We start from the raw sequence: 57,671 nt of genomic DNA, 5'->3' as shown, positions 1-57,671 counted from the left end.
CTGCGGCACGGCCACGCCGTCGACCGTCACGGACGCGGGCGCGCCGGTCACGCAGACCGTCGCCCGGTCGGTGAACCGCAGCGCTGGACCATCCACAGTGCACTCAAGCCCGGCGGCACCCGCCGGGTTGCCGAGGATCCCGTTGCCGATCCGGAACGACCGGTCGTCCATCGGCCCGGACGGCGGCACACCCACGTCCCACAGCCCCAGGCGGCCCGGCCAGTCCTGGACCGTGGTCATCGTGCCCGGCCGGAGCACCTCGATCCGCGGCTCACGGTCGACCACGTCCGCGAGCGTCCCCGTGCTGTGGGTCGCCGCCAGCACGGACCGCTCCCGGCACGCCGCCCGCAGCAGCCCAAGGTTAGTCTCGATGCCGTCCACGCGACTGTCCGTCAAGGCGTCCGCGAGCCGGGACCAGGCCTCTGCTCGACTGTCGCCGTACGCGATCACCTTGGCCAGCAACGGATCGTAGTGCGTCCCGACCTCGGTTCCCGGCTCGATCCAGGAATCCACCCGCACGTCACCGGAGAACCGGACCCCGGTCAGCACACCGGCCGAGGGCTGGTAGTCCCGGACCGGGTTCTCCGCGTAGACCCGTGCCTCAACAGCGTTTCCCCGCTGCGGCGGGACGACGAAGTCGCGGGAACCGGTCGCGAGCCGGAGCATCCACTCGACCAAGTCTACACCGTACACAGCCTCGGTGACCGGGTGCTCGACCTGCAACCGCGTGTTGACCTCCAGGAACGCGACCTCTTCCCGGTCCGCGTCGTACACGAACTCGACCGTCCCGGCGCTCCGATAGTCCACAGAGGACGCCAACGCCACCGAGGACTCCGCCAGCTGCGCACGTACGTGCGGCGGGAGGTTCGGCGCCGGGGCCTCTTCGAGGACTTTCTGATTGCGTCGCTGCATCGAACAGTCCCGGTCGCCCAACGCGAGTACGCGTCCCTCGCCGTCGCCGAAGACCTGCACCTCGACGTGCCGCGCCTGCTCGACCAGCCGTTCGAGGAACACCCCGGTGCCGTCGAAGTTCGCCGCCGCCAGCCGGACGACCGAGTCCCAGGCGTCCTTGACCTCGGCGGCGTCCCGGCAGGCCCGCATGCCGATTCCGCCGCCGCCGGCGGTCGCCTTGAGCATCACCGGGTACCCGATCCGCTCGGCCTCGGTCAACGCGACGTCCACATCGGACAGCAGACCGGTGCCGGCGAGCATCGGCACTCCCGCCTGCCGCGCCGCTTCCCGCGCGGTGTGCTTGGCCCCGAACAACTCCAACTGGTCCGGGGTCGGGCCGACGAACACCATGCCGGCCGCCTCCACCTGGCGGGCGAAGGCGGCGTTCTCGGACAGGAAGCCGTAACCGGGGTGGACGAGGTCCGCCCCGGTCTCCTCGGCCGCCGCGAGGATCCCTTCGACGACCAGGTAGCTTTCCCGGGCCGGCGCGGGACCCAGGCGGATGGCGTCGTCGGCCAGGTGGACGTGCGGCGCGCCCCGGTCGGCGTCGGAGAACACGGCGACCGTCCGCAGGCCCATCTTCTTGGCCGTACGGATGATCCGCACGGCTATCTCACCCCTGTTGGCCACCAGCAGGGTGGTCGTCATCAGGCGACCACCACGTCGACCGGGGTCGGGTCGAACCCGTTGCACGGGTTGTTGACCTGCGGGCAGTTCGAGATCAGCACGATCACGTCGGTCTCGGCGCGCAGCACGACCTTCAGGCCCGGCGCGGAGATCCCGTCGACGATGCCGAGCGTGCCGTCCGGTTCGACCGGCACGTTCATGTACCAGTTGACGTTGCTGACCAGGTCCCGCTTGCCCAGGCCCCATTTGGCGCCCTCGGCGAGGAAGTTCTCCACGCACGCGTGCTGTGGGCGGGTGTGGTGGCCGTACCGGAGGGTGTTGGACTCCTTGCTGCAGGCGCCGCCGATCGTGTCGTGCCGGCCGCAGGTGTCCTCGATCACGGTCATCAGCGGCTTGTGCTCGTTGGACATGAGCACGCTGCCGGTGGTGAGGAAGATGTTGCCCTGTTCGGCGATCGTGTCCGGCGCGCTGTAGCGTTCGTCGGTGTTCTCGGCGCTGTACACCAGGAAGTCGACGGCCTGGTTACCTTTCAGGTCGGTGATGGACAGCGTCTGCCCTTTGGCGACCCGCGCGGACCAGCCAGCCCTCGCCGCGACCGTGGTCATGCCTGCCCCCTCGCGGTGAGATACTCGACGGTGTTCTCGAACGCCCGGCGTCCCTCCGGGGTGGCCGTCCACAATGGATCTTCCGGGTTGGTCGGCGTGTCCCGCCAGGCGGTGACCGCGAGGCGTTTGCAGTCGTCGTCCAACGGGTGCGCGGTGTTGGCGATGAGCACGATCAGGGGCATCTCGGCACGCAGCACGACGGTCGTCCCGGACGGGCCGCGGTGGTCGAGCTTGCCGTCGGGCAACACCCGGACGCTCTGGAAGAACGACAGGCTCGGCGGCAGGTCCCGCGGGGTGAGGCCGTTCTTGGCCGCGGCGAGCGTGAACAAGGCGCGGCCTTTCGCGCTCGTGCCGCACAGGGCGTCGTGCTCGCCGTCAGACTCGAGGACGGACGCCAGCACGCGGCCCTGGTCGGACAGCAGCAGGTTGCGCGGGCTCAGATAGGCGTTCCACTGGACTTTGACCGTGTCGGCGACGTTCAGCCGTTCCCACGGCTGGTCGGCGTTGTAGAGCAGGACATGCGCGCAGGCACCCGACTCCAGGTTGGCCAGCCGGATCGCCGTGCCGCGCGCGACCACCTTGTGGGTGTACGCGTCCGGCCCGACATACTCCGCCCACACACCGCCTTCCGGCAGTCGGGGCGTGTCGACGGGGATCTCCTGGGCACGCGCGTGGTCACGGGCGCCGTAGGTCGTCGAGGTACTCAAGGCGGGGACCCTTCCATGCTGTCATCGCAGGTCACGGATTTCTATAGCTTGACAGAAATTCGCCCGCAGCACATCCCCCCATGGCACTCTTGGCGGATGGCAGGGCGTCCGCGAGCAACCGGGGAGTCGGCGGGTGTCCGCGACTCCCGCCAGGACCTGCTGGACGCGGCGGCCGAACTGTTCATCGCGCACGGCTTCGCGGCGACCTCCACCCGGGCCATCGCCGACCGCGCCGGCTTACGCCAAGCGTCCCTTTACCACTACTTCAGCGGTAAAGAGGAGATTCTGACCGTGCTGTTGTCCGGCACGGTCCGGCCGTCCCTGCAGGCCGGCCGGACGCTGCACGGGATGCCCGGGTCGGCTTCGGCGAAGCTGTGGGCACTGTGCCAGTTGGACCTGGAACTGCTCTGCGGTGGGCGGTACAACCTCGGCGTGCTGTACCTGCGGCCGGAGATCCAGGCCCCGACGTTCACGGATTTCCATACCGAACGGGCGTCCCTTCGGGCACTGTACCGGTCGATGGTGTTGGCCGCCGGCGCCGACGAAACCTCCGCGGACCTGGTCTTCGGGCTGGTCGAAGGGGTGATCCTGACCCGCCAGTGGAAGGAGATTCCGGACGTCACGGCCTACGCCTCGGCGGGCGCGGACGCGGGCGTCCAGATCGCCTGCCCGCACGCGGACCTGGTCGTTGTCCGCACGGAAGCTCTTGCCCTCATGGCAAAAGTGGACTAATCGGACAATGCTGGTGTCCGTGCACGGAACGGGACGCCAACAGGTACCCTGCCCGTGCTGGGGCAGCTGCTTTTCCGGTTTTCGGGCGAGGGGAACGCGTGAACATCGACCACTGGCTGGAGACCATCCCGCCGCTCCTGGTGTACGTGACGGTCGGGCTGGTCATCATGATCGAGAGCCTCGGCATCCCCCTGCCCGGCGAGATCGTGCTGGTGGCCGCCGCCCTCCTGGCCTCGAAGACCCACTCGATCTCGCCACTGTGGGTCGGTGTCTCGGCGAGCTCCGGCGCCATCATCGGCGACAGCATCGGCTACGGGATCGGCCGCAAGTTCGGCGAACGCCTCTTCGCCTGGGCCGGCCGGAAGTTCCCGAAACACTTCGGCCCCAAGACAATCGCCAAAGCCGCGGACATCTTCCGCCGCCGAGGCGTCTACGCGGTGTTCTTCGGCCGCTTCATCGCGTTGTTGCGTATCCTGGCCGGCCCGTTGTCCGGCTCGCTACACATGCCGTATCCCCGATTCCTGGCGGCCAACGCGCTGGGCGGAATCGCTTGGGCGGGCGGCACAACAGCGCTGATCTACTACCTCGGCGTGGTCGCCGAGGCGTGGCTGTCCCGCTTCTCGTGGATCGGCCTCGGGGTGGCGGTGATCGCCGGCCTGGTGGTCGGCATGATCGTGAAGAAGCGGATGAGCCACCACGAGGACGAGCCCGAGCCGCAGGAAGTCTCGCAGCCGGCGGACCGCTGAGCCCTCAGGCTGGTGGAGACGATCCGGCTGGCGGACGGCGACCCGGCGTGGATGTTCCCGCCGGGTACCTTCACCGCCGACATCGCCGCCAGCCTGGCGACCTCCAGCCGGCGACTGCGCGCCACTCTGCCGGGAGGGCGCGCCGGCCTGTGCCACGAGGGACTGGAGTATTCGCTGCTCCCCGACGGAAAGTGCTGCGTCAGCGGGTTCGCGGAAAACGACCTGGTGTCGTTCACCGTCGAACTCCGCCCACCCGGCTACTACTCCGCCGAGACGTCGACCTGGGAGGTCGACGCCGAGATCTCGGTCCGGTGCGACCACAACGTGGACTGCGGCACACACACCGTCGAATGCCGTGAAGTGACCGGACTGACCTCCCCCGACCAGGCCGTCGCCACCCTGGCCCAACTCATCGAGTGGCTCGCCCAACGGGCCGCCGAGGTCCCGGCGGAGCAATGGCGGGAGATGGACCCGGAACGCTAGCGGCTACCCCGCCAGATGCTGACCTTGGTCCGCGACGCCCATCACAGCGCGTATACCACTCGAACAGAGCAAACATCTTGATCATCTCTGTGTCACCAGGTTGATAGCGACGAGTAACTGAACTAACCCGTGTGCTACCGAAGTGCCGTCACAGTCAAATGACAAGGCTTTGTCTGGTTCGTTACGCCGTTTGGACCTTAACTTTCGCTGCTGGAGTGCATAAGTTCCTCCTCGTTGGACGAAAGAATGTGAGCAACCACCGGACCGAAAGGCAAGGCGGTAACGGGAGGGCTGGCGTGCCCTCGGCCTCTGGGGATGTCCGTGCCCACCGACGGTGAGCAGGCCATGCCCTTTTTTGGCGCTGTTCCCCGACGAAACCCCCAAAGGAGAGGGATGGACAAGCACGCCCAGGCCGGCTGGTTCAACCGGTTGGTGTCCCGACGCTCGGTGCTGGCGACCAGCGCGCTGGGCCTGACCGTGCCCGCCGTGGCACTCGGCATGGCCACGCCGGAGAGCACCGCGCAGACGACGTCCGGGGTCACGAAGAAAGTCACCATCTACGCGGAGGCGTTACCCGGCGGGCTGTTCGGCTACGGTCTCGCGCGTGGCCAGGCGACGATCCCCGGGCCGATCCTGGAGTGCTACGAGGGTGACACGTTCGAGATCACCCTGGTCAACACGACCGACCAGCGGCTGTCCATCCACCCGCACGGCGTGGACTACACCACCGACTCGGACGGCAGCCCGCTCAACGCGTCCTTCAACAACCCCGGTGAGACGCGCACGTACATCTGGCGCACCAAGGAGATGACCGCGACGGCCGGCCGCCGGTGGATACCGGGCAGCGCCGGCTACTGGCATTACCACGACCACGCGATGGGCACCGACCACGGCACGAAGGGGATCCTCACCGGCCTCTACGGCGCCCTGATCGTGCGTCGGCGCGGGGACATCCTGCCGGACAAGCAGTTCACGGTCGTGTTCAACGAGATGGCGATCAACAACAAGTCGGCGCCGAACACGCCCATGTTCGAGGCGAACCTCGGCCAGCGGGTGGAGTGGATCGCGATCGGGCACGGCACCCAGTTCCACACGTTCCACCTGCACGCGCACCGCTGGGCGGACAACCGGACAGGCTACCTGGAAGGCCCAAGCGACCCGACCCCGTCGATCGACAACAAGGACCTGAACCCGGGCAGCTCCTTCGGTTTCCAGGTGATCGCCGGCGACGGGGAACGGGCCGGCACCTGGATGTACCACTGCCACGTGCAGAACCACGCCGAAGCCGGCATGGTCGGCCTGTTCCTGGTCCGCAACGCGGACGGCAGCATGCCCCCGGGCGCGCAGGAGGCGATCGATCGCTTCCGCGGCCACATGCACTCTGCCACGCAGAACAGTTCCATGCCCGGGATGGACATGGAACACCACTAGCTCATCACCTCCTGGCCTGCCAACGACAAAGGAGTTACGGATGGGGCGAAGGTTCTCTACAGGCTGGTATCGGAACAGATCCAGACTCCGGCCGGCCGTGGTGGTCGCCACCACCGCGGCCCTCGCCTTGGGCGGATCGGCCACGTTCGCCGTGGCCGGTCCACAAGCGACAGTCAATCCGCCGGTGAACGTCCTGGTGTTCCACGGACCCGCCGCGGACCAGCAGGACCCGGTGGCCCAGGCGACCGCGGCGATCAAGGACATCGGCCAGGCCAGCGGGATCAGCGTCACCGAGTCGACCGACCCGGGCGCGTTCACGTCGGCGAACCTCGGCCAGTACCGCGGCGTGGTGTTCCTGTCCGCGGCCAACGCCGCGCTGACCCGTGACCAGGAAGGCGCGCTGCAGAGCTATGTCCAGGCCGGCGGCGGTTTCCTCGGGATCGGCGACGCGGCCAAGGCGCAGGACAGTTCGACGTGGTTCACCGGCCTGATCGGCACCCGCCCGGTCGGCAGCATCGCCAACGCCGAGCCGGTGGCCAAGGTGACCGCGAGCGGCGAGAACCCACCGAACGAGGGCAAGGAGAAGCTGGCCGACGGCGACGCGAACACCAAGTGGTTGACGTTCGCGAACACCGGCTGGGCGGCGTTCCAGCTGACCAAGCCGACCGTGGTCACCAGCTACGCGCTCACGTCGGCGAACGACTTCGCCGGCCGCAACCCGAAGGACTGGACCCTGCAGGGCTCCAACGACGGCCAGGCGTGGACCGACGTGGACAAGCAGACCAACCAGTCGTGGAGCGAACCGTTCCAGCTCAGGAAGTTCACGGTCACCCCGCCGAACACCACGGCGTACCTGCACTACCGGCTGAACATCACGGCGAACGCCGGCGAGCCGCTGATCCAGCTCGCTGACATGCGCTTGTTCGCCGGCAGCTCGACACCGCCGGCGCCGCCCGCGGTGAACCAGGCCGTGGTGGACGTGCTGGACCGCCAGCACCCGGCGACCCGGGACCTGCCGCTGAACGTGACCCGTTCGGACCGTTGGTACAACTGGGATCCGAGCCCGGTCGGCACTGTCCACACGGTCGCGCAGGTCGAGGAACGGTTCTACAACCCGGGTCCGGGCGCCAACGGCCCGTTCCATCCGGTGTCGTGGTGCCGTGACTACGACGGCGGCCGGTCGTTCTACACCGGCATGGGCCACACCGACACCAGCTACGGCGAGGACTTGTTCCGCAAGCACCTCACCGGCGCGTTGAAGTGGACCACCGGTGTCGTCCGCGGCGACTGCCAGGCGACGATCACGTCGAACTACGCGATCGAGCGGCTGACCCCGAAGAACCAGCCGGGCCAGCTGGACCAGATCGGCGAGCCGCACGGTCTCACGCTCGCGCCGGACGGCACGTTCTTCTACGTCGGCAAGGCCGCTTGCCCGAGCGGTCCGGTGGTGGACTGGAACGACCCGAACGTGGGCCTGGGCTGCGGCACGATCCACAAGTGGGATCCGGGCACCAAGCAGGCGAAGCTGCTGACCACGTTGCCGGTCATGGGCAACCGCGGCAGCGGCGGCGAGCTGGTGAAGAACGAGGAGGGCCTGCTCGGCATCGTGCCCGACCCGAACTTCGCGGCCAACGGCTGGCTGTACGTCTACTGGATGCCGCACGACTCGATCGACCGGGTCAAGCAGGTCGGCTACCGGACCATCTCGCGGCTGACGTACGACAAGACCACGCAGACGATCGACCAGGCCACCCGCAAGGACATCATGAACTGGCCGGTCCAGATCCACAGCTGCTGTCACGCCGGTGGCGGCATGTCGTTCGACGCCAAGGGAAACCTGTACGTCGGCTCGGGTGACAACAACTCGTCCGAAGGTTCCGGCGGCTACTCCGGCAACAACTGGACGCAGGAGTTCGCGGGCATCTCGTTCCAGGACGCCCGTCGCACCGCCGGCAACACCAACGACCTGGCCGGCAAGATCATCCGGATCCACCCGGAGGCGGACGGCACGTACACCATCCCGGAGGGCAACCTGTTCCCGCCGGGCAACGACAAGGCGCGGCCGGAGATCTACGTGATGGGCGTGCGGAACATCGCGCGGCTGAACGTCGACCCGGTGCACCAGTGGCTGACCGCGGGCTGGGTCGGTCCGGACGCGTCGTCGCCGAACCCCGACCTGGGGCCGGCGAAGTACGAGACCGCGACGGTCATCACGTCCGCGGGCAACCAGGGTTGGCCGTACTGCATGGGCAACCGCCAGCCGTACCGCGACCGCAGCAACACCGACGCCAACGTGTTGACCGGCTGGTACGACTGCAACAACCCGAAGAACAACTCACCGCGCAACACCGGTCTGGTCGACCTGCCGCCGATCCGGGACAACATGATCTGGTACTCACCGGACGGCGGTGGCCCGGTCTTCCCGGCGCGGTCGGACGGCAGCGGCATCCCCACCTACAACAAGGCGGACGCCACGTACACCGAGCCGTACGTGCGCGGCGGCGGCCAGGCGGTCATGTCCGGTCCGACGTACCATCGGGAGCTGATCAACGGCAACAGCGGTGTGGCGTGGCCGTCGTACTGGAACGACAAGTGGATCATCGGTGACGAGTCGAGCGGGAACAACCGGATCGCGGTCACCGTGGACGCGGCGAAGGTGCCGCAGCAGGCGCCGCCGGCGTTCGCCGAGACGCTGAGCAAGATCATCCCGCCGGGCGTGGCCGACAACAAGGTGCAGAGCTGGATGGACGCCAAGTTCGGCCAGGACGGCGCGCTGTACATGCTGGACTACGGCGGCGGCTTCTTCAGCCTGGATTCCAACCAGAAGCTGCTCCGCGTGGTGTACAAGGGCGGCCCGGCGACCCCGGCGCCGACGGCGGCTTCGGTCGCGGTGCAGAACAAGCCGCTGACGATCGCCTTCAACGGTGCCCGCTCCGGTGGCGTGTCCTCCCGTTGGGACTTCGGTGACGGAACGTCGTCCACCGAGCAGAACCCGCGGCACGTGTACGCCAAGACGGGTACGTACACCGCGAAGCTGACCGTGACCTACGCCGACGGCGAGGTCGCCACCACGCAGTCGACCGTGAACGTCAACTGTGCGGCGCCGGACGGTCGCAAGACGGTCTGGATGAGTGACACCGACTCCGGTGTGGCCAACAAGACGGTCGGCGGCGGCTGCACGCTCAACGACCTGATCGACGACGAGAGCGCCTACCCCGACCACGGCACGTTCGTCCGTTACGTCTCCACCACGGCGGACCAGCTGCAGCGGGACGGCGTGATCAACGGCCGGGAGAACGGCAACCTCGTGCGCGCCGCGTCCTCGTCGGACATCGGCACGTCCCGCAACACCGGGTACAAGTCGATCTACGACGGCACGGCTGACTCGTTGAAGTCGTGGTCGCAGGCGCCTTCGGGCCGGTTCTCGATCCAGCCGGACGGGACGCTGAGATCGGCCGGCGGGCTGGGCATGCTGTGGTACAACGGCCAGCAGTTCGGGGACTTCGACCTGAAGCTGCAGTTCCGGGACTCGGCTCCGGACGGGTTCAACGCCAACAGCGGTGTGTTCATCCGGTTCCCAGATCCGCGCACACCGGTGGAGCAACGCCCGCAGTGCGGTCAGACGGGTCCGGCGGCGACGTCGCCCGCCTGGGTCGCGATCTACTGTGGACACGAGATCCAGATCTACGACGGCGCGACGGGTGAGCCGCAGAAGACCGGGTCGGTCTACAACTTCGACCCGAACGACCAGGCACACGCCGGGATCACCCCGAAGGGCCAGTGGAACGACTACGAGATCAAGGCGGTCGGACAGCACTACACGATCATCCGCAACGGCGTGGTGATCAACGAGTTCGACAACGTCCCGGGCAAGCAGTCGTCCAGGGCCGGTGACCCGCCCACGGATCTCCGGCAGTTCCTGCAGGGCTTCATCGGCCTGCAGAACCACAGTGACAACGATCTGATCGACTTCCGCAACATCCGGGTGCGGTCGCTCTAGCCAGGCGGGCCGGCCGGCGCTCCCCCGAGCGTCGGCCGGCCTTGGTCCGCACTCCCTGGGAAGGTGCCATGTTTCGACGAATACTCGCGGTCGTCGCGTTGGCGGCGGCATCGGTGGCCGCGGTCATCCCGGCGTCCGCAGCCACGCCGGCCGCGGCTCCCGCAGCCGCCCAGGTGCTGACCTGGACCGCCAGCGACGACATCACCAAGTACACCTCGTTCCCGACGACGGCCGTGGCGGGCGCGGCCACGATCGTGTTCGAGACCAGCATCGCCACCGGTAACACGACCGGTATGTCGCATACAGTGACCTTCGATACGTCCACGCCGGGCTACAACCACGACGTGAACCTCAACATCGTGGCCAACCCGTTCGACGCCCAGAACGGCCGGCACGAACAGGCTGTGACGCTCACTCCCGGCAAGTACCGGTACTTCTGCGCGATGCCCGGCCATTCCATGATGGTCGGCGAGATCACGGTCGGCCCCGGCGGGCCGGACACGACCCCGCCGACGGTCTCGGCGAACGTCACCGGCACCAAGAACACCAACGGCGAGTACGTCGGCAAGGCCACCGTCACGGTCAACGCGCAGGACGCTGAGTCCGGTGTGGACAAAGTTGAGTACCAGGTGGACGACACCAGTTTCCTGCCGTACACCGGGCCGTTCGACGTGACGGCGATCGGTGACCACTCGGTGCAGTACCGGGCGACCGACAAGGCCGGCAACACCTCCCCGGTCGGTTCGGTGCAGTTCAAGGTGGTCGTCGCCAATCCCGACACCACTCCGCCAACAGTCAACTCGACGGTCACCGGCACCAAGGACACCAGCGGGAACTACATCGGCAAAGCCACCGTCACCATCACCGCCACCGACAGCGGATCCGGCGTGAAGACGGTCGAGTACTCAATGGACGGTGGGGCTTTCACCGGCTACACGGCACCGTTCGACGTGACCGCGAACGGCTCGCACATGGTGCACTACCGGGCGACGGACAACGCGAACAACGTGTCACCGGAGGGCATGGCGTCCTTCACCGTCGTCGCGCCACCGGACACCACTCCCCCGACAGTCAACGCCGCGGTCACGGGAACCAAGGACACCAGCGGGAACTACGTCGGCCAGGCGACCGTCACCATCACCGCCACCGACAGCGGATCCGGCGTGAAGAAGATTGAATACATTCTGGACAGCGGCGTGTATACCGCATACACATCTCCCGTGGTGGTGGGCACGACCGGCACGCACACCGTCAAATTCCGTGCCACCGACAACGCGAACAACGTGTCCCCCGAAGGGACGACGTCCTTCACGGTCGTCGCACCGCCGGACACCACGCCGCCGACGGTGACGCACACGGTCACCGGTACCAAGGACACGAGCGGCAACTACATCGGCAAGGCCACGGTCACCCTGACCGCGACCGACGCCGGATCCGGTGTGCGGTCCGTCGAGTACAAATTGGACAGTGGGGCGTTCGCCGCCTACCCGGCCCCGGTTGACGTGACCACGGCCGGCGCGCACATGTTCCACTACCGCGCCACGGACAACGCCGGGAACGTGTCCCCCGAGGGTATGGCGTCGTTCACCGTGGTCATCCAGGACACCACGCCGCCGACGGTCAACGCCTCGGTCGCAGGAACCAAGGACGGCAACGGGAACTACGTCGGCCAGGCGACCGTCACCATCACCGCCACCGACAGCGGATCCGGCGTACAGAAGATTGAATACATTCTGGACAACGGTGTGTATACACCGTACACATCACCGGTCGTGGTGACCGCGACGGGTGTGCACACATTCAAGTACCGGGCCACCGACAACGCCGGGAACGTGGCGCCCGAGACCACCACGTCGTTCACGATCGTCGCCGTACCGGACACGACCCCGCCGACCACGACGGCTGTGGTGTCCGGGAACAAGGACGGCAACGGCAACTACATCGACACCGCGACCGTCACCGTCACGGCGACGGACTCGCAGTCCGGTGTGAACAAGATCGAGTACGCCCTGGACGGCGGCGCCTGGACGACGTACCCGGGCGCGGTCCGGGTGGGCGCCCAAGGCGCGCACACCCTGAAGTACCGGGCCACGGACAACGCGGGGAACGTCTCGCCGGAGCAGTCCGTGACCTTCACGGTGGTCCCGCAGGGGTCGGACGCGTGTCCGAACTCCGACACCAGGGCCACGGTCAGGATCGGCGGTGAGGACACCGGGATCGCCAACGTCGACACGGGCAACGGGTGCACGATCAACGACCTGATCGCCGAGCACGCCCAGTACCCGGGTCACGGCGTGTTCGTCCGGCACGTCGAGACCGTCACCGATCCGTTGGTGGCCAACGGAGTGTTGACCATCCGGCAGCAAGGAACCATCGTACGCGCGGCGTCGCGATCGGACATCGGCAGATGAACCGTTACACAGCAAGGAGAACAGTGATGGCAAGACGGACCGCCTCAGCGCTCGCCCTGAGCGCCCTCGCCTCCGCGTCCGTGGTGCTCGCCGCGCCCAGCGCGAGTGCCGACCTGGTGACGTACTGCGTGGGCAACGGCGGTGCCGTGACCCTGCCGACGGACCTGTTCGTGCCGGACGGCAAGTCGTGCTCGCTGAAGGGCACGACTATCACCGGCAACGTCCAGGTGGGTCCGGGCGCGAACCTGGTGATCGACGGCGGGACGATCAACGGCCAGGTGCAGATCGCGTCGAACGGCTACCTGGACTCGTCGAACACCCGCATCGACGGCGGCGTGACGCTGGCGTCGGGCGGGTTCGGCACGTACCTGAAGTCGACCCGGACCAGCGCGGTGACCGTGCAGCCGAAGGGCGACGCGAGCGTCGAGGGCTTCCTGTTCATCGACGCCTCGACCATCGACGGCAACGTCAGCTCGAACGTCGGCGAGGTCCGGCTGGACAAGAACACCCAGGTCGGCGGGAACGTCACCAGCAGCAACACCTACTACACCGACGTCCGTGACTCCTTTGTGGACGGTACGTTGTCGGTGCTGAACAACGCGAACGGCAGTGTCGTCTGCGGTGGCGCGGTGCAGGGCAAGGCCACGTTCGCCGGCAACCTGGTCGGGGTCCAGCTCGGCCCGAACGGGACGCTGGACAGCTGCGCCTCCGGTGGCTACTTCGGCCGGGACGTGGTGATCAGCAACACCACCGGCAAGGCGACCGTGGACGACACGATCATCAACGGCCAGCTGCAGCTGTCGGGCAACAGCCCGGCCGCCCAGGTGTCCGCGAACAACCGCATCCGCGGTGGTGTCGTGGGCGACCGGACGGCGGCGGGCTCGTCCGCCGGTCTGAAGGCCAAGGCCGCTCCGGCCCGGCCGGGCACCAAGGACCAGACCGCGCAGGCCCGCCTCACGGACGCCACCGCCGCCGCCAACGCCGCCGGCGACGCCCACCTCGGGTAAAAGTGGTCGTCCGGGCCCTCCCAGGGCCCACCTGCCGGTATCCCTGGGAGGGCCCACCCGCGTGTCTCGCGTTCCCGGACCAGTTACTTGCCGCCCAAGGTTCGGGTGAGCCCCTCGGTGGCGCGGTTCATCCCCCTGAACAACCCGACGACTGCCCGCCACAGACCGCCGAACACCCTGCGGGCCAGGCGCAGCCACAGGAGTGCGGTAAGAACGGTAAGCACCAACAAGAGCACCGACGTTGATGGCCACGGACCAACGTTCTGAACTCCAGCCGTCCACACGACTGCCGCGAAGACGACATCCACCGCCAGGAACACCATCAGCGCCCAGCCGAAACCCCGCCTGAACCGCGGCCGGGGTGTCTGGTGCGGGTTGATGATCGTCTGGTTGCCGGTGCCAGCGATGTTGACGGCGATTCCGCCGTTGGTCGCCGAGCTCCGCTGATTGACCTGCGGGTTCGCGCCAGAGCCAGCGCCAGCGCCATGCGACTGTGTCATCGGTTCTTCCTCCGCTTGGCTCCGCCCACGGTCGGCCGGTGTCGTAGGGTCCAGGACAGCGTGATCGGGCGGGTACGGGTGGTCGGGCAGGGCGATCCACGCCATGTCACGGATCTCCTTCACCGCCACCTCGACTGGCCGGAACGTCGCCGGGTTCAGCGTCGCGGAGTGGCGCACGACCTCGTCGAACACCAGCCGAGACACGATCATCGCCAACACACCCGGCGAGTCCGCGAGGGCTTGCTTCAACGGCGTGGCGTCGAGTAGGCGGAACGCTGTGGTCACCGCCGTTGAGGTGGCGCCGTGGTCGTCGAAGGCGACCTCACCGGCGTGCACCGCCAAACGCAGCCTCACACGCGCCGCGTCGTGGCTGGTGTTGTTGTGCCCGCGTACCGCCCGCGCCAGCGCCTCGGGCAGCACCTCCATCAACGGCGCCTTCGGATACTCCGGCGGGACCAGCACGAACACACTGTCACCACGGTCCTCGCGGTAGCAGGCGTCCAAGGGGACCCCAGCCGACTCCAACGCCGCGGCGACCATCCGGTACAGGCCGGCCCGGATACCCAACTGGTGGGGCAGCGTGCGGTGTCGGGCGCCGAAACCCTCCACGTCGACCAGGACGATCGTGCGGTGCACCGGGTGCCGAGCCCTGTCCGCCATGCCTGCCTGCCCTCCACGGGAGACCGATGAACCGGAGTTCTACCGGCACCGGGACATTGGTGTGCGTCATTTGACGCACGGGTCGCCCATTCGGCCGCACGGTCCACCCAACCGGGCGACACCCAACCCGCCAGGGAATCTCAGTGTCCCGGAACGCGAGACACGGTGTACGGGAACGCGAGACACGGCAATCAAGTGAGCCGGACCGGCAGCCGGTAGAGGCCGTGCACCAGCACGCTTCGCTGCCAGCGCAACGTCTCCGGGTCGCCGTCCAGGGTGAGCGCGGTGGTCCTGGCCAGCAGGCGGCCGAGCGCGATCTCGCCCTCCAGCCGGGCCAGCGGCGCGCCGAGGCAGTGGTGGATGCCGTACCCGAACGCCAGGTTCGGGCTGAGCGGCCTGGTCACGTCCAGCCGGTACGGGTCGTCGAACCGGTCGTGGTCCCGGTTGGCGGACAGCAGCGAGATCATCACGAAGCTGTTCGCCGGGATCTGCACGCCGTCCACCCACACTGGTTCCGTGGTGAACCGCACGGTGGCGATGTGCACCGGGCACTCGAACCGCAGGAACTCCTCGACGGCGTTCGGCAGCAGCGTCGGGTCCGCGCGCAGCACGGCCTGCTGGTCGGGATGCCGGACCAGGGCCAGCACGCTGTTGCCGACCAGGTTCGCGGTGGTCTCGAAACCGGCCGCCAGCAACAGGAACGCCATGTTCCGCAGTTCGGTCCCGGACAGCCGGTCGCCGTCGTCGGACACCCGGATGAGGTCGGACACCATGTCCTCACCGGGGTTCGTCCGTTTGTCCTCGATCAGCGAGGTGACGTACGCGCTGGCCGCCTCGCTGGCCACGGCGATCTGCTCGGGTGTCGCGTCGCCGAACAACCGGTGCGCCCAGCCGCGGAACTCGGTCCGGTCGGCCGCCGGCACGCCGAGCAGTTCGCAGATGACGATGATGGGCAACGGAAACGCCAGCGCGTCCATCACGTCCACGACCCCGGACATGTCGTCGAGCAGCTCGTCGGTGATCTTCTCGATCCGCGGCCGTAGCCGGGCCACGGTCCGCGCGGTGAACGCCTTGTTCACCAGTTTCCGCAACCGGGTGTGCACCGGCGGGTCGGTGTTGAGCATGTGCGCGGTCAGCGGCGACGCGTACGAGTTCTCGGTGCCGGGCGGGAACATCGTCAGCGCGGTCGCCCTGTCCTTGCTCAGCCGGGGGTCGGTGAGCAGCGCCCTGGCGTCCGCGTACCGGGTCACCAGCCAGCCTTCCAGGCCGCCGCTGAACTGCGCGTGCGTGACCGGACCCGCCGCGCGCAGCCGCTCGTAGATCGCGTGCGGTTCGGCGATGAAGTCCCTGTTCACCCGGATCGACCCGACAGCCATGCGGCCAGCCTATCGGCGCGTCGGAAAACCCGTCACCCGAAGTCACGGCCACCCGTAACTCTTCGCCCACACTGAGGCATACACCGGGTGGCGGCGATCTTCGGGCGGAGGGAGGTGCCGTGCGCGCTGAGATCCGGTTGCTGGGCCCGGTCGAGGTGGTCGGACCGCACGGCGGGGCGGGCCTGCAAGGGGCGCGGCAGCGGGCGGTGGTGGGGGCGCTCGCGCTGTACGCGGACCGGGTGGTGCCGCAGGAACGCCTGGTGGACGTGCTGTGGGACGAGGACCCGCCCCGCACAGCCGTGAAGTCGTTGCACAGTCACGTCGCGCGGGTGCGGCAGACGCTCAGCGCGTGCGGGCTGCCGGGTGTACTGCGTACCTGCGAGCCGGGGTACGTGCTCGCGGTCGATCCGGAGTCCGTGGACGCGTACAGGTTCGAGCAGACCGTGGCCGCGGCACGTCTGGACCTGTCCGGTAACGGTGTCGCGGTTCGTCTGCGGGACGCGCTGAGGCTGTGGCGCGGGGACGCGTTGGCGGACGCAGGCCTCGCCGGTTGGGGTGTCGCCGAGGTCAACAGGCTGCACGAACTGCGGCTCACGGCGTGGGAGTGCCTATGGGACGCGGAACTCCGTGACGGCCGTCACACTGTCGCCGTCACTGAGTTGGAACGGTTGTTGATCGCGTATCCGACCCGGGAACGGTTGGTGGCGCTGTACATGCGGGCGCTCTATCAGTGCGGGCGTCATGTCGACGCATTGGACGCGTATCAGCGCCTGCGCGAACGGTTGGGTGAGGAACTCGGCGTCGACCCAGGCCCCGAGCTGCAGAGCCTCTACACCGACGTGCTGCGCCGCTCCCCCGCCCTCGGCACATCACGTGCCGACCCGACCGCGCCGGCACAGTTACCCGCGCGGGTCGGGTACTTCGTCGGGCGTACGGCCGAACTCGACGCGCTCGACGCGACCCTCGCCGACGCCGGGGACCGGCCGGTCGTGGTTGTCTCAGGTGCGGCCGGCATGGGAAAGACAGCGCTCGCAATACAATGGGCCCACCGGGTCGCGGACCGGTTCCCGGCCGGGCAGCTGTTCCTGGACCTGCGCGGGCACGACCCGGACACCGCGATGTCACCGTCCGACGCGTTGACCCACCTGCTGTTCGGGCTCGGCGTCCCGGACGACCGGATCCCGGCCGCCGTGGTCGACAAGGCCGGCCTGTACCGGTCGTTGCTGCACGACCGGCGGATCCTCGTCATGCTGGACAACTGCGGCGCGGCCGAAACCGTGCTGCCGCTCATCCCCGGGAGCACGGCCAGCCTCCTGGTGATCACGAGCCGGAACACGTTGGCGCCGTTGGTGGTTCGGCACACGGTATCCGCGATCAGAGTGGACGCGCTCGACCATAGCGACGCACAGACGCTGATCACGCGGGTGCTGGGCGCGGCGCGGGTGGGCCGTGAACCTGTGCCGGCTGCGCGGCTGGCCCGGCTGTGCGGCGGGATGCCGCTCGCGCTGCGGATCGCCGCGGCGAAGCTGCTCGTGCAGCCGAGCAGGCCGATCCGGGACCTGGTCGCCGAACTGGCCAGTGCCGACCGGTTGGACTCGTTGGCGGTGGCCGGTGACTCGCGGAGTGTCCGGACCGTGTTCGCCAGTGCGTACCGGTCGCTCAGCGCGCCCGCCGCCCGAGCGTTCCGGGTGCTGGGGTCGCATCCCGGGCCGAGCTTCTGCGTGCACCTCGTCGCCGCGGCCTGCGGCGTCGCGGTGGCCGAGGCCCGGCCCTGGATCGCCGAGCTGTCCGCGTCCCACCTGGTCACCGAGGTCGGCGGCGGCCGGTACCGGCTGCACGACCTGATCCGGCTGTTCGCCCACCAGTGCGGGCTGATCGACGAACCGGCCGCCGACCGCGCGGCCATGGCCGGCCGGATCGTGGGCTGGTACGTGTCGCTGGCCGGCGTCCTCGGAGAGTCCACAGTGGAGCTGCCGCGGTTCGCCGACCGGCACGCCGCGTTGGACTTCCTGGACGCCGAACGCCCGAACATGGTGCCGATCGCGCAGTTCGCCGACGAGCAGGGCCTGTACGCCAAGGTATGCGCGCTGACGTCCGCGCTGACCGGGTACTTCGACGCCCGCGGCCACTGGACCGACCGGATCGAGATGTGCCGGGTGTCGGTGGCCGCGGCCGGCCGGCTCGGCGACCCGGGCACCGAGGGCGAGATGCTGCGGTCCCTTGGCACGGCGTACCGCCTGTCGCGGCGGATGACCGAGGCGCTGGAGTGCTACCCGCGGGCGCTGGAACTGATGTCGCTTGCCGGCGACAAACGCGGCGAAGCAGCCGTGTACAACAACATCGGCGGCGCGAACGTGGAACTGCGGCACTTCGACGAGGCCATCGCCGCCTACCAGCAGGCGCTCACCCTGAACACGGCCGTCGGGAACCAGCGTGGCATGGCGTTGGCGCAACGAAACCTCGGCTACACGTACGTCCGGACCGGCCGGCCCGAGGAGAGCCTGGACGTGCTGCGGCTGGCGCTGGCCAACTCGCGGGCGATCAGCGACCCGTGGCTGCAGGCCGGCACGCTGGACACCCTCGGCGAGGCGTTCCTGCACCGCGGCGACCTGACGTCGGCGCTGGAGCACTTCGCGGCGGCGCTGGCGGTGGCGCGGCGGATCGGGGACCGCCGGTTCGAGTCGGAGACCCTCAACAACATCGGGATCACCCAGCTGGAACAGGGTGATCCCGACGCCGCGTTGACGAGCCTGCGCGAGGCGCTGGCCGCCAGCCACGGACTCGCCGACCCGCACGGCGAGTCCGTGACCCGGAACAACATCGGCCGGGCGTGGCTGGCCAAGGGCGACCTCGCCGCCGCCCGCGAGGAGCTGCGGCACGCCCTGGCCCTCCGCGAACGCGTCCCGGACGGCTACGCGGAGGCCGAACTCCGCCGGGACCTGGCCGAACTCGATGCCAGGTCCCGGGGCGGACTCACGGCACCAGGCTGACCCGGCCGAAACTCTGCTCCTTGAACCCGTTGACCGTGCCACTGGCGTCGACGTCGAAGAACAGCCCGGTCTGCTGGCACGACGTGGGCCGCAGCGGCGTGAGCTGAACGGACGCCTCGAAGCCGCCCGGCGGGATCGTCACCTGCACGTCGTGCAGGCCGACGTAGTCCTTGCCTTCCTTCGCCGTGCCGTCATGCGTGCTGAAGTGCACGATGGTCCGGTTGGACGACGGCAGGGACAGGCTGACGGACACCGTGGTCGGCCCGCCCGTGAGCATGCACATCGGCGTGCTCATCAAGCCGACGGCGCAGTTGTCCGCCGCCGCGGTGGTCAGGCACATCTGCACCTCCAGGTCCAGCTTGTTCTTGGTGGCCTTCGTCGGCACCGGGAAGTTCCGCGGCGCCAGGTCGCCGGGGTCCCAGCTCAGTGTTCCGCCCGAGGCGTCGTAGTCGATCCCCGGCCGGGCGTCGTACTTCCCGCCGGCGACCGGCCTGTGGTTGACGACGGTCACCGACCCGCCCTTGGCGCAGCCGGCGGACGGTGTCACCGGGAACTGCAAGTCGTCGCCCGCGTACACCCTTTCCGCGTTGCCGATGGTGAACGTGCACGTGTCCGCCATCGCGGTCGGCCCAACCACTCCGATCGACGCCAACGCGACGAACACCGTCATCGCGGTGCGCAAGATCCCCGCTCTCATTGAGTTTCCCCCTCTGCCTGATGCCCGTACAGCTCACGCGTACGTATAGCGACGGCGGGTTGTGGCCGGGTTGTGGCCGTTGCCGATCAGTCCACAACCGCCTCACAACCGGCGTCCGCGACCGTCCGGTGGCCACACCTGCGACACGGAGGGAGCGCGATGCGCACCACCTGGCGAAACTCTCTAACAGTGTTAGGGACGATACTGACTCTGCTGGCCGGAGCCGCGAGCCACGGCAACGCGGCGGACGACAAGCCGTCCCAGGACGGCATGTCCCCGATCACCGACCCGGTGCCGGGCGACTTCAAGTCCTGGACCGACCTGTTCGCCGAACAGGACCACCTCAACGCGGGCGCCGACAAGATCGCGGCGGCCCGGGACACCGGGAAGGACGACGGCTACGCCGGACTGACCGCCGCCCCGCTCGACCGGAAGATCTACCTGTACTGGCGCGGCCCCGTCCCGCCACCCGTCCAGGACGCGGTCGCGACGGCAAGCAAAGACGCGCCGGTCGCGGTCATGCAGGCGCCGTACTCCGAAGCGGAACTGCTCGACCGGGGCCGGTCGCTGCCGGCCGAGCCGCTCGTCACCGGGTACTCGCCGAACGTCGACGGTAGCGGGCTGACCGTCTCGGTGTCCGTGTCCGAAGAGGAGGGTCGCGGGCTGCCGGCGGTCAAGGACCTCGGGGTGCCGGTGGTGATCGACCCGTTCGTCAAGATCGACGCCGTCTGGGACCGGCTGGGTGACATCCCGTCGTACTGGGGTGGCGCCAAGTGGCTCAACCCGTCCGGCGGCGGGTGCAGCACGGGCTTCTCGGTGCGGTTCGACGGTCGTCCGGCGATGCTCAGCGCCGGGCACTGCGGCAAGAACGGCGACATGGCCCGCACGGGCGTCGGCGTGTCGATGGGCGCGATCAACAACAAGGTGGCCGGCCGGGACACGTTGGTCATCCCGGTCTCCTCGGCCGCCGGCCGGATCTACACCGGACCGGTCAACCCGCTGCCGTTCCCACCCATGTCGACGCCGATCAAGGGCACCCGGGCGGCCCGCGTCGGCAACTACGTGTGCACGTCCGGCTCGTACACCGGCCAGCACTGCAACATCAGGATCGAGGCGGTGAACCAGAGCATCCTGACCGACGTCGGCTGGATGTCCCCCGAGGTCAAAGCCACCAGTCAGGTCGTCGGCGGGGTCGCCGTCGGCCGCGGTGACAGCGGCGGCCCGGTGACCACCTTGTCCTTGTTGTTCGTCACCAGCCATCTCCTGTCGTTCGGCACGTTCGCCACCGGCACGATATCGGCCGGCGAGACTCCGCTGGGTCCGTGCGGCTACTCCCCTGGGTGTTACCACACGGTGTACTTCGCGGACGTCACGCAGACCGTGGCGTACTACAACGGCTGGGGCCACTCGGTCGCCGTGATGACCGAGTAGTACCTCCGTCACGGCGTGTATGTTTTTTGTATCGGCCATCGGCAGGCTTCCGGGTGTCACCGTTATTCCCCCTGCACAGGAAGGTGGTCGACATGTTTTCCCGGATCGCCAAGTCCGCGATGGTGGCCGCGCTCGCCGCGACCGCGCTCGCCATCGCACCGACAGCCGACGCGGCCACGATCACGGCCGCCGACATCAACCCGACCGCCGGCACGTTCACCACGGTCTCCGACGCCGAACTGGGCGCGCTGGCCGCCGCTGACGGCACGCCCTCGGGTGCCGTGCAGTGGTACCAGTCCCACATGGGCAGCACCGGCTGGCAGGGCTACTGCGAGAAGGCGGTGGAGAACGCCTACGGCACAACGGGAGTATGGGCGTCGGCGAACGCACACTGGTTCGGCGCCAGCCCGAAGCACACCGACGGCAGCCGGCCGCCGCTGGGTTCCTTCGTGTACTGGAACATCAGCGCGTACGGCCACGTCGGCATCGCCGACGGCAGCGGCGGGATCTACGCCACCAGCATCGGCGGCAGGATCGGCCACGCCTCCAGCGTGAACTACTTCAACAACTACCGGGGGTGGACCCCGGCGGCCGTACCGCATCAGTAAGCAGGACACCCTCGTGGGCACCGCAGCTCGGCCGGTGCTCACGAGGGCCCATTCTCAACTCGCCACGTATCCCGGTCCCACGATCTCGGCCGTCTCCGCCATAGCCCGCGCGAGGCTGGGCGCCCCGGTGCGACGCGCACTGTCCGCGCCGACCTGCCACGCCCGCTGCAACACACTCCGCTGGAGGGCACGTGTGTCCTCAGCCCAGTCCGCGGTGTGCTCGGCCACGACCGGGCCGCCCCCGATGAGCTTGATGGCTTGTTCCGCCACTAGCAGCGCGTACGCGGGCTGCGCGCGTTTCAGCGCGTTCTCCGCGGTACTCACCAGCGCGGCGGCCTCGTGCAGGTCCACCCGCAGTTCGCCGACCCGGTAGCCGGTCCGCGCGCCCATGATCGTGTCGATCCCGAACCTGGCCCGCAGCCGGCTCACCAACGTCGCGACGTTCGCCGCGGGATCCCGCGGCGGCGAACCCGCCCACACGGCTTCGACGATGTCGGCGACATAACTCGTCTCCCCGCCGCGCGCACCGAGATACGCGAGCAGGATTCGCGCTTTCCGGCTGCCCACCGGCGCCGCGTGCCCCGTGCCCGCGCGGCACACCTGCACATCGCCGACCAGCCGCAAGATCCAGCTCGCCGGCTGGTCGGGCCATAACCCACCGAGGTCCTCTCCCATACTGTTCCTGGCGTGACATCCGCGTGCCGCGGCCGTGCCATGCCCGATCGGGCACATCTTCGGACCGGCGCCCGGCAAACCGGACTCGAGCCGGCAATACTCCCCAGACCTTTTCGTTTCGAGACTGGGAACAACCACCATGCGATTGCGTATCGCGCTGACCGCTGCCCTCACCGCGGCCACCTTGTCCGCCTGCGGTTCGACCGACACGGCAGCCACCCCACCACCCGCGCCGACAACGACCACGCGGGACACCGCCGAACTGCTCGCCTGGGTGGACAAGGTCTGCGGCGTGACAGTGACCTCGATAGCGCCGCTGCAGCAGCAGCCCACCCTGGACTGGAACAACCTGCCAAAGATGAAAACCCAGTTCCTGGACTACCTCACCAAGTCATCGCAGTCGCTGGCTACCGGCGTGACCGCCCTGGGCCCCCTGAAGACCGGCCCCACCAAGGACGCGGAACGCTACGTCGACACCCACACCCAAACCCTGACCAAGATGAAGGACAGCCTGGACAAGGCCACCAAGGACGTCCAGGGCGCCAACCCCAAGGACAGCCTGAACTTCGGCCTCACCCTGCAAAGCGTGGGCAACGAGATCCAACTGGCCGCCATCGGCGCCGGCAGCCCGATCGGCATCCTGGTCGAGAAAGACCTGGCGGACGCCGAAAAGCAGGCCCCCAACTGCAAGAAACTCCAGTCGTCCTGACCAAGGTGGCCTCAGCGGACGAGGACGACAATCACCGCGACGACCACCAGAATCAGGAACACCCCGCCGAAGATGCCGAGGACGCCCAGCCCGGAGAGGTCCTTCTGGCCGGGCTTGAGGTAACCGTGGATGTTGAAGACAGGCTTCTCCGGCGCCTTGTGCCGGGCCACCAGGTAGGCGTACGGCGTCATCAGGGCGCTCACCTGCTTGGCGACCCGTTCGGCCGCGGCCACGTCAGCGTCGTTGTGGGTGTAGCCGCCCCGGTCAAGGATGATGGCGAGCAGGGCGTCGACCGCGTCGGCCTGCGCGTCGCCACGCCCGGCCATTTCGGCCAGCCGGTCCACCGGGTAGCCCCAGTCCTGAAGCCGGCGGCGCTTGGCCCCCTTGAGGTTCCGCAGCCGTCGCTGCACGTCCGTGGAGCCGGCTGCCGGCCGCGTCGGGTTCGATGCCGTGCTCATCTGCGTCCCCCTCAGGCATGAGGGCCAACCCTACCCGGGGAACCGCTCAGCCCGTGGCCACGACGGACTGCCAGAACAGGCCTTCGGCGCGGGCTTCCTCCCAGGCCGTCCTGCGGTTGACCCGGGAGCCGCCCCCTGGGTCGTCGACGATCACGAAGTCGTCCGTGATCGCCTGCAGGCGCATCCAGTGGTTGTACTGTCCTACCGAGACCGGACGGCCCGCGTCCAGGAACGGGCCGAATGTGGTCATGGCCCAGTGTTTGTAGCCTTCCATGTGGATCTTCGCCTCGTCGGCGTCGGCTCCCGCCATGGTGTGGCCGGCGGCGACCACGTCTTCGTCCGTGGACTTTCCCTTGCGCTCGGCCTTTTGGCGGGCATCGATCGTTCCCCAGACGCCGGCGAACTTCTCTTTGCCCAGCGCGCGGAGTGCGTCCGAATTGGGGGACGTGACCACTTGGGTTTTCACGCCGAAGCGGGCGTAGAGGGCTTTCAGGGGTTCGGTGCCCGAGGCGACCCAGCCGGTCGCGCCGCCGGTGCCGAGGGCTTTCATCCGGGCCGCGTTGATCGCCTCGTCGGTGGGGTTGGGCACGTTGCCGAGGCATTCGATGACGGCCACCAGTTCCATGAAGTCGGCCAGGCGGGAGTGTTCGAAGTCGATGCCGGCGTTTTTCAGGTCCTTGTTGGCCCACGTCTCCACCGCGTGCATGGTCTCCCAGTTGCCCTGGTAGTCCGCGGCCGACTTGCCGAGCATCTCCAGGCCCATCGCGACGGTCGTCAGGTTGCACGTGGTCGCCACCGCGCGGCCGATGATGTTCTGGTTCGCGGCCTGGGTGTAGAACGGCGCGATCGCGTTGAGACGGTGGAAGTACTCGGCTTTCCTCGCCGCCTCCGGCACCGCTTCGACGGCCACCCGGACCTGGCCGATCCGGGCCACCAGCTCGCCGCGGGCGGGTCCGCCCTCCTCGAACTGCTGCCCCGCCTTCAACGCCTTCTGTTGCAACGCCTCAAGAGCGGCCAGCTCGGCCTCGATCGACCCCGGCGCGACCGGAGCAGCGGGGGCAGTGGGCGCGGCCGGAACCGGAGCCGGGGCCTGGTGGTGCTGCAACGCGTGGAACGTCTTTCCGCCCGGATCCACCCGCCCGTCCGGCTGCGGCCAGCCCAGTTCCTCTTGCTGGAAACGGACAATCGCCGCGTTCAGGTCCGCCGGCATGCCCAGCAGCCGGGACACGACCAGCACGTCCCCCGGCAGGTTCACCCCGCCGGCGCCGACCGAACCGCGCAGCTCCTGGCCGAGCAGGCCCTGTCCCACCTCGCCGGCCATCCCCAGCAGCCGGCCGATCGCCTGGTTGCCGGCGGCCAGGAACCCCGGTTCGGCCGGCCGGAGGACGGGTGCCGACGAGGCCACGGACTCCTGGTCGCTCTGGTGGTCGATACGCCCCATGGCGCCACCATCACACCCAAGTGGACAGACGCCTAGCCCGATCGGGCAACCCGGCAGGACACCGGCTGCAATTCACTCCACCCGCCACTGCCGCGACGGCGTGTAGCGGCAGACAAGTCCGGTGCTGACACCGGACCGCAGTTCGCCGCCCAACACCGGGTCGGCCTCGGCGATCACGTCCAGTGCCCGTTTGATCGCCTTGCGCACCGCGGTCCTGGCCCGTTCCGGCGAATCCGGGAAACCGCGGAAGCGCCCGCCGAGCCCGACCGCGCTGGTCAGCTCCGCGGTCAACGCCTCCCGCTCCCACCGCAACCGTTCCACCAAGCCGAGATCGGCGTCGGCCTCCGCGTTGTCGATGGCGTCGGACAGGTCCCGCAGCCGGGTGCGGTACGCGTCGACCGCGGTGTCGTCCAACACTTCCTGGCGGGCGTCCACCACGCCCGCACCGGCGAGATCGAGCGCCGACACGTCCTCGCCGGGACGTCCCAGCAGGACGCTCAGATACCGCATACCGACCAGATCGGGCACGGCGACCACTGACTGTCCGATGTGGATCGACCAGCCGCCGTCCAGCCGCCGGAGCACCGCGGGACTGTCCGGCGGGTCGAGACTGTCCGCCTGGGTCAGCCAGGTGTCCGCGCGTTCGGCCATGTCCATGGTCCGGGCCGCGCGGGCGGCTTCCACCAGCAGCGAACGGGCCTTGGCGAGGTCGCCGGGACGGCCACGCGCGATCATCGCCTCGGCGAGCTGCGCGCGGCTCAACGCCGTCGCCGGCAGGTGTCCCAGCCGGAGGTTGTCCGCCACGGCCTGTTCGAAGTACGACACGGCCTCATGCGGGTCGCCGACCGTCAACGCGGCCAGCCCCAACGCACGCGAGGCGGCGCCGACGCACGCGACCCCGAGCGACGGCATCACCGGCACGGCCGCGAACGGCCGGATCAGGTCGGCCGCCTGTTTGGCCATCTCCGGTTCGTCCAGGATCGCGGCCACCTCCACGAACCCGACCATCGCGGTCAGCCATGAACTGGACCGCTGCAGGTTCGGAATACCGATGTCCAGCAACGGTTTCAACGCCGCCCGCGCCTCGGTGAGCCGGCCGCTGCGGGCGAGCACCATGGCCATGCTGACCCGGAAGCCGTACTCGGGCACGGCCAGGCTGGCGGACGCCATCGTGCCGGCCACCAGGTCGGCCAGTTCGGCGTCCCGGCCCTGCAACCACCGGACGGCCAGGAGCTGGGCGCCGTAGAACCCGGTGGCGTCCGCGTCGCCGACATCGATGCCCTGTTGCAGACATGGCCCCGCGGCCTGTTCGGCGTCCGTCAACCGGCCGGCGCGGATGAGCTTCATGACGTCCATGCACGCGACGATGTACCCGGTCGTGGCCACACCGAGCGCCGCCGACCGTTGCCGCAGTTCGGTGAGCGCGGCCTCGGCGTTCGGATCGCCCAGCAGGTAACGGTCCGCGGTGAGCCACAGCAGACCGAACAGCGCGAGTATGCCGTCGCCCGCGGCCGAGGCCGCGGTGATCTGCTCCTCCGCAAGGGACAACCGTCTCTCAGCGTGCTCAGGCGCGAGCAAAGCGTGATGGGTCAACGAAAGCGCTTCGGCCAACGCATGGTCGTCACCGATCGCTCGCGTCTGGTCCAACGCGTGCAGCACGTTCTGCTCAGGCGCCCCACCCTCGTACACGGCCTCCGCCGCCAGCCGCACGGCCAGACGGCACCGCAACGCACGCTCATCGTCCGGTAACGAGCGCAGTGCGGCACGCTGTTGCGCGAGAACACGTTCACGCACAGTCGCGTTCCTGTGCTCGTGCACCCACACCCCGCCGAGACCGAGCACGGCCCGAGCGAGCAGCACTGAGTCGCCTGTCTGTTCCGCCGCCTCTGTCGCCACCTCGAACGCGGCGCGCGCGTTCACCAACCGGCCACACGCCAGAACGGCCTCCGCGCGTTCGATGAGCAGCTCCGCACGCGACGGAAGCGTTTGGACGCGCTCAGCGAGCGTGACCGCGCGGTCCAGCAGGTCGGCGGCCTGCTCATAGGCGTATCCACGGCGCAGCGACGACGCCGCCTTACGGCACGCGTTGATCGCGATCTCCGCGTCCCTGACCGAGCGCGGCGCCGCGGACAACGCGTGGTGCGCGATGCGTTCGGGATTGCCTGTGCTGGCCAGGAGCACGGCGGCGTCGGCGTGCGCGTCGAGCAGTTCGGCGTGGTCGAACACGGCCAGCGCGGCCTCACGGACGAGATCGTGGAACCGCCAGCCGTCCTCGGTCCGGTCGAGCAACCCGCTGCCGCCGACCGCCTCGGCCACGGCCCCGGGCGACTCCCCCACCAGCGCGGCGACCTCGCCGGTCGTCCCGTCCACGCCCAGCAGCGCGCCGAACGCCAGAATCCGGCGCACCCGAGGATCGAGCCGGCCGATCGCGTTGGCGATGGCGTCCTGGCCGGTCACCCCGTGGCCGACAGCCCGCGTGAGGTACAGCGGACTGCCTCCCGTGGCCCGCCACAGCACCCGCGCGGCCGACTCGTCCTCAAGCCCGTGGGCGGTGAGCAGCGTCGTCGTGTCCCTCAGGCCGAACGGCCTTAACGACACCGTGGTGGCGTCGCGTTGTAACTCCGCGAGCTGCGGGTGTGGCCGCGCGACGAGCACCAGGACCAGCGGCAGGCGGTCCAGGGCGTGCACGAGGAAACGCGTCAACAGCAGCGTGCTCGCGTCCGCGTGGTGCACGTCGTCGATGACGATCATGGTTCGTTTGTCGCGCCTGCTCGTGGCCAGCAGATCCGCGACCGCGGCGAAGCGCGCGAACCGTTCCGGGCCCACGTCGTCGCCGGTGTCCCCGACCAGGAGATCAGCGCCGGCCTGACCGGTGAGCTGGGGCAACACCGTGGGCCACGGCCACAGCGCGGGCGCGCCGCCGTGCGGCCAACACCGCCCCCACACCACGTCGAAGCCGTCGTTTTCGGCAAGTTCGGACGCGCGTTCACACAGCCACGTCTTGCCGACGCCCGCGTCGCCGGAAACGACCACGACCTGCCGTCGGCCGTGCACAGCGCGTGCACGTACGCCCCCCAGCACCGAGAGCTCGTCGTCCCGCCCGACGAACATGTCCACGGACGCAGAGTCTGCCTCACACCCCGCGATCAAGGTAACGTCGTGACACCAACTGGACCGGTCGCTGACCAGCTGAACCGGTCTTCACCAAGATCAGGGCACACTGAGGCCCGTGGTCACCATCAACGACGTCCGCGCGGTCGCCTCGCCGCTGCCGCGCGCCTACGAGGTGCTGGTCCGTGACCGGGTGAAGTTCCGGGTCGGCCGGATCGTGTTCGTGGCGCTGTCCCGGGACGAGACCGAGATGGGCTTCGCCTACCCCAAGGAGGCCCGCGAGGCGCTCATCGCCAGCGACCCCGGCAAGTTCCACCTGCCGGTCGAATCGGACATGCGGTTCCACTGGGTACGGGTGTGGCTGGCCGAGATCGAGCGCGACGAACTCGAGGAACTCGTCGTGGACGCGTGGCGGATGGTCGTGCCGAAGAAGGTGTGGCGGGAGTACCTCGGGGCATGATGTCGCCATGCCGCGCAAACTGATCCTGGACGTGGACACCGGCACCGACGACGCGGTGGCGATCATGTTCGCCGCCCTGCACCCCGACCTGGACCTGGTCGGCGTGACCACGGTGAACGGCAACGTGCCACTGGCCGCCACCACGGACAACACCCTGCGGGTGCTCGACCACATCGGCCGCGCGGACATCCCGGTGTACCCGGGGCTGGCCGGCCCGATCGCCCGGCACGGGTTCCCCGGCCGGCTGCACTTCGCCCAGGGCACGAAGAACGACATGCACGGCGGCGCGCTCCCGTTGCCCGCCGCGACCAGCTCGGCCCAGCCCACCGGGGCGGTGGAGTTCCTGGTGGAGACGCTCCGGTCCACGTCGGACCCGGTCACCCTGGTCGCGGTCGGCCCGCTCAGCAACGTCGCGACCGCGCTGGCGATCGACCCATCCATTGTGGACGCCGTGGCACAGGTGGTGATCATGGGCGGCGCGCACGCCTACGGCAACGTCACCGCCTCGGCGGAGTTCAACATCTGGGTCGACCCGGAGGCGGCCAACATGGTCTTCGCGGCCGGTTTCGAGCGCCTCACCCTGGTCCCGCTGGACGCCACCCACCAGGCACTGATCACCCGCGCGGACTGTGCCGCGTTCGCCGCCCTTGGCACCCCGGCGGGCACCGCCGCCGCGACCCTGATCACCCGCCGGATCGACGCGTACTCCGCCAACCACGGCGCCAAGGTCGACCAGACCGCGCCCGTCCACGATGCCGTCTGCACCGCCTACCTGGTCCGTCCCGACGTCGTCAGCACCCGCCGGGTGCACGTCACGGTCGAGACCATCGGCGTCCACACCATCGGCCGGACCGTCATGGACCTGCGGCCCAACGCCGAGGCCCCGAACGCCGACGTCGCGTTCACGGCGGACAAGGACCTGTTCACCCAGCTGCTGACGGCTGTCCTGGCCGGACAGTCCGCTTAGGACTCCGGACGCCCAGCAGGAGGGCGACACCGGCCGCGGACATGCCGAGCGCCATCAGGTACACGTCGCGGTAGCCGAGTTGTTTGGCCAGGCCAAGCAGCGGCCCGGCGATCATCGAGCCGACCGTCAACGTGTTGGTGTACAACGTGGTGGCGAAGCCCGGCCGGTCCGGCGCCAGCGACTGGAAGTAGCTGATGCCCACTCCCCCGACCGCCGAGATCACCACCGCGTGCAGCAACTGCGCGGCCGCCACCTGCCAGATGTCGCTGGTGGCCAGCATCACTCCCTCGTACAGCAGGGCGACGGCCGCGCCAAGGCAGACCAGGCGGTGCTGGTCCGCCTTGACCGCCAGCACGCCGAACCAGAGCATCAGCGGGATCTCCAACGCGGCGCACAGGCCGAGCACCAGGCCCGCGTCGCCGGGCGTGCCGTGCAGGGTGTCGGTGACGTACAACGGCAGGCCTGAGACGCAGAGCGCGATGGCGCCGTTCACCAGCACGAACGCGCCTGTCGCCAGCGTGATCTGCGGGCGCCGGGGAACGACAGCGGTCTCCTTGGCCGTCAGACCGAGTTCGGGCAGGCGTGCCGCGATCAGCGCCGCGGTCGCGTACAGCAGGGCCGTGGCACCGTAGAGGGCGGTGTAGCCGCCGACCTGGATGAGCAACGCGGCCAGTGGCGGACCGCCGACCCACGCGATCGACAGCATGGTCCGCAGGCTGCTGATGATCAGCGGCGCCTTGACCGGGTTGGCCCGTTCCGCCGACTGCCGCGCGTACGCGAACATCTGGGACAGCAGCGACGTCGCCACGGCGACCAGCGTGCACGCCACCGCCAACAGCGCCCAGTACGACCGCAGCACCGCGTACAGCCCGAACCCGACTGTGCCAGCGGCCGCGCCGATCACCAGCAGGTTGCGCCGGACCGCCCGGCTGTCCGACAACCGGCCGAGCAGAGTGCTGCCGACCAGCCCGGCCAACGCGGCGACCAGCAGGAACGCGCCCAGTTCCACCGAGGACACGCCGACCTCCGCGGTGAGGAACAGCGACGTGAACGGCAGCGCCAGAGCTCCACTGACCCCGACGACCACGCTGACCGAGGCCAGCGGAACCATCGACCTCCAGGGCACGGCCTCGCGGGCGACAGTCACCCCCTCATCCTCATCGCGCGCGGTGCACCGCAGAAGTCGTTTTCCCAGCATCCGAGCCACCACGTCCACCGGACGAGTCCCGTGTCAGCGCGGTGACTGCGCGGTGTCAGGGCGGTGGATCACCGTGGTCACCGTGATCAGTTCAAGGGGTGACCAGCGCGGACAGCATGGCCGGACCGTCCGGAGTCGCCGGCGCCGGCCATCCGGTCGATCGTTTGATCAATGACCACTGAGGACGATGACGTCGACCGGAGACCGGGCGCTTGCACCGCCACTATTCAGTGATACTATCTACCAGTAGTCAGCATCACTGAGTAGCAGTCCGAAGGAGGTGTTCCATGGGCAAGCAGGTGACCGAGATGCTCAAGGGAACGCTGGAGGGCATCGTCCTGGCCATCCTGTCCAGCCGGTCCGCGTACGGCTACGAGATCACGGCGTGGCTGCGGGATCAGGGGTTCTCCGACATCGCTGAGGGCACCGTGTACGCCCTGCTCATCCGGATCGAGCAGCGCGGCCTCGTCGACGTGGAAAAGGTCCCGTCCGAGAAGGGGCCGCCACGCAAGGTGTACACGCTCAACGCCCAGGGCCGGGAGAACCTCGAAGAGTTCTGGAGGACCTGGAGCTTCCTCACCGAACGACTCCACCAGCTCCGCGAAGAAGGGAAATGACCATGTCCGATGTGGACAAAGGCGGCTTCGTCGACAAGGTGATCGGCCCGAAGCGGCGATGGCGGGAGTACAAGGCGCGGGTGAAACGGATGCCAGAGCCGTACCGCGACGTGGTCGACGCGATCGAGCGGTACCTGATGCACTTCGTCCCCAGCGACGGCGACCGCGCCGAGTCGATGTTCGAGGACCTCGCCGACCTGTTCGACCAGGCCGCTGCGGACGGAACGCCGATCCGCGAGGTCGTCGGGGAGAACCCGATGGAGTTCATCGAGACATTCGTCCAGAACTACACGGAGGGCGGCTACGTCCCCGCCCGCGCACGGAAACAACTGACCGACGCCATCACACGCGCCGAGGAAGAGCAGACCCGATGAGCACCCACACCACCACCGCCGGACCGGCGATCAGCGTGCGCGGCCTGGAGAAGTCCTACAAGACCCTGCATGTGTTGCGCGGCGTGGACTTCGACGTCGCGCCGGGCAGCATCTTCGCCCTGCTCGGCTCCAACGGGGCCGGCAAGACCACCGCCGTGAAGATCCTGTCCACCCTGCTCAAGGCCGACGCGGGCGCCGCCAGCGTGAACGGCTTCGACGTCGCCACCCAGGCCCCGGACGTGCGGGAGTCGATCAGCCTCACCGGACAGTTCGCGGCCGTCGACGAGATCCTCACCGGACGGGAGAACCTCGTGCTCGTCGCCCGGTTGCGGCACCTCAAGGATCCGGGCGGGATCGCGGACGACCTGCTGCGGCGGTTCTCGCTGACCGAGGCGGGCGCCCGGAAGGCGTCGACCTACTCCGGTGGCATGCGCCGCCGGCTCGACATCGCGATGAGCCTGGTCGGCGGCCCGCCGGTGATCTTCCTCGACGAGCCGACCACCGGGCTCGACCCCGAGGGCCGCATCGAGGTGTGGCAGACCGTCAAGGAACTCGCCGGCCGCGGCACCACGGTCCTGCTCACCACGCAGTACCTGGACGAGGCCGAACACCTCGCCGACCGGATCGCGATCCTGCACGAGGGCCGGATCCTGGTGAACGGCACCCTCACCGAACTCAAGCAACTCCTCCCACCCGCCAAGGTCGAATACGTCGAGAAGCAACCGACCCTCGAGGACGTCTTCCTCGCGCTCGTCGGTGCGGCCGGCCGTAAGGAACAGTCATGAGCAAGCACTTCGTCGGCGACACCAATATCCTGTTGGGACGGTCCCTGCGGCACATCGCGCGCAGCCCGGACACCATCATCACCACCGCGATCATGCCGATCGCCATGATGCTGCTGTTCGTCTACGTGTTCGGCGGCGCGATCAAGACCGGCTCGGATTCGTCGTACGTGACCTACATGCTGCCCGGCATCCTGCTGATCACGGTCGCCTCGGGCATCTCCTACACCGCGTTCCGGCTGTTCCTGGACATGAAGGGCGGCATCTTCGAACGCTTCCAGTCCATGCCGATCGCCCGATCGGCCGTGCTCTGGGCGCACGTGCTGACCTCGCTGGTCGCCAACCTGATCTCCCTCGTGGTCGTCACGCTGGTCGCCCTGCTCATGGGCTTCCGCTCCCCGGCGGGACTGCCCGCCTGGCTCGCGGTCGCCGGCATCCTGGTCCTGTTCACCCTGGCCCTGACGTGGCTGGCCGTCATCCCCGGGCTCACCGCGAAGTCCGTGGACGGCGCGAGCGCGTTCTCCTACCCGCTCATCTTCCTGCCGTTCCTCAGTTCGGCCTTCGTGCCCACCGACTCCATGCCGGGCCCGGTCCGCTTCTTCGCCGAGCACCAGCCGGTGACGTCCATCGTCAACTCCATCCGCGCCCTGTTCGCCGAGCAGCCGGTCGGCGACGACATCTGGATCGCCCTCGCCTGGTGCGTCGGCATCCTCGCCGTCGCCTACTACTTCGCCGCGGCCACCTACCGCCGCAAGATCACCTGACCGGCGTAGCCCAAAGGCTCGCCCACCAACAATCACGTACTCAGCCAACAAGGGGAGATTTGTCATGCCCGCATTCGCCACGCCCGCGCCGATCACGGCCACATTGACCACCGCGGGCGCCCATGTTCGGGTCGCCGCAAGCGACCGGTCCGACACCGTGGTGCTGGTCGAGCCCATCAGCAGCGCGAACAAGTCGGACGTGCGGGTGGCCGAGAACACCAAGGTCGACTTCGCCGCCGGCGAACTGTCGGTCAAGACGACCAAGTCGGGTGACCAGAACGGTTCGGTCGCCATCACGATCGAACTGCCGGTCGGATCCAGGCTGGTCCTGAACACGGCGTGGACGGACGTGCACGCTGACGGCGTGCTCGGCGACTGTGCCCTGAACATGGCGTCCGGGCAGGTCCAACTCGACCACATCGGAGCGCTGCGGGGGAACCTCTCGGCCGGTGGGGTCGCGGTCGGGCACGTCGCCGGGAGCGTCGACATCGAAGGCGGCGCGGCCGGGGTGCGGATCGGTGAGGTCAAGGGCGTCGTCAGGTACGAGGGCTCGACCGGCAAGGTCTGGATCGGCCACGCCCTGTCCGACGTCGATCTCAGCAGCGCCAACGGCAGCTTCGACATCGACCGCACCGAGGGCAGTGTCACCGCCAAGGCGGCGAACTGTCCGATCCGGATCGGCCGGATGACGCGCGGCCGGGCGGAGCTGGTGAACGCCTCCGGTGGCATCGAGGTCGGCGTCAGCGACGGCTCCGCCGCCTCGGTGGACGCCAAGAGCACGAAGGGGGCGGTGCGCAACTCCCTGCCCGCACAGGACAACCCGGACGGGTTCGACAACCAGGTCAAGATCCACGCCCGCACGCGGCTCGACGACATCGTCATCCAGCGTGCGGCTGCCTGATCGCAAGGAAGGACTACACCATGGAAGACACCACAAGCGGGACACCCGAACAGGGACATTACGGTCGCCGGGCCGTGTTGAAGGGGGTGGCCGCCGCCGGCGCGCTCGCCGCCCTCGGCGGCAGCGGCACCGCCTCCGCGAGCGGTAGCAACGACTGCGACGAGAACGGCGTCGAGCACGGCTGGGGCAAGGTCGCCGACGTGTTCCGCGCGAACTTCAAGGGAGACCCCGGCGAGATCGGCGCGGCGGTCAGCGTCTACGTAGGCGGTCGCCCGGTCGTCAACCTGTGGGACGGCCTCGCCGATCGCAAGGCGAACCTGCCGTGGCGCAGGAACACCGTCGTCCGGGTCGCGTCCGCCACCAAGGGCGCCACCGCGATCTGTGCCCATATCCTGGCCGACCGGGGTCTGCTGGATCTGGACGCCCCGGTGGTCAAGTACTGGCCGGAGTTCGGCGCCAACGGCAAGGACCAGATCCCGGTCCGGTTGTTACTGTCCCACCAGGCCGGTCTACCGATCGTCGACGGACCGCTCACGTTCGAGCAGGCGTGCGCGTGGCACCCGGTCATCCGTGCGCTCGAGGCACAGCCGCCGCTGTGGCAGCCGGGCACGGCGCATGTCTACCACGCCGAGACCTACGGGTTCCTGGTCGGCGAGGTCGTGCGCCGGATCACCGGCAAGTCACTCGGCACGTTCTTCGCCGAGGAGGTGGCCGCGCCACTGGGCCTGAGCACCTGGATCGGGCTGCCCGAGAAACAACGGCGACGGCTGGCCCTGATCGAGGACGCCGCACCGCTGACCCTGGAGCAGCTGACCGCCGGGATGATCAAGTTGACCGGGCTCGACGAGGCCACGGTCACCGCGTGGATCCAAGCCCTGTACGCTCCGGGTTCGGTCCAGGACCGCGCCGTCTCCCTCGGCGGTGCCCTGGACGCCACGACCGCGTACTGGCTCAAACATGCCTGGCTCGAGTCCGAGTTCCCGGCCGCGAACATGGTCTCGGACGCACGGTCGCTGGCCCGGATGTACGCCGCCACGGTGAGCAGGGTCGACGGAGTGCGGCTGATGCGTCCGGCGACGGTCAGGCGGATGAACGTCGTCCAGACCGACAAGACGCACATGTACGGGCTGCCGCCCGGCCTGGACATCCCGTCTGACCGGTCCTTCTACATGTCGCTCGGGTTCATGCGGGCCTGCCCGCCGATGCCGATGGCCGGGCCGGCGTCGTTCGGCCACTTGGGCTCCGGCGGATCGATCGGCTTCGCCGAACCCGACGCCGGTGTCGGCTTCGGCTACGTCACGAACCTCTGGTCCTACCGGCCGGACGACCCGCGGGCGGCGGACCTGGCCACGGCCGTCCGATCCTGCCTCGGATAGCAGGTAGAACCCCTCCCCTTGCCTGACCCACAGGTATTCAACTACGGTTGCACAACCTTGGTTGACTATCTCGGGGAGGTCTTCGATGATCTGCGACCCTGCCTTCGCCGCGGTCGACGAAGCGTTCTGCGCCGGGCTTGACAAGGGCGGCGCCGCGTTGACCGTGATCGCTCGCGGACGCGTACTGGTCGACATCTGGGGCGGTGCCGCGGCCGAAGGCAGGCCGTGGGAGCACGACACGGTCGCCAACGTCTTCTCGGTCACCAAGGGGGTACTCGCGGCCGTCGCGAACGTCCTGATCCAGCGTGGTGAACTGCGGCCGGACGCGCCTGTCCGCGCCTACTGGCCGCAGTTCACCACCGACGTGACGGTCGCCGAACTGCTGTCCCACCAGGCCGGACTGGCCGCCCTCAGCGAACCGTCCGACATCTACGACTGGCAGGCCATGACCGACGCCCTCACCGGGCAGAAGCCGTGGTGGCCACCGGGTTCGGCACACGGCTACCACGCCGTGACCTTCGGCTGGCTGGCCGGCGAGCTGGTGCGCCGAGCCAGCGGCCGGGAGCTGGACACCCTGGTGGCCGACCTGGGCGTGCCGGACCTGTGGATCGGCCTGCCACGCACCGAATGGCACCGAGCCGCCGACCTGCCACCGCCGGAAGCCGGCCCGGTCACCGGACCCGCCCTGTTCGCCGCGATGAGCGACGCGAATTCGTTGACCGCCAAGGCGTTCGTGGGCCTGCCGGATCTGCTCGTCCCCGGCGTGGCCACCACCGACGCCTGGCGGGAAGCCCGAATTCCGGCCGCGAACGGCCACGCCACCGCCCGCGCGCTCGCCACGATGTACGCCCAAGTGCTCGACGGCGACCACACCCTGGCGACCACCGCCCACAGCGACGGCCCGGACCTGGTGCTGCACGGGAACACCCGCTTCGGACTCGGCTTCATGCTGCCCAACGAGGTACGCCCGTTCGCACCGAACCCCACCGCGTTCGGCCACAGCGGCGCGGGCGGCGCCCTCGCGTTCGCCGACCCGGACGCGGGTCTCGCCCTGGGCTTCACCACGAACCGGCTGATCACCAGCGCGGCCGGCCCCGACCCCCGGTGGGTCCCCATCCTGGGCGTCCTCTACCAACGAATCTGACCCGACCACCGGTAGGTGCCGCGGTCTTCAAGACCTACCAACCGGGGGGTTGGTAGGTCTTGAAGACCTGCTCTCGTTGTGGTTGCCGTCTTGACTCATCCGATCCCGGACTTCTAGCCTGGTCGACACGCCGCCATGAAAAGGTTTACAGGATGTTTCGGCGCGTGTCACCCGGTGCCGGCGACGCCTGTGAACTTCCCTGCGACGAAGAGGGAGTCAGGCACGTGTTCGCACGTAAGGCCACATGGGCGGGGCTCGCCGCCGTGAGCATGGCAGTCCTCGGGGGTGGGGCGGGCATGGCGACTGCCGGGCCCGCCGTGTTCGGCATCAAGAGCTTCGGCGCGGCCGGCGACGGCGTCACCAACGACGCGCCCGCGATCGACAGGGCGATCAACGCCGCGAGCATGTCGGGCAACGGCGTGGTCCGGTTCGCCGCCGGCACGTACCTCGCGGCCGGCACCGTCCACCTCAAGAGCGGCGTGACCATCCAGCTGGACAAGGGATCCACCATCACCGGCTCGTCGTCCGGGTACGACAAGCCCGAGGACAACCCGTTCGACAAGTACCAGGACTACGGCCACAGCCACTTCCACAACGCCATGTTCTTCGGCGACAAGGTCGACAACGTCAGTTTCGTCGGCGAAGGCACCATCGACGGCGGCGGCCACCTGATCACCGGCAACCCGAAGAGCGGCCAGGCCGACAAGATCATCTCGATCACCCGGTGCACCAACCTGACCCTGTCCGGGATCACCCTCAAACGCGGCGGCCACTTCGCCGCGCTGATCAACGGCTGCACCGGCGTCACCAGCGACCACCTCACCATCTCCACCGCGGGCGACCGCGACGGCTGGAACATCATCAGCACCCAGAACGTCAAGATCACCAACATCAACGACGCCGCCAACGACGACGCGCTGGTGTTCAAGAGCGACTACGCGCTGGGCGCCAAGCTGCCCAACGGGCACGTCACCGTGACCGACGCGCACCTGTCGGCGAAGTGCTGCAACGCCCTGATGTTCGGCTCGGAGACGTGCGGCGACTTCACCGACTACAACTTCCAGCAGATCGAGATCACCGGCGCCGGCAAGTCCGGCCTGGGCATGGTCTCGATGGACGGCGCGGTCATCTCCGACGTGCACTACCGCGACATCAAACTGTCCGGCACGGCCTCGCCGATCACCCAGAAGATCGGCACCCGCAAGCGATGCGGCAACAGCCCGGGGGTCGGCCGGATCCACGACATCACGTACGACAACATCACCGGGACCAGCGCCGGCTCGTTCAGCCCGACGCTGTGGGGCGAGGCCAACGCCAACCAGATCAGCGACGTCACGTTCACCAACGTCAACCTGACCCTGCCCGGCGGCCACGACACGATGGGCACCGGCGTGCCGAGCAACGACCCGAAGGACTACAACCCGAAGAGCATCGGCACCCGCCCGGCGTACGGGTGGTACATCCACAACGCCAACAACATCAAGTTCGTCAACAGCTCGGTGCGGTTCGGCAAGGACGACGGCCGGCCCGCGGTCATCGCCAACACCGCCAGCGCGCTGACATTCGACCACTTCACCGCGCAGAAGGGCGGCAAGAGCCCGTCGGACCTGCTGTTCCAGAGCGTCACCGGGTTCTGTGTCACCAGCAGCCAGAACACCGGCGGCGGCGCGTTGCGGATCGGCAACACCGGCTCGTCCAGCAGTTGTTCCTAGGACCTCGCGACGGCGCCACCGGCCCGGCCGGTGGCGCCCTTTCCCCAAGGAGCCACATGAGCACGTTCTCCCGCCGACGGATGGTCACCGTGGGAGCCGCTGCCCTGCCCCTGGTGACGGCCGGAACAGCGAACGCGGAACCCACTCCGCCCGGTCCCGGCGGAGTTTTCGACGTCCGGCGGTTCGGCGCCCGCGGCGACGGCGTCACCATCGACAGCGACGCCATCAACCGCGCCATCGACACAGCCGCCCAGGGCGGCGGCACGGTGTACTTCCCGCCGGGCGTGTACGCCAGCTACTCGATCCGGTTGAAGAGCAGGGTCGCGCTGTACCTGGACCAGAACGCGACGATCCTGGCCGCCGTCCCGGCGAACGGCCGCGGCTACGACCCGGCCGAGCCCGGCGCGGGCAACCCGTACCAGGACTTCGGCCACAGCCACTGGCACAACAGTCTGATCTGGGGCGAGGGCCTTGAGGACGTGACGATCTTCGGCCCCGGCCGGATCGACGGCAAGGGCCTGGTGGCCGGCGGCAGCAAGGAGTCCGCGCCACTGCAGGGAAACAAGGCGATCTCGCTGAAGCTGTGCCGGAACGTGGCCATCCGGGACGTCACCATCGTCAACGGCGGCCACTTCGGCATCCTGCCCACCGGGGTGGACAACTTCCGGATCGACGGCCTGGTCATCGACACCAACCGCGACGGCATCAACATCGACTGCTGCAAGAACGTCCGGATCTCGAACACGACCGTCAACTCCCCCAACGACGACGGCATCGTGCTGAAGAGCTCGTACGCGCTGAACACGGCCAGGGCGACCGAGAACGTCACCATCGACAACTGCATGGTCAGCGGCTACGACCTGGGCACCCTGGTGGACGGCACGTACAAGACCGCCGGCTACGGCCGCACCGGCCGGATCAAGTTCGGCACCGAGGCCAACGGCGGCTTCAAGAACATCGCGATCACCAACATCATCTTCGAGTACTGCCGTGGCCTCGCACTGGAAACGGTCGACGGCGGCCTGCTGGAGGACGTGACGGTCAGCAACATCACCATGCGGAACGTCCAGATGCCGTTCTTCCTCCGCCTGGGCGCCCGGATGCGCGGCCCGGCCGGTGTCCCGGTGGGCACCCTGCGCCGGGTCAACATCAGTGACGTCGTGGCCTACAACTCCGACCCCCGCTACCCGTCGACCATCGCCGGCATCCCCGGCCACGCGATCGAAGACATCCGGATCAGCAACATCCGCCACCACACGCTCGGCGGCCTGTCCATGAACGACGCCGTGGCTGACCCGCCCGAACTGGAGACCGCCTACCCCGAGCCCAGCATGTTCGGCACCCTGCCGGCCTTCGGCTGGTTCGTCAGGCACGCCAAGGGAATCACCTTCGACAACGTGGAGACCCGCTACGACAGGACCGACACCCGGCCCGCCATCGTCCTGCGGGACGTCGCCGACGTCGACTTCCACCACACCCGAACGGACAAGGCACCGAACGTCCCGACCTTCACGATGGACGGTGTCACCGACTTCCGCGTCACCACGAGCCGTCCGGTCGCGGACACCGTGGTGGACCGGGCCGACCACCGGGAGTTGTAGCGCGTCACCCACGCGCCGACTTTGACCAGCGTCTGCGGATCCGCCCAGGCCAAGATAACGTCGATACGGTAACGACGTGGAGAGGAAGATCGTCATGCGGATCGCAGTCGTCGGCGCGACCGGGAACATCGGGTCCCGTACGGTCACCGCGCTCGACCGGGATGGCCACGATGTCGTGCGCGTCAGCCGCGCACTGGGCGTGGACCTCCAGACCGGCGACGGACTCGACCAGGCACTCACCGGCGTCGAAGCGGTCGTCGACGTCGCCAACGGGCCGACGACCGACCGAGCCGCGACAGTGGCCTACTTCAACGCCACCACCCAGAACCTGCTCGCCGCCGAACACCGGGCCGGCGTCCGCCATCACGTGCTGTTGTCGATCGTCGGCGTGGACCGCGTCGAAGGCAACGCCCATTACGCTGGCAAACGCGAACAGGAGCGCCTCGTGGCCGCCGGCCCCGTGCCGTGGACGATCGTCCGGGCCACCCAGTTCCACGACTTCGCCGCGATGGTGGCCAGCTGGGCGGAGCAGGACGGGATCGCCGCCATCGCCCCCCTGCTCGTCCAGCCGATCGCCCCCGACGACGTCGCCGACGTTCTCGCCGAAGTCGCCGCAAGTGCCCCACAGCAAGGTCGCGTCGACATCGCCGGCCCGGAGCCACAGGACCTCGTCGACATGGCGAGGCGTACCAACGAAGCCCAAGGCCGCACCGTGAAACTGGTGCCGACCTGGGCAACCCTGTTCGGCCTGGAAATGGCCGGCAACGTCCTCCTGCCCGACGAGACCGCCCGAATCGCCCCGACCACCTTCGACGAGTGGCTCGCGTACCAGCGATAGCACGGCAGCGACGCACACTCAGGCCCCTGCCTTCGTGAGCTGTTACTTCGACTTTTCGTCACTTATGTTTTCAACTGTTGACGTAGTCATGAACGAAGTCTCAGCTCTTGCCGGTGAAATCTGGTGGATCAGCGATGAGTTTTTTCCAGCGCGCGGGTCAGTCTGGGCATGAGCAAAGTGATCGCGCACATCACCGTTTCCGCCGACGGTTACTCGGCCGGGCCGAACCAGAGCCTCGCCGACCCGCTAGGCGAGCGCGGGGAGGAATTGCACACGTGGATGTTCGAGCACGAGGAGGGGTCGGCGGACGCTGAGGCGGTCAAGGCCCTCGCCGATGGCTACGGCGCGTTCGTCATGGGCCGCAACATGTTCGGCTCGGGTCGGGGTGCGTGGGACCTCGAGTGGACGGGGTGGTGGGGCGACAACCCGCCGTATCACGCGCCGGTCTTCGTCCTGACGAACCACCCGCGTGAGTCGGTGACCATGGCGGGTGGGACGACGTTCCACTTTGTCACGGACGGCATCGAGTCCGCGCTGAAGCAGGCGCACGCGGCCGCCGGGGACATGACGGTGGGTGTCGCCGGCGGGGCACAGACCGTTCAGCAGTACATCCGGGCCGGCCTGTTGGACGAGCTGCACCTGCACATCTCCCCCGTTGTGCTGGGTGCCGGCGAACGCCTGCTGGACGACATCGGGACGCCGGCGTTCGCGCAGATCAAGTCGACGAGTGGGATGGCGACGCACATCTCCTACCGTGTCACCTACTAACTGTTCACTTGTTCCGCCCGGCGCGCTCGATAAGGGTGTGCGGTATGGATGGAGCCAGTAGACGGACGGTGTTGAAGGGCGCGGCGCTCGGCGCGGTCGCCATGGCTGGACCTCTTCGGGTCTTCGACGTCGCGGCCGCGGCGGCGCCCGCGAGCAACGGGATCTTCGGGTACGGCGTCGCCAGCGGTGACCCGACCGGGGACGCCGTGGTCATCTGGACGCGCGCCACTCCCCCGCCGGAGCGCGGTGTGGTGGCCACCCCGGGCAGTGGCCACGGCCGGGGCATGCGGGTCCACTGGGAGGTCGCGCGGGACCCGCAGTTCCGGTGCGTGGTTCAGCGCGACACCGTGACGACGAGCGCGTCCTCGGACCACACGGTGAAGGTCGACGTCACGGACCTGGAGCCGTACACCAAGTACTTCTACCGGTTCCGTGCCAACGGCGAGACGAGTCCTGTCGGCGAGACCCGGACCGCGCCGGACGACGGCGACGAGCTGCACGCCTTGCGCTTCGCGCTGGTGTCGTGCAGCAACTACACGGGCGGCTACTTCTCGGCGTACCGCGCGTTGGGCGAACGCGACGATCTGGATTTCGTCCTGCACGTCGGCGACTACATCTACGAGTACGGCAACGGCGCCGACCGCTACGGCCCCATCGAGCTGGTCGGCAAGCGCGACGGCATTCCCGCGACCGAGACGATCGACCTCGCCGGCTACCGGCTGCGGCACGCGTTGCACAAGGCCGACTCGGACCTGGCGTTCGCGCACCGCAGGCATCCCTGGATCACCATCTTCGACGACCACGAGGTCGCCAACAACGCGTGGGACACCGGCGCGGAGAACCACACACCGGGCACTGAGGGCAGTTTCGCGGCCCGCAGGCAGGCGGCCTACCAGGCGTACCTCGAGTGGATGCCGTTCCGGCTGCCCGAGCAGCGCCGGGTGCCGCACCGGGGCATCCGGTTCTTCAAACGGTTCCACTTCGGCCCACTCGGCGATCTGTCCATTGTGGAGACACGGCAGAACCGCAGCGCGCAGGTGGACGTGCCGCCGTTCACCAAGACCGGCGGCGGCTTCATCCCGACCGGCATCCCCGCGGTGGACGCCCAGCTGGCCGACCCCCACCGGCACCTGCCCGAGCCGGAACAGTTGCGCTGGCTGAAGGACGGCGTCGCGCGGCGCGGCGCGCGCTGGCACCTGATCGGCAACCAGGTGGTGTTCACCCCGGTCCGGTTCCCCGGCGCCGTCCTGGGCGCGCCGGCGAACCTGACCATGCTCAACTCCGACCAGTGGGACGGCTACCAGGCCGACCAGACGAACCTGATCAGCCACCTGGCCGCGCAGCCGGCCGGCGCCGGCGACGTCGTGGTGCTCACCGGCGACATCCACTCGTCCTGGGCGATGGACATCCCGACCAAACTCGGCGCCGGGTACACGTCGGCCGGGGTCGAGTTCGTGTGCCCGTCGGTCACCAGCGACGGGTTCTACGAGCTGGTGCGCGGCTCGCTGCCGAAAGGCACCCCGGCGTCGGCCGCGGTCGGCGCGGTCCGGCAGATCACGTCCACGCTGACCACCGTGAACCCGTGGATCAAGTACCTCAACGGCCTCGGCCACGGCTTCACCCTGGTGGATGTGACGCCGGACCGGGTGCAGGCGGACTTCCACCACACCCCGACGCCGACCGACACCGTGCCGGACCCGCGGATCGTCCCCACCACCAGGACGGCGTACGTGACGGGCTGGCAGACCCTGGCCGGCAGCCGTCGCCTCAGCCCGGCGACCGGACCGATCGGGAAACGGTCCGACGAACCCGCGTAACCGGCTGTTCCGCACCTCCACGGCCGCGTTGGAGATGTACGGCATCCACCTCGGCGAGCGGCTCGGCTACTACCGGGCCCCTCGCCGACGGTGGCCGGCCACCCCGTGGTTCTACCGGCTCATCAGGTAGTGCGACATGATCGCCGCCACGGTCTGTTCCGGCGTGTGCTCGGACGTGTCCAGCCACAGGCCGATCTTCGGCGTCGAGGTGCGCAGCCCCTCGTCGAGCATCGCCGGGGTCCACTCGCCGTAGGCGCTCTTCGCCCTGGCCCGTTCCCGCTCCGTCACCACGTCGGGCCGGGGCGCGAGCACGACCACGTGCAGCGGCCGTTCCTCGATCAGCGCGACCATTTCCGCGAGGTTGTCGCCGAGGATCACGTCCTGCGCGATCACCGTGAACCCGGCCCGGAAGTAGTTGTCACAGGTCAAGGCCGTGAGCCGGTGCCGCAGGCGCAGCTGGTCCACGGCCTCCTCGGACGCGATCGGCGTCATGTCGGCCCGGCCGTTGACCACCATGCGGCGGAAAATGTCGCCTCTGACGTGCACGGACCGGGGTAGCCGCGCGGCCAGCATCTGGGCGACCGTGGACTTGCCGGCGGCCTGGATTCCGGTGATGAGCACGATCGAGTGGTCCATGGGCATGATCCAATCTCACCACGGACCACTCTCGTCGTGTCAGCCGTCGGACCGTTTGCGCCGCAAGGTGAACTTCTCGAACACGGTCAGCTCACCGAACGGCTTGTTGACGTTGTAGTACGTGACGTACATCGATGTGGTCCCACCAGGGCGGCGGCCGGGGTCGACGGTGAACGCGGCGAACCCGTACGGGTGGTCCAGGTCGCGGACCCCGCTCCAAATGGCCTTCTCCTTGACGTACGTGGACACCCGCTTGCCGGTGTTCGGGTCCGGCTGGGCGGAGACCGCGGTGATGACCTTCGCCGTGCCGTCCTTGAAGAACCGGCCGTTGGTCGTGCCGGACACGCCGCCCCCGCCGAGGATCATGTGCACCGTGCCCTTGCTGGTGTCGATCACGTCCGTGGCGCTGGACACCGGGTTCGGGGTGAGCGTCTCACTGCCGGAGACGACACCCCGCACGGCGAGCGAGCGTTCATAGTCGTGCTCGTGCCCGCACAGCACGAGGTCCACGCCGTAGCGGTCGAACAGTGGGCCGTACTTCTGGCGCAGCCCCAGGTCGGCGCCGTTGGCGTCGGACGACGAGATCATCACCTGGTGCATGGCCACGACGATCCAGTCGACGTCCCGCGACCGCCGGGCCGCGGCGAGTTCGCGCTCCAGCCAGGCCAGCTGACGGCCGCCGGAGTAGCCGTTGACGTAGACGTCCCCGCCGTCCTGCAGGCAGTTGTCGTCGTTCTGCAGCACGATCACCCGCACCGAGCCGGCGGTGAACGCGTACCACAGGTTGGCCAGCTCGGCGTCGGTCTCGGTGGACGGGAGCTTGAAGTACGTCTGGTAGGCGCCCAGGCCGATCGGGCCGTTCCGCCGTTCGATCTCGTGGTTGCCGGCGGCCGGCATCCACGGCCGGTACCGCGCGGACCGGGTGTTGTTGGTGAAGAAGTTGTTCCACGTCCGGATCCGGTCGACGTCCACGTTGGCGTAGCACAGGTCGCCGTTGAGCAGGTGGAACAAGGGCGCCACGGTCTCGATGCCGGTCACGATGTCCTTTGTGGCCGGTGTGGAGTTGGCGTCCAGCCCGACCGTGCCGTCCTTGGCCCACGTGACCTGCGGCGCCGACTGGTCGCCGAAGCTGGTGAACGTGAACGGCGCCCGGCCGGAGGGCGCGGTGCGGAACGTGCCCGCGTCCGGTGTCGCGCCGTCGTGCTGCACCGCGTAGATGTAGTTGGTGTTGGGACGTAACCGTTCGAGTTGCGCGTGGTGCACCCACACCGTCCGGCCGGACGTGCCGTCGACGTAGGTGCTGGTGTCGGCCTGCACGCACGCGCCGAAACCGTCTTCGAGCGTGCCGTACATGACCCGCGGCCGGTTCACGGCCCGGTCGGTGATCCAGGACACCACCATCTGCCGCGCGGGATCCCGCCCGAACGTGAGGTGCAGGCCCTGCGCCGGCGTGGACCCGGTGGCCGCCGAGGGCGCGAACGACGGCGCGGCGACGGCGGGGGTGGCGCCGAGCAGCGGCGCGGCCCCGATGCCACCGAGGATTCCCAACGCGCCCCGGCGGCTCACTGTGTGTTTTGTCTGATCAGACATGGGTTCTCCTCGCTCGGCGACGAACGGAACCTAAAAGAGGCGGACAACGCGACAATGAACGCCTATTTTCCGTCGGATGAACCCGCGCCGGTCGGCTCAGCTCAGGAGCAGTTTCTGAATTCCGGCGATCTCCAACACCCGGCGCAGTTGCGGCGAGGCCGAACGGATGGTCAGGTCTCCGGCGACCGCGGACGCGCGGGCCCGCGCTCGCAGCAACGCGCCCAACCCGCTCGAGTCGCAGAAGCTCACCTTCGACGCGTCGATGACCAGGTGCACGTAGCCGCGGTCGACCAGACTCGACAACTTCCGCAACACCACGTCGCCGGTGGCCAGGTTCAACTCCCCAGCCACCGCCACGTGCACGGTGTATCCGTCCGCCCACACCACCTCGACCGGTTTCACGCCGCCCCGGGTACCCACTCGGCCCGGTCGCATCACTCGATCACGGGCACAATGAGCGGTATGGACGAACCCATCGACGCCGAGATCGTGAGCGAGAGCACTGCTCTCGACAAACCCGCGGCGGCCACGCCCGCGGTGCACACGCCCGCTGTGGACATGCCCGACCCGCTCGCCCCCATCGACTACACCGACGCCGGCGTCCCCACGTTCGACTACGTACGCGACCGGATCGAGAACCGCATCGCGACCTCGGCCGGAATGGGCGAACTCACCGGCGAGTCACCCCAGGCCAAATCGATCGACGAACAAATGGCCGAACGCGACAAAGCCGGACTGGACAAACTGGAAGAAATCCGACGCTCCCTCCGCGGCGAGTAATTCCGGCCTGAGCAGCCACTCTCAGGACGACACTCGGTAGCGGGTGGCGATCTCGGCGGCGCGGTCGCGCAGGGAGGTGCGCAACCATTGCGGGGCCAGGGCTTCCGCGTTCGTGGCGAGCTGCCACAGCGCCCATTCGGCGTGTCTCGAATCCTGGAAGGACACCTCCAGGCGCAGCCAGCCGTCTGCGTCGGCCTCTTCGGTGCGGACGGCCAGCGCGGTGTCCACCAGGTCCTCGCGCCGCGCGGGGTGCACCCGGACCAGCACGGTGACCTGGTCGCCGCCGGTCCGAAACCGCGTGCCGCGTTCCTGCCAGGCCCGGTCCAGATCGACCCGGTCCGGTCGTTGTGCGGGCTCGGCGAGTTCCTCGGCGGCCAGGACCCGGGACAGCCGGTAGGTGCGGTCCGCGCCAGACCTCGTGGCCAGCAGGTAACCCCGGTCGCGCACGGTGACCAGGCCGATCGGGTCCACCGTGCGCCACTTCGGGGCCTGGCCCGCGGCCGCGTAGTGGATACGCAGCTTGTGTCCGGCGAACACCGCGCGCCGAACCTCTGCCACCACCGTGTCCGGCACCTCCTCAGCGACCAGCCGGCGCGAGAGGAGGTCGGTCTCCGGGTCGATGAGCACTCGTCGGGCCGCACCGGCCGCGGTGGCCCGATAGCTTTCCGGCAGCGCGTCCACCACCTTGCGCATGCCCGAGGCGAGCGCCGAGCCGAGGCCGAATGCCTGCGCGCCGCGCCGCGATCCGGCGACCAGGAGGGCCAGCGCCTCGTCGTGGTTCAGTCCGGTGAGCTCGGTCTGGAAACCGGGCAGCAAGGCGAAACCGCCGTGCCGGCCGCGTTCGGCGTAGACCGGGACGCCGGCCGCGGACAACGCCTCGATGTCGCGCAACACGGTCCGGGTGGACACCTCCAGCTCGCGGGCCAGCGCGGCCGCGGACAGCCGACCGTGCTGGCGCAGCAGCAGCACCAGCGACACCAACCGGTCGGCACGCACACGAAGATTTTACCGGAATACATGACACAGGATGTCGTGATTCGTTGGCAGGCTGATCGACATGACAAGCAAGACAGTGGCCACTGACCCGAACGACCTGGCCGGGTACTTCATCGAGCGCGGCAACGCGGGCGACGTCGACGGGCTGGTGGCGTTGTACGAGCCGACCGCCGTGCTGGCGTTCCCGCCGGGCAACCTCGCGACCGGACACGCGGAGATCCGCAAGGTGTACGAGCAGTTCGTCGCGGCCGCGCCGGTGCTCTCGCCGGGCAGGCAGCATCCAGCGCTGGTCAGCGGCGACCTGGCACTGACAGCGACCACGCTGACCACCGGCGAGATCACCGTTGAGATCGCCCGCCGCCAGCCGGACGGGTCGTGGCTCTGGGTCGTGGACCAGCCGGCACTCGTGCCGTGACGGTACGGCGATGAGGCGCATCGCGACGATCGGCGTCTACGGCTTCACAGCCGGAGCTTTCGTCGAGACGCTCACCGGCGAAGGCGTGGGTCTGCTGCTCGACCTCCGCCAACGCCGCGGCGTTCGGGGCCCCGACTACTCCTGGGCGAACTCAGCGCTACTGCAGCGCTCGCTCGCCGCGGTGGACATCGGCTACCGGCACGTGAAGGAGCTGGCGCCGACAACCGAGCTGCGCCAGCTCCAGTACCGCGAGGACGACCGCCAAGGCGTGGGCAAGCGCAACCGCGTCGCGCTCGCGCCTGAGTACGCCGAGCGCTACACCCGTGAGATCCTCGACCGGTTCGACCTCGGCGTGCTCGTGGCCGACCTGCCGAGCGACTCGACGACCGCGCTCCTCTGCGTCGAGCGTGACCCGGAGGCATGTCACCGCTCACTTGTGGCCGCGCGCATGCGCGCCGAACACGGCCTGCCAGTCACGGACCTCCGCCCGGGCTAAGCCCATGGCCGGTGCGGGTCAGTCCGTCCACAAGGGACCCACCGCCCACGGACATCGAAAAGCCACTACCGACAAAAACGGGCGCGCCGAGCGCGGCCTGCTCCTAGACTCGCTGGTCATGGAGATCGCCTGTGACGAGTCCGGCTCGGAGGGCGACAACCTGATCGGCGGGGTCACCGACGTGTTCGCGCACGCCAGCGTGCACATGAGCGTCGAGTCGGCCGCCGCGTGCGTCCAGGAGATCCGCGACCGGATCCGCTCCCCCGCGCTGGAGTACAAGGCGAACCACCTGCTGCGCGAGAAACACCGGCGGGTCCTGCTGTGGCTGCTCGACCCGGCCGGGCCGGTGGCCGGGCACGCGTGGGTGCATCTCACCGAGAAGTCGTTCTTCCTGCTCGGCAAGGTCACCGAACTCCTGGGTGCCGACGAGCAGACCCGTGACCTGTACGACGCCGGGCCGCGCCGGCTCGGCCGCGGCGACTGGGAGGCGCTGCTCAAGTCGTTCAACGACATGATGCGCCGCCGCAACCGCGACCTGGTCACCCACCCGAACCGGATGCCCACGCTGGACCTGCTGGTCCCGGCGATCGTCCGCGCGGTCGAGCACTGGGGCGCGCCGGTCACGATCGTGCACGACCAGCAGAACCTGCTGACCCCGGACCGGGTCGCACGGCTCAAGGACATCCTCGGCGGCCGGCTGATCGGGCTGCGGCTGGTCGACTCCCGGTCGGACGCCCGCGTGCAGATCGCCGACTTCCTCGCCGGGGTGGCCCGAAAGGTCGCGTCCATCGAACTCAACGGCGACGGCGACCCGGAGTTGACCGCGTTGCTGCGACCGTACGTGGACCCGCGGTCGGTCTGGGGTGACGCGCGCAGCGGCCGAACGCTTGTCGGACAGGTGTAGGCGAACACCCGCGCACCAGGCACGGCCCGGGATCGCCCGCCGGCGGTCCCGGGTCGTTTCGCGATGTCAGCAGCGCTTCCAGACGAAGCGGTAGTGGGCGTTGGGGTTGCGGTCGGGTGAGTCCATCGAGATCGAACTGGTGGCTCCGGACGTGCCAGCGTTCACGCGCAGTTCCGTATTGATGTTGAAAAGGCGGTCCTGGCCGCACGGCGCGAAGATGACGGAGCCGGGGTCGGTGGCGTCCGTGGTGTGCCAGTCGCTGACAATCGGGCCACGGAACGGATGACTCCGGGACGTCGTGTCGGACATTCCCTGGAAATAGTAAAGGGCGCGTTGGAGAGCCACCGCGCCGTCGCGCAGGCTCACGTCGCCGCGGTAATCGGCGCGGATGATGCCGAATGTGAATCCGGACGGGACATTGACGCTCAACGCGAGCTGGCAGTTCTTCCGCGAGTCGGTCGGGTCGACGCCGGGGCCGACCCGCGCGGTGAAGTCGCCGTGGTGGGTCACGGTGAACTCGGAGTTGTCGTCCGCCACAGCGATTTCCGTTGTCCCGACCGGACATCCGGAACCGTTGACGGACACGATGTCGACGGTGACGTGACCGGCCGGGACCTCGTCGACGGCCGCCTGCGGGGTGATCGTGAACGCAGCCAGGGCAAGCGAGAGCAGGGTGGTGATCATGGAGGCACCTTTCGGATGATGATCGACGACGACCGAGGCGCTACACGCACAGTAGCCCAATCCTCGCGCACAGCATCCGACTGAACGGAGCAAAACACCGTTCGTTAGTGGTCCTCAGCATTTTCCGATCACTCCGGAAAATGCGCTGAATTCCAATGATCCTACGATACCGCCATTGAATTGATATTTGATCGATATTTTCGCTGGAAACGCACGGAATTGCGGTGGCCGGCGCACGGCCGGCCACCGTGACGATCTACCTCATCGTCGCCGCCGTCATGCGACTCCAGACAGTCGCAGGGTGAGAATCTCGAAGGGACGCAACGAGATCGACATCGTCCTGCCGCCGACGACCTCGAACGGCACGGACTCCGACCACCTCCGTTCCAACAGGTCGGTGGAGAACGCCTCGGACACGGGGAAGTCGACGACCAGCTGGGCACGCGCCCGGCCGCCAGCGGACTCGTAGAGCCGGACGACGACGTCGCCGGACTGGTCGTCGGCGAGCTTGACCGACTCGACGACGACGTTCGGATTGTCCACGAACACAAGGGGTCGCACCGGCCGTGAGCCGGTGACCGTGCGGGTGGGCAGGTTGACGCGGTAGCCCTCGCGGACCGCGTCCGGGATCGCGGCGCCGGCCACCAGGGCGTGCCGGAACTTGTGCGGGCCGTGGTCGGTGCGTGGATCGGGGAACCGCGGGGCACGCAGCAGGGATGCCCGCACGGTCGTGGTGTGGGCGGTTCGCGTGACGTCATGGCCGTACGTGGAGTCGTTGACCAGCGCGACGCCGTAGCCGGGTTCGGCGATGTGCACCCAGCGGTGCGCGCAGATCTCGAACTTCGCCGCGTCCCAACTGGTGTTGGTGTGGGTGGGCCGGTACACATGCCCGAACTGGATCTCCGAGGCCGACCGGTCCGCCCGCACGTCCAGCGGGAACGTGAGCTTCAGGAACTTCTCGGTCTCGTGCCAGTCCACGTCCGTGTCGATGTCCAGGCACGTGCTACCGGCCCGCAGCGTCACCAGTTGGCTGACCGTGGACTTCGAGAACGAGCGGGTGATCCGGAGGGCGACCCGGTCCGGCTCCTTCGCCTCGACGACCACACTGTCCACATCGGTCAGGTCGGTGACGCTGTTGCGGTAGAACGAGTCCACGTCCCAGGCGTCCCACATGTTCGGGAAGTCCGGGTGCAGTTGCAGCAGGTTGGCGGCCCCGGCCAACACCTCCCGGCCGGCGGCGACATCCCACACCGACGTCACCAGGCCGTCCGCGCCGACGACGACCTTGATGATCCCGTTGTCCAACACGAAACCCGACGACGTCTCACCGACCTGAACCGGCGTCCCCTCGAACGGAACCACGACCGACGCGCCGCCAGCCGGGACGCTGTCCCGCGAGTGCGGCGCGGCGTTGAACGCGACCGTCGAGCCGCCCTCTCCGGCCAGAGCCTGCTGCGCGTCCGTGATCATCTCGGTGAGTTCCGCGGCGACGGCCGCGTACGCCTCCTCGGCCTCCCGGTGCACCCACGCGATCGACGAGCCCGGCAGGATGTCGTGGAACTGGTTGAGCAGCACCACCTTCCAGATCCGGTCCAACCGCTCGTACGGATACGGCCGGCCGAGCCGGACAGCGGCCGTGGCCGCCCACAGTTCGGCTTCCCGCAACAGGTGTTCGCTGCGCCGGTTGCCCTGCTTGGTCCTGGCCTGGCTGGTGTACGTGCCGCGGTGGAACTCCAGGTACAGCTCCCCCACCCAGACCGGCGCGTCCGGATACTCCGCCTGCGCCCGCTGGAAGAACTCGGCCGGCCGGGCGATCGTCACCCGCGGCGAGCCCTCCAGGTCGGCCAGCCGCGCCGCGCGGGCCAGCATCTCCCTGGTCGGGCCGCCACCGCCGTCGCCCCAGCCGAACGGCACGAGCGACACCGTGGCCCGGCCCTTCTCCTGGAAGTTGCGGGCCGCGTGCGCCATCTCCTTGCCGGAGAATTCCGAGTTGTACGTGTCCGCGGGCGGGAAGTGCGTGAAGACCCGGGTTCCGTCGATGCCTTCCCAGTTGAACGTGTGGTGCGGGAACTTGTTGACCGTGTTCCACGAGATCTTCTGGGTCAGGAACCACTTCGAGGCCGACAGCGTGACCAGCTGCGGCATGGCCGCGCTGTAGCCGAACGAGTCCGGCAGCCACACCTCCTCGGTCTCCACCCCGAAGTTCTCCAGGAAGAACCGCTTGCCGTGGACGAACTGCCGGGCCATCGCCTCGCCGCCGGGCATGTTCGTGTCCGACTCCACCCACATCCCGCCGACCGGGACGAACTGGCCGGCCGCGACCTTCGCCTTGACCCGCTCGAACACACGCGGATGGTGTTCGGCGATCCACGCCAGCTGCTGCGCCGAGGACATCGCGAACATGAACTCCGGGTTGCTGTCCATCAGTGAAGTCACGTTCGACGTGGTGCGCGCGACTTTCCGGACGGTCTCCCGAGTCGGCCACAGCCACGCCGAGTCGATGTGCGAGTGTCCGACCGCGACGATCCGGTGCGCGCTCGCCGACGCCGGCCGCGCGAGCATCTCGGCCAGCTCGGCCCGCGCGGCCGAGGCGGTGCCCACCACGTCCTGCAGGTCGATGGCGTCCATCGCCCGGTCGAGCGCGCGCAGGATCTCCCACCTGCGGGCGCTGTCCGGGGACAGCTCGCGCATCAGCTGGTCGAGCACCTCGATGTCCTGGACCAGCTGCCACACCTCGTCCTCGAACACCGCGAGCGAGACCTCACGGATCCGGTAGAGCGGCTCGGCCGACGACGTCAGCCGGTCACCCTGCTCGGTCGGCTGGAACGGATGGTAGTCCAGCAGCACCGGATTGGCCGCGGCCTCCACGTAAAACAGCAGGTCCGATGTGGACTCGTCGAGCCGCAGCCACATGTTGCGCGGGTTGAGGCCCTTCACCGGCGTGCCGTCCGGCCGGTAGACCAGGCCTTCGCACTGGAAGCCCACCATCCGGTCGTCGAACCCCAGGTCGATGACGAGCTCCACGGTCCGGCCCGCCCACTGCGCGGGCACCGTTCCCGCGATCCGGAACCAGCTCGTGCCCCACGCCGGCCCCCACCGGTATCCCGCCTCGACCGGCGTGTACCGCGCCGCCAGGCCCTCGGCGACCGGGACGGGCTCGCCCGGCACCGTCCACGCCGCGACCTCGGCCGGGACCGACGCCGAGTACACCGCCGGCTTGACGCGCTCCTTCAGGACCCGGCTGACCCGGTCCTCCACCAGTTTCCGATCATCGTGCATCTGCTTGCCGCTCCCGCCAGTCAATGAGGTCCGTGATGCCGCGTTCGGCCAGGTACCCAGTGTCGTCCACCCGGGAGCCGAGCACCACCGCCGCCCTGACTCCCTTGTCCGCCATGGCCATCCAGGCGTCGAAGAACGCGCCGCCCGGACCGCACGCCGACCGGTCGGCCTCGACCAGCGCGGTGGTCCGCGACACCGGACGGTGCCCCTCGCGGACGGCGGCGGCGATCTGCTTGACCTCGCGGTCCGACGTGAGCAGGCCCAGGCTGTACTCCAGCTCCGGGAAGTCCACCAGCCGCCGGTCCACGTCGTGCGAGCACCACCGTTCGCGCACGTCAGTGCGTTGTGGACGGTCTGTTCGGCGAAGTCCCCGACCAGCTCGGCGGGCACGTGCGGGCTCGGCGCCCCCACCTCCTGCAGCCACACCGGCCGCGTGGCGTCGGCCGCCAGCTCCACCTGGTACTCCGCGTGCCGCACGCTGGCCGTGGACAACGGGCCGTACTTCTGCACAGTCCCGTTGAACACCCAGGAGTGCACGTTGGTGGCCGCGCCGATCCGGGCGGCGTGCGCCGGCGTGAACGGGCCGTCCTGGTACCAGACCGCGTCGTACTCGCAGTGCGTGTGGAACGCGCCGGGCGCACCTTCCTCGCAGGCGTCGAGCAGCGTTGTCAGCCAGGCCTCGGCTTCGCCGGAAGTGGCCGGATCGGCGTCGGGATGCGGCTTGTCGGAGAACTGGTTGAACTCGTTGCCCAGGGTCATCCCGAGGAAGTTCGGCCGGTCCCGTAACGCTTCGGCGAGCGCGCCGGTGACCACGTCCGGGTCGGTGAACAGGTTCCGCCGGTGCCACGTGACCGTCCACGACGGACGGAAGTAGAAGCTGGACAGGTGGCCCTGCAACCCGTCGACCGCCACGGCCAGCCCACGCTCGACCACGGCGTCCACAACGGACAGCAGCTGCTCGACCGCGCGTGGCCGGACGACCGCGACCAGGGTGTCGGTCAGACCGGCCGACCGCATCATCAGGGACTGCGAGATCATGATCGTCTCGCCGGGAACGAGCAACGCCAGCAGGAACGCGAGCAGCGTGTACCGTTTGCCCCGGAACTTCATGCGCGCCAACGCGTAGCCCGACATGGCCGCGCCGACACAGTTGCTGACCACGTTGGCCACCGCGACGAACAACGAGTTCCCACCGACACACCCTGCAGGTACATGTTGGCCTTGCCGGTGTTGGACATCGGCGTGGTGATGCCGACGTTGGCGGACAGGCCGGGCGCGTCGGTCCTGAAGTTCTTCAGGTACGCGCTGCCGGAGGACATCGCGACCTGCTGGGCCATGAACTTCTTGCCTGAGCCGGTGTAGGTGGCCGTCAAGGCCTCCGGCAGCAGCGGCTTGGCGTCGTACATCTGCTTGAACAGGGTGACCAGCTCGACGCCTTGGGGGCCGTTGAACGTGAACTTGGTGTCTTCGGGGTTCATCAGGTCCGCGCCGTACAGGCCCAGGTCCTCGACATCCGGGGTCTGGCCGTACATCGCGACCGCGCGGTTGGTGTGCCGCGCCAGCACCAGGGCCTGGTCCTTCAGCTCCTGATACGTCGTGGGCGTCCGCGCAGGCGTCCGCGGCCAGCTTGTCGGCGTACCCGTCGGCGGGCTGGTCCAGCCAGTTCACCGTCGTGCCCGGGTGCTCGGTCTGGAACCGCCGGCGGGCACGGATTGCCAGCTGCATCGCGAATGCTCCTTTGCCTGAGCGATTGGCACACAACAAAACACCAGGTGAGCGGCTTGTCAACCATTTACCGACAGCCTGTCCTGTTTCTTGACTAATGCGCTTTAGTTTCTCTAGGTTCGGACCATGAGGCGGGTGACGATCAGGGAGATCGCGCGCCGGGCGGGTGTCTCGGAGAGCGCGGTGTCGTTCGCGCTCAACAACCGGCCGGGCGTGTCGGAGTACACGCGCCGGATGATCCTGCAGGTCGCGGAGGAGATGTCGTGGCGGCCGAACAGCGCCGCCCGCGCGTTGGGCGGGTCACGGACCGGCGCGGTCGGCCTGGTGCTGGCCCGGCCCGCCGAGACGCTCGGCGTCGAGTCGTTCTTCCTGCGGCTGGTGTCCGGGATCCAGTCCGCGCTGTCCACTTCGGCCACCGCGCTGCTGTTCCAGGTGGTGGCGGACGTGGCCGCGGAGGCAGAGGTCTACCGGCGGTGGTGGGCCGAGCGCCGGGTGGACGGGGTGCTCGTGGTCGACCCCAGGATCGACGACCCGCGGCCGAACCTGCTGTCCACCTTGGGCCTGCCGGCGTTGCTGATCGGCGGCCCGGACCCGACGGGGACGTTGCCGAGCATCTGGGCGGACGACACCCGGGCGATGACCGCGATCGTCGAGCACCTGCGAAGCCAGGGGCACCAACGGATCGCGCACGTCGCCGGACTGGCGGACCTGCTGCACACCCGGCACCGGATCGAGGCGTTCGAGGCCGCGACCGGCGCCGCGTCGGTGACCACCGACTACAGCGACGAAGCCGGCGGCCGGGTCACCCGTGAGCTGCTCACTGCGGCCGAGCCACCGACCGCGATCGTGTACGACAACGACATCATGGCCGTCGCCGGCATAGGCACCGCGGCCGAACTCGGCCGGGCCGTGCCGGCCGACGTGTCACTGGTCGCCTGGGACGACTCGCCGCTGTGCCGGCTGACCCACCCGATGCTCACCGCGCTGGTCCGTGACACGTTCGGCTTCGGTCAACGCGCGGCGCACAGACTGCTGGAGGTCGTGGACGGCACAGCCACCGGCGACGTCGAAGACGAGATGCCCCACCTCGAACCCAGGGGCAGCACCTCAACGCGACAGTAGGACGGTGTTCGAGGAGTAGGCCCGGGGCGCGGTGCCGCAGCACGATGCCCTGCGTGGCCTGCTGCTCGACCGGCTCACCGCAGCCGACCCGGACCGCGTGGACCGAGCGTTCGAACGGTTCACGACGATGCTTCGGGACTGACGTACACCCAGTCGCCGCCGACGCGCTCGAACCGGCTGTTCTCGTGCATCGAGTCCCCGCGTCCGGCGGCCCGGTAGTGCGCACGGAACTCGACCGTGCCCTCCTGGTGGAACGGACCGCCGCCGGACTTGCCGACGATCTCCAGGGACGTCCAGGTCAGACCGGGGTCGAAGGGCACGGACGCCGGCCGGGTCCGCGGATGCCACGTTTGAAGCAGGTAAGCCTCGTTGCCGACGGCGAAGGCGCTGAACCGCGAGCGCATCAGCGTCTCGGCCGTGCCGGCGGTCCCGTCGCCGCGATGGAACACACCGCAGCACTCGTCGTACGGCTGACCAAGGCCACAGGGGCAACGCGCACTCACACCGCGCAGACTACGACCGGACGCGTTTGACCAACGCGACGGTGGTGTCCCGGCGCAGAACGGCCACGGCCGCCGCCACCACGAGCAGGATCAGCGGCAGCGTCGGGCCGCCGTGCGACACCATGAACAACTCGGTGAGGGTCGCGCCGAGCAGGACGAGCGCCAGCCCCAACGCGGCCAGCCCACAGAGCATCGGGATGAACACGCCGATACCGCCGGCGATCTCCAGGACGCCGGTGACGTACCGCAGCCACTGGCCGACGCCGATCTCGTCGAACTTCCCGACCATGCCCGCCCCGAACAGCGACCACCCGCTGTAGATCATGTACCCGCCCAGCCCCACCTGCACGATCCACACCACGACGTTGACGATGACGCCCGCACGTGCTGTGGTGCTCGCTTCACTGGTCATGGCGGCGCCCCTTCCTTCTTCTCGTCCTGTCCCCAGGAAATACGCACGACAACCCACTACGGTTCACTGTCGGCCGGATGTGGACACTATTGAGTGGAAATCGCGAGAGCGAAGCGTCACCACATACCGCCATACGCATAAACAGCGGCCACCCGAAAGTATTCGACTCCCCGATCTCGGCACCAGCGTCAGTATGCGATGCTACGCTCCGGTTCGGCACTGCCAGCGATTATATCTCGCGACCGTCACATATTCGTTGAGCTTCTGATAATCGTTTTCTTTTGAATCGGTCGACATTGGCGACAGACGAAAGGAACTATCAGATGAAACCGCCGCTCATGGCCCGGCGATCCAGATTCCGACGGATGACCGCCGTGGTGGTGATGGTCACTGTGGGCGGGCTGGTTGCCCCGAGCGTGACCGCGCACGCCGCCACGCGTGCGGCGTTGATCGC

At 68.7% G+C, this 57,671-nt stretch carries 51 protein-coding genes (2 of these 51 running past the window's edge); 31 read left to right on the top strand and 20 right to left on the bottom strand.

Features of this window, described 5'->3' with window-relative positions; translation table 11 throughout:
* The 3 genes in view from EV192_RS39410 to EV192_RS39400 are tightly spaced (each overlapping or abutting the next) and all read right to left on the bottom strand, a layout consistent with a single transcriptional unit that may run on beyond the window.
* Positions 1-1,599, bottom strand: partial view of a 5-oxoprolinase/urea amidolyase family protein gene (locus EV192_RS39410; RefSeq protein WP_132123728.1) — the 5' end (the start) only. It extends 1,839 nt beyond the left edge of the window; only the first 1,599 of its 3,438 coding nucleotides appear in the window; its start codon is at positions 1,597-1,599; its stop codon lies beyond the left edge, outside the window.
* Complete coding sequence (locus tag EV192_RS39405) at positions 1,599-2,183, bottom strand: urea amidolyase associated protein UAAP2 (protein WP_132123727.1); 585 nt, start codon at positions 2,181-2,183, stop codon at positions 1,599-1,601. Before EV192_RS39405 ends, EV192_RS39410 begins: the two co-directional genes overlap by 1 nt.
* On the bottom strand, positions 2,180-2,890 hold the full coding sequence (locus EV192_RS39400) for a DUF1989 domain-containing protein (protein ID WP_132123726.1): 711 nt from the start codon (positions 2,888-2,890) through the stop codon (positions 2,180-2,182). The genes EV192_RS39405 and EV192_RS39400 overlap by 4 nt, the downstream gene beginning before the upstream one ends.
* A gap of 96 nt (positions 2,891-2,986) precedes the next feature.
* Here EV192_RS39400 and EV192_RS39395 point away from each other — a divergent pair, with 96 nt between their 5' ends.
* From EV192_RS39395 to EV192_RS39365, 7 genes are all read left to right on the top strand, one after another.
* Positions 2,987-3,622 (top strand): TetR/AcrR family transcriptional regulator, encoded by a 636-nt coding sequence (locus EV192_RS39395; RefSeq protein WP_132123725.1) that lies wholly within the window; start codon positions 2,987-2,989, stop codon positions 3,620-3,622.
* A 98-nt stretch (positions 3,623-3,720) separates the two neighbouring features.
* Positions 3,721-4,368, top strand: coding sequence for a DedA family protein (locus EV192_RS39390; protein ID WP_132123724.1), 648 nt, complete (start codon positions 3,721-3,723; stop codon positions 4,366-4,368).
* Between the two features lie 12 nt (positions 4,369-4,380).
* On the top strand, positions 4,381-4,851 hold the full coding sequence (locus EV192_RS39385) for a hypothetical protein (RefSeq protein ID WP_132123723.1): 471 nt from the start codon (positions 4,381-4,383) through the stop codon (positions 4,849-4,851).
* A 393-nt stretch (positions 4,852-5,244) separates the two neighbouring features.
* A complete protein-coding gene (locus EV192_RS39380; protein ID WP_132123722.1) occupies positions 5,245-6,282 on the top strand; it encodes a multicopper oxidase domain-containing protein in 1,038 nt (345 codons plus the stop codon).
* 40 nt (positions 6,283-6,322) lie between these two features.
* Positions 6,323-10,282 carry a ThuA domain-containing protein gene (locus tag EV192_RS39375; RefSeq protein ID WP_132123721.1) on the top strand — a complete coding sequence of 1,320 codons (3,960 nt, stop codon included), beginning with the start codon at positions 6,323-6,325 and terminating at the stop codon, positions 10,280-10,282.
* 68 nt (positions 10,283-10,350) lie between these two features.
* Positions 10,351-12,693 (top strand): OmpL47-type beta-barrel domain-containing protein, encoded by a 2,343-nt coding sequence (locus EV192_RS39370; protein ID WP_132123720.1) that lies wholly within the window; start codon positions 10,351-10,353, stop codon positions 12,691-12,693.
* A 26-nt stretch (positions 12,694-12,719) separates the two neighbouring features.
* On the top strand, positions 12,720-13,700 hold the full coding sequence (locus EV192_RS39365) for a hypothetical protein (RefSeq protein WP_132123719.1): 981 nt from the start codon (positions 12,720-12,722) through the stop codon (positions 13,698-13,700).
* Between the two features lie 83 nt (positions 13,701-13,783).
* Here the strand turns inward: EV192_RS39365 and EV192_RS56350 are convergent, their stop codons facing one another.
* A complete protein-coding gene (locus EV192_RS56350) occupies positions 13,784-14,860 on the bottom strand; it encodes a hypothetical protein (protein ID WP_243727358.1) in 1,077 nt (358 codons plus the stop codon).
* A gap of 191 nt (positions 14,861-15,051) precedes the next feature.
* Positions 15,052-16,236 (bottom strand): cytochrome P450 family protein, encoded by a 1,185-nt coding sequence (locus EV192_RS39355; protein WP_132123718.1) that lies wholly within the window; start codon positions 16,234-16,236, stop codon positions 15,052-15,054.
* Positions 16,237-16,355: 119 nt separating this feature from the next.
* Between EV192_RS39355 and EV192_RS39350 the strand changes: the two genes are divergently transcribed.
* Positions 16,356-19,226, top strand: a complete 2,871-nt coding sequence (locus tag EV192_RS39350) for an AfsR/SARP family transcriptional regulator (RefSeq protein ID WP_132123717.1) — start codon at positions 16,356-16,358, stop codon at positions 19,224-19,226.
* Here the strand turns inward: EV192_RS39350 and EV192_RS39345 are convergent.
* Positions 19,210-19,923, bottom strand: a complete 714-nt coding sequence (locus EV192_RS39345) for a Calx-beta domain-containing protein (RefSeq protein ID WP_132123716.1) — start codon at positions 19,921-19,923, stop codon at positions 19,210-19,212. The genes EV192_RS39350 and EV192_RS39345 overlap by 17 nt on opposite strands.
* Positions 19,924-20,112: 189 nt before the next feature.
* Here EV192_RS39345 and EV192_RS39340 point away from each other — a divergent pair, with 189 nt between their 5' ends.
* Both EV192_RS39340 and EV192_RS39335 read left to right on the top strand, forming a co-directional pair.
* Positions 20,113-21,354, top strand: a complete 1,242-nt coding sequence (locus EV192_RS39340) for a S1 family peptidase (RefSeq protein ID WP_132123715.1) — start codon at positions 20,113-20,115, stop codon at positions 21,352-21,354.
* Between the two features lie 92 nt (positions 21,355-21,446).
* A complete protein-coding gene (locus EV192_RS39335; RefSeq protein WP_424923421.1) occupies positions 21,447-21,962 on the top strand; it encodes a CHAP domain-containing protein in 516 nt (171 codons plus the stop codon).
* Between the two features lie 54 nt (positions 21,963-22,016).
* Here EV192_RS39335 and EV192_RS39330 read toward each other — a convergent pair whose 3' ends face one another.
* Positions 22,017-22,637, bottom strand: coding sequence for an AfsR/SARP family transcriptional regulator (locus EV192_RS39330; RefSeq protein WP_132123713.1), 621 nt, complete (start codon positions 22,635-22,637; stop codon positions 22,017-22,019).
* A 139-nt stretch (positions 22,638-22,776) separates the two neighbouring features.
* Here EV192_RS39330 and EV192_RS39325 point away from each other — a divergent pair, with 139 nt between their 5' ends.
* Complete coding sequence (locus tag EV192_RS39325) at positions 22,777-23,346, top strand: hypothetical protein (RefSeq protein WP_132123712.1); 570 nt, start codon at positions 22,777-22,779, stop codon at positions 23,344-23,346.
* Between the two features lie 11 nt (positions 23,347-23,357).
* Here EV192_RS39325 and EV192_RS39320 read toward each other — a convergent pair whose 3' ends face one another.
* From EV192_RS39320 to EV192_RS39310, 3 genes are all read right to left on the bottom strand, one after another.
* Positions 23,358-23,804, bottom strand: coding sequence for a hypothetical protein (locus EV192_RS39320; protein ID WP_132123711.1), 447 nt, complete (start codon positions 23,802-23,804; stop codon positions 23,358-23,360).
* 46 nt (positions 23,805-23,850) lie between these two features.
* Positions 23,851-25,245: a hypothetical protein gene (locus EV192_RS39315; RefSeq protein WP_132123710.1), complete on the bottom strand. Its 1,395-nt coding sequence runs from the start codon at positions 25,243-25,245 to the stop codon at positions 23,851-23,853.
* Positions 25,246-25,317: 72 nt separating this feature from the next.
* Entirely contained in the window at positions 25,318-28,356 is a 3,039-nt protein-coding gene (locus tag EV192_RS39310) for an ATP-binding protein (RefSeq protein ID WP_243727366.1), read from the bottom strand.
* A gap of 118 nt (positions 28,357-28,474) precedes the next feature.
* Here EV192_RS39310 and EV192_RS39305 point away from each other — a divergent pair, with 118 nt between their 5' ends.
* Both EV192_RS39305 and EV192_RS39300 read left to right on the top strand, forming a co-directional pair.
* Entirely contained in the window at positions 28,475-28,816 is a 342-nt protein-coding gene (locus EV192_RS39305) for an MmcQ/YjbR family DNA-binding protein (protein WP_132123708.1), read from the top strand.
* Between the two features lie 7 nt (positions 28,817-28,823).
* Positions 28,824-29,783: a nucleoside hydrolase gene (locus tag EV192_RS39300; RefSeq protein WP_132123707.1), complete on the top strand. Its 960-nt coding sequence runs from the start codon at positions 28,824-28,826 to the stop codon at positions 29,781-29,783.
* Here the strand turns inward: EV192_RS39300 and EV192_RS39295 are convergent.
* Positions 29,740-30,930: a sugar efflux transporter gene (locus tag EV192_RS39295; RefSeq protein ID WP_243727357.1), complete on the bottom strand. Its 1,191-nt coding sequence runs from the start codon at positions 30,928-30,930 to the stop codon at positions 29,740-29,742. The genes EV192_RS39300 and EV192_RS39295 overlap by 44 nt on opposite strands.
* A gap of 338 nt (positions 30,931-31,268) precedes the next feature.
* On the opposite strand from EV192_RS39295, the gene EV192_RS39290 reads away from it, so the two are divergent.
* From EV192_RS39290 to EV192_RS39235, 12 genes are all read left to right on the top strand, one after another.
* Positions 31,269-31,598, top strand: a complete 330-nt coding sequence (locus EV192_RS39290) for a PadR family transcriptional regulator (protein ID WP_132123705.1) — start codon at positions 31,269-31,271, stop codon at positions 31,596-31,598.
* Positions 31,595-31,972, top strand: a complete 378-nt coding sequence (locus EV192_RS39285) for a DUF1048 domain-containing protein (RefSeq protein WP_207926560.1) — start codon at positions 31,595-31,597, stop codon at positions 31,970-31,972. Before EV192_RS39290 ends, EV192_RS39285 begins: the two co-directional genes overlap by 4 nt.
* The gene (locus EV192_RS39280) at positions 31,969-32,757 is read left to right on the top strand and encodes an ABC transporter ATP-binding protein (RefSeq protein WP_132123703.1); all 789 of its coding nucleotides are present in this window, start codon (positions 31,969-31,971) and stop codon (positions 32,755-32,757) included. The genes EV192_RS39285 and EV192_RS39280 overlap by 4 nt, the downstream gene beginning before the upstream one ends.
* Positions 32,754-33,518, top strand: a complete 765-nt coding sequence (locus tag EV192_RS39275; RefSeq protein ID WP_132123702.1) for an ABC transporter permease — start codon at positions 32,754-32,756, stop codon at positions 33,516-33,518. Before EV192_RS39280 ends, EV192_RS39275 begins: the two co-directional genes overlap by 4 nt.
* 64 nt (positions 33,519-33,582) lie before the next feature.
* The gene (locus tag EV192_RS39270; protein ID WP_132123701.1) at positions 33,583-34,419 is read left to right on the top strand and encodes a DUF4097 family beta strand repeat-containing protein; all 837 of its coding nucleotides are present in this window, start codon (positions 33,583-33,585) and stop codon (positions 34,417-34,419) included.
* A gap of 20 nt (positions 34,420-34,439) precedes the next feature.
* The gene (locus EV192_RS39265; protein WP_132123700.1) at positions 34,440-35,795 is read left to right on the top strand and encodes a serine hydrolase domain-containing protein; all 1,356 of its coding nucleotides are present in this window, start codon (positions 34,440-34,442) and stop codon (positions 35,793-35,795) included.
* A gap of 85 nt (positions 35,796-35,880) precedes the next feature.
* Positions 35,881-36,939, top strand: a complete 1,059-nt coding sequence (locus tag EV192_RS39260) for a serine hydrolase domain-containing protein (RefSeq protein ID WP_132123699.1) — start codon at positions 35,881-35,883, stop codon at positions 36,937-36,939.
* A gap of 224 nt (positions 36,940-37,163) precedes the next feature.
* Positions 37,164-38,651 (top strand): glycoside hydrolase family 28 protein, encoded by a 1,488-nt coding sequence (locus tag EV192_RS39255; protein WP_243727356.1) that lies wholly within the window; start codon positions 37,164-37,166, stop codon positions 38,649-38,651.
* 56 nt (positions 38,652-38,707) lie between these two features.
* Positions 38,708-40,252, top strand: coding sequence for a rhamnogalacturonidase (locus EV192_RS39250; RefSeq protein WP_132123697.1), 1,545 nt, complete (start codon positions 38,708-38,710; stop codon positions 40,250-40,252).
* Positions 40,253-40,346: 94 nt separating this feature from the next.
* Positions 40,347-41,090 carry an SDR family oxidoreductase gene (locus tag EV192_RS39245; RefSeq protein ID WP_132123778.1) on the top strand — a complete coding sequence of 248 codons (744 nt, stop codon included), beginning with the start codon at positions 40,347-40,349 and terminating at the stop codon, positions 41,088-41,090.
* A gap of 168 nt (positions 41,091-41,258) precedes the next feature.
* The gene (locus EV192_RS39240; RefSeq protein ID WP_132123696.1) at positions 41,259-41,858 is read left to right on the top strand and encodes a dihydrofolate reductase family protein; all 600 of its coding nucleotides are present in this window, start codon (positions 41,259-41,261) and stop codon (positions 41,856-41,858) included.
* A 44-nt stretch (positions 41,859-41,902) separates the two neighbouring features.
* Positions 41,903-43,675, top strand: coding sequence for an alkaline phosphatase D family protein (locus EV192_RS39235; RefSeq protein WP_132123695.1), 1,773 nt, complete (start codon positions 41,903-41,905; stop codon positions 43,673-43,675).
* A gap of 111 nt (positions 43,676-43,786) precedes the next feature.
* On the opposite strand, the gene EV192_RS39230 is transcribed toward EV192_RS39235, so the two are convergent.
* The 3 genes from EV192_RS39230 to EV192_RS39220 form a co-directional block, all read right to left on the bottom strand.
* Positions 43,787-44,311: an AAA family ATPase gene (locus tag EV192_RS39230; protein WP_132123694.1), complete on the bottom strand. Its 525-nt coding sequence runs from the start codon at positions 44,309-44,311 to the stop codon at positions 43,787-43,789.
* Positions 44,312-44,350: 39 nt separating this feature from the next.
* Positions 44,351-45,901 carry a purple acid phosphatase family protein gene (locus EV192_RS39225; RefSeq protein WP_132123693.1) on the bottom strand — a complete coding sequence of 517 codons (1,551 nt, stop codon included), beginning with the start codon at positions 45,899-45,901 and terminating at the stop codon, positions 44,351-44,353.
* A 96-nt stretch (positions 45,902-45,997) separates the two neighbouring features.
* Positions 45,998-46,303, bottom strand: coding sequence for an STAS domain-containing protein (locus EV192_RS39220; RefSeq protein WP_165960859.1), 306 nt, complete (start codon positions 46,301-46,303; stop codon positions 45,998-46,000).
* A 60-nt stretch (positions 46,304-46,363) separates the two neighbouring features.
* On the opposite strand from EV192_RS39220, the gene EV192_RS39215 reads away from it, so the two are divergent.
* On the top strand, positions 46,364-46,681 hold the full coding sequence (locus EV192_RS39215) for a hypothetical protein (protein WP_243727355.1): 318 nt from the start codon (positions 46,364-46,366) through the stop codon (positions 46,679-46,681).
* Positions 46,682-46,702: 21 nt separating this feature from the next.
* On the opposite strand, the gene EV192_RS39210 is transcribed toward EV192_RS39215, so the two are convergent.
* The gene (locus tag EV192_RS39210) at positions 46,703-47,677 is read right to left on the bottom strand and encodes a helix-turn-helix transcriptional regulator (protein ID WP_132123691.1); all 975 of its coding nucleotides are present in this window, start codon (positions 47,675-47,677) and stop codon (positions 46,703-46,705) included.
* A 76-nt stretch (positions 47,678-47,753) separates the two neighbouring features.
* Between EV192_RS39210 and EV192_RS39205 the strand changes: the two genes are divergently transcribed.
* The 3 genes from EV192_RS39205 to EV192_RS39195 all read left to right on the top strand — a co-directional run bounded on the left by EV192_RS39205 (position 47,754) and on the right by EV192_RS39195 (position 49,492).
* Complete coding sequence (locus tag EV192_RS39205) at positions 47,754-48,092, top strand: nuclear transport factor 2 family protein (RefSeq protein ID WP_132123776.1); 339 nt, start codon at positions 47,754-47,756, stop codon at positions 48,090-48,092.
* A gap of 10 nt (positions 48,093-48,102) precedes the next feature.
* Entirely contained in the window at positions 48,103-48,588 is a 486-nt protein-coding gene (locus EV192_RS39200) for a DUF488 domain-containing protein (RefSeq protein WP_132123690.1), read from the top strand.
* A gap of 118 nt (positions 48,589-48,706) precedes the next feature.
* On the top strand, positions 48,707-49,492 hold the full coding sequence (locus EV192_RS39195) for a DUF3800 domain-containing protein (protein ID WP_132123689.1): 786 nt from the start codon (positions 48,707-48,709) through the stop codon (positions 49,490-49,492).
* 66 nt (positions 49,493-49,558) lie between these two features.
* Here EV192_RS39195 and EV192_RS39190 read toward each other — a convergent pair whose 3' ends face one another.
* From EV192_RS39190 to EV192_RS39180, 3 genes are all read right to left on the bottom strand, one after another.
* Positions 49,559-50,176, bottom strand: a complete 618-nt coding sequence (locus EV192_RS39190; RefSeq protein ID WP_132123688.1) for a DUF4360 domain-containing protein — start codon at positions 50,174-50,176, stop codon at positions 49,559-49,561.
* 276 nt (positions 50,177-50,452) lie between these two features.
* Entirely contained in the window at positions 50,453-54,616 is a 4,164-nt protein-coding gene (locus EV192_RS39185; RefSeq protein ID WP_243727353.1) for a glycoside hydrolase family 38 N-terminal domain-containing protein, read from the bottom strand.
* Positions 54,562-55,020, bottom strand: a complete 459-nt coding sequence (locus EV192_RS39180) for a type 2 periplasmic-binding domain-containing protein (protein ID WP_132123687.1) — start codon at positions 55,018-55,020, stop codon at positions 54,562-54,564. Before EV192_RS39180 ends, EV192_RS39185 begins: the two co-directional genes overlap by 55 nt.
* A 286-nt stretch (positions 55,021-55,306) precedes the next feature.
* On the opposite strand from EV192_RS39180, the gene EV192_RS39175 reads away from it, so the two are divergent.
* Positions 55,307-56,302 carry a LacI family DNA-binding transcriptional regulator gene (locus EV192_RS39175; protein ID WP_132123686.1) on the top strand — a complete coding sequence of 332 codons (996 nt, stop codon included), beginning with the start codon at positions 55,307-55,309 and terminating at the stop codon, positions 56,300-56,302.
* 119 nt (positions 56,303-56,421) lie between these two features.
* On the opposite strand, the gene EV192_RS39170 is transcribed toward EV192_RS39175, so the two are convergent.
* Both EV192_RS39170 and EV192_RS39165 read right to left on the bottom strand, forming a co-directional pair.
* Positions 56,422-56,805 (bottom strand): YchJ family protein, encoded by a 384-nt coding sequence (locus tag EV192_RS39170; RefSeq protein WP_243727352.1) that lies wholly within the window; start codon positions 56,803-56,805, stop codon positions 56,422-56,424.
* Positions 56,806-56,815: 10 nt separating this feature from the next.
* On the bottom strand, positions 56,816-57,217 hold the full coding sequence (locus EV192_RS39165) for a DoxX family protein (RefSeq protein WP_132123684.1): 402 nt from the start codon (positions 57,215-57,217) through the stop codon (positions 56,816-56,818).
* A gap of 365 nt (positions 57,218-57,582) precedes the next feature.
* Between EV192_RS39165 and EV192_RS39160 the strand changes: the two genes are divergently transcribed.
* Positions 57,583-57,671: the start of a fibronectin type III domain-containing protein gene (locus tag EV192_RS39160; RefSeq protein ID WP_165960857.1), read on the top strand. 2,635 nt of this gene lie beyond the right edge of the window; 89 of the gene's 2,724 nt are visible here — the first part of the coding sequence; it begins with the start codon at positions 57,583-57,585; the stop codon falls past the right edge of the window.

It is taken from the genome of Actinocrispum wychmicini (genome assembly GCF_004345645.1).
Taxonomy (GTDB): domain Bacteria; phylum Actinomycetota; class Actinomycetes; order Mycobacteriales; family Pseudonocardiaceae; genus Kibdelosporangium; species Kibdelosporangium wychmicini.
The sequence above is the reverse complement of the archived record's forward strand: the minus strand, read 5'-3'. Positions and strand labels throughout refer to the sequence as shown.

What these genes read in the sequence shown, in the direction of transcription:
- EV192_RS39240 (WP_132123696.1), top strand. Translation starts at nt 41,259, where the DNA reads ATGAGCAAAGTGATCGCGCACATCACCGTTTCCGCCGACGGTTACTCG.
- EV192_RS39300 (WP_132123707.1), top strand. Translation starts at nt 28,824, where the DNA reads ATGCCGCGCAAACTGATCCTGGACGTGGACACCGGCACCGACGACGCG.
- EV192_RS39245 (WP_132123778.1), top strand. Translation starts at nt 40,347, where the DNA reads ATGCGGATCGCAGTCGTCGGCGCGACCGGGAACATCGGGTCCCGTACG.
- EV192_RS39315 (WP_132123710.1), bottom strand. Translation starts at nt 25,245, where the DNA reads ATGGGGCGTATCGACCACCAGAGCGACCAGGAGTCCGTGGCCTCGTCG.
- EV192_RS39405 (WP_132123727.1), bottom strand. Translation starts at nt 2,183, where the DNA reads ATGACCACGGTCGCGGCGAGGGCTGGCTGGTCCGCGCGGGTCGCCAAA.
- EV192_RS39230 (WP_132123694.1), bottom strand. Translation starts at nt 44,311, where the DNA reads ATGGACCACTCGATCGTGCTCATCACCGGAATCCAGGCCGCCGGCAAG.
- EV192_RS39375 (WP_132123721.1), top strand. Translation starts at nt 6,323, where the DNA reads ATGGGGCGAAGGTTCTCTACAGGCTGGTATCGGAACAGATCCAGACTC.
- EV192_RS39280 (WP_132123703.1), top strand. Translation starts at nt 31,969, where the DNA reads ATGAGCACCCACACCACCACCGCCGGACCGGCGATCAGCGTGCGCGGC.
- EV192_RS39290 (WP_132123705.1), top strand. Translation starts at nt 31,269, where the DNA reads ATGGGCAAGCAGGTGACCGAGATGCTCAAGGGAACGCTGGAGGGCATC.
- EV192_RS39325 (WP_132123712.1), top strand. Translation starts at nt 22,777, where the DNA reads ATGCGATTGCGTATCGCGCTGACCGCTGCCCTCACCGCGGCCACCTTG.
- EV192_RS39380 (WP_132123722.1), top strand. Translation starts at nt 5,245, where the DNA reads ATGGACAAGCACGCCCAGGCCGGCTGGTTCAACCGGTTGGTGTCCCGA.
- EV192_RS56350 (WP_243727358.1), bottom strand. Translation starts at nt 14,860, where the DNA reads ATGGCGGACAGGGCTCGGCACCCGGTGCACCGCACGATCGTCCTGGTC.
- EV192_RS39260 (WP_132123699.1), top strand. Translation starts at nt 35,881, where the DNA reads ATGATCTGCGACCCTGCCTTCGCCGCGGTCGACGAAGCGTTCTGCGCC.
- EV192_RS39190 (WP_132123688.1), bottom strand. Translation starts at nt 50,176, where the DNA reads ATGATCACCACCCTGCTCTCGCTTGCCCTGGCTGCGTTCACGATCACC.
- EV192_RS39335 (WP_424923421.1), top strand. Translation starts at nt 21,447, where the DNA reads ATGTTTTCCCGGATCGCCAAGTCCGCGATGGTGGCCGCGCTCGCCGCG.
- EV192_RS39370 (WP_132123720.1), top strand. Translation starts at nt 10,351, where the DNA reads ATGTTTCGACGAATACTCGCGGTCGTCGCGTTGGCGGCGGCATCGGTG.
- EV192_RS39200 (WP_132123690.1), top strand. Translation starts at nt 48,103, where the DNA reads ATGAGGCGCATCGCGACGATCGGCGTCTACGGCTTCACAGCCGGAGCT.
- EV192_RS39250 (WP_132123697.1), top strand. Translation starts at nt 38,708, where the DNA reads ATGAGCACGTTCTCCCGCCGACGGATGGTCACCGTGGGAGCCGCTGCC.
- EV192_RS39275 (WP_132123702.1), top strand. Translation starts at nt 32,754, where the DNA reads ATGAGCAAGCACTTCGTCGGCGACACCAATATCCTGTTGGGACGGTCC.
- EV192_RS39320 (WP_132123711.1), bottom strand. Translation starts at nt 23,804, where the DNA reads ATGAGCACGGCATCGAACCCGACGCGGCCGGCAGCCGGCTCCACGGAC.
- EV192_RS39175 (WP_132123686.1), top strand. Translation starts at nt 55,307, where the DNA reads ATGAGGCGGGTGACGATCAGGGAGATCGCGCGCCGGGCGGGTGTCTCG.
- EV192_RS39235 (WP_132123695.1), top strand. Translation starts at nt 41,903, where the DNA reads ATGGATGGAGCCAGTAGACGGACGGTGTTGAAGGGCGCGGCGCTCGGC.
- EV192_RS39285 (WP_207926560.1), top strand. Translation starts at nt 31,595, where the DNA reads ATGACCATGTCCGATGTGGACAAAGGCGGCTTCGTCGACAAGGTGATC.
- EV192_RS39345 (WP_132123716.1), bottom strand. Translation starts at nt 19,923, where the DNA reads ATGAGAGCGGGGATCTTGCGCACCGCGATGACGGTGTTCGTCGCGTTG.
- EV192_RS39195 (WP_132123689.1), top strand. Translation starts at nt 48,707, where the DNA reads ATGGAGATCGCCTGTGACGAGTCCGGCTCGGAGGGCGACAACCTGATC.
- EV192_RS39225 (WP_132123693.1), bottom strand. Translation starts at nt 45,901, where the DNA reads ATGTCTGATCAGACAAAACACACAGTGAGCCGCCGGGGCGCGTTGGGA.
- EV192_RS39365 (WP_132123719.1), top strand. Translation starts at nt 12,720, where the DNA reads ATGGCAAGACGGACCGCCTCAGCGCTCGCCCTGAGCGCCCTCGCCTCC.
- EV192_RS39310 (WP_243727366.1), bottom strand. Translation starts at nt 28,356, where the DNA reads ATGTTCGTCGGGCGGGACGACGAGCTCTCGGTGCTGGGGGGCGTACGT.
- EV192_RS39330 (WP_132123713.1), bottom strand. Translation starts at nt 22,637, where the DNA reads ATGGGAGAGGACCTCGGTGGGTTATGGCCCGACCAGCCGGCGAGCTGG.
- EV192_RS39215 (WP_243727355.1), top strand. Translation starts at nt 46,364, where the DNA reads ATGGACGAACCCATCGACGCCGAGATCGTGAGCGAGAGCACTGCTCTC.
- EV192_RS39395 (WP_132123725.1), top strand. Translation starts at nt 2,987, where the DNA reads ATGGCAGGGCGTCCGCGAGCAACCGGGGAGTCGGCGGGTGTCCGCGAC.
- EV192_RS39165 (WP_132123684.1), bottom strand. Translation starts at nt 57,217, where the DNA reads ATGACCAGTGAAGCGAGCACCACAGCACGTGCGGGCGTCATCGTCAAC.
- EV192_RS39270 (WP_132123701.1), top strand. Translation starts at nt 33,583, where the DNA reads ATGCCCGCATTCGCCACGCCCGCGCCGATCACGGCCACATTGACCACC.
- EV192_RS39355 (WP_132123718.1), bottom strand. Translation starts at nt 16,236, where the DNA reads ATGGCTGTCGGGTCGATCCGGGTGAACAGGGACTTCATCGCCGAACCG.
- EV192_RS39265 (WP_132123700.1), top strand. Translation starts at nt 34,440, where the DNA reads ATGGAAGACACCACAAGCGGGACACCCGAACAGGGACATTACGGTCGC.